The organism is Billgrantia hypersalina, from assembly GCF_052584175.1.
This window is the reverse complement of record NZ_JBMIQI010000011.1, coordinates 55288-112242: the sequence shown is the minus strand read 5'-3', so window position 1 is coordinate 112242 and position 56955 is coordinate 55288. Positions and strand designations below refer to the sequence as shown.

General features: G+C 65.8%; 54 protein-coding genes (2 of these 54 cut by a window edge). 17 read left to right on the top strand and 37 right to left on the bottom strand.

Annotation, left to right across the window (positions count from 1 at the left end; genetic code table 11):
• Positions 1-924 carry the 5' portion of a transcription termination factor Rho gene (gene rho, locus ACOJCM_RS07550; RefSeq protein WP_445211451.1) on the bottom strand. It extends 336 nt beyond the left edge of the window, so the window shows 924 of its 1260 coding nt (coding positions 1-924); its start codon is at positions 922-924; its stop codon lies off the left edge, out of view.
• Between the two features lie 448 nt (positions 925-1372).
• Between rho and ppx the strand changes: the two genes are divergently transcribed.
• Positions 1373-2914: an exopolyphosphatase gene (ppx, locus tag ACOJCM_RS07545; protein WP_445211450.1), complete on the top strand. Its 1542-nt coding sequence runs from the start codon at positions 1373-1375 to the stop codon at positions 2912-2914.
• Here ppx and tilS read toward each other — a convergent pair.
• The 18 genes from tilS to rpsB form a co-directional block, all read right to left on the bottom strand.
• Positions 2895-4208 carry a tRNA lysidine(34) synthetase TilS gene (gene tilS / locus ACOJCM_RS07540; protein WP_445211449.1) on the bottom strand — a complete coding sequence of 438 codons (1314 nt, stop codon included), beginning with the start codon at positions 4206-4208 and terminating at the stop codon, positions 2895-2897. The two genes, ppx and tilS, sit on opposite strands and share 20 nt — an antisense overlap.
• Complete coding sequence (locus tag ACOJCM_RS07535; protein ID WP_445211448.1) at positions 4192-5145, bottom strand: acetyl-CoA carboxylase carboxyltransferase subunit alpha; 954 nt, start codon at positions 5143-5145, stop codon at positions 4192-4194. Before ACOJCM_RS07535 ends, tilS begins: the two co-directional genes overlap by 17 nt.
• 473 nt (positions 5146-5618) lie before the next feature.
• Positions 5619-9122, bottom strand: coding sequence for a DNA polymerase III subunit alpha (dnaE, locus tag ACOJCM_RS07530; protein WP_445211447.1), 3504 nt, complete (start codon positions 9120-9122; stop codon positions 5619-5621).
• Positions 9123-9208: 86 nt separating this feature from the next.
• Positions 9209-9820 carry a ribonuclease HII gene (rnhB, locus tag ACOJCM_RS07525; RefSeq protein WP_445211446.1) on the bottom strand — a complete coding sequence of 204 codons (612 nt, stop codon included), beginning with the start codon at positions 9818-9820 and terminating at the stop codon, positions 9209-9211.
• Positions 9817-11040 (bottom strand): lipid-A-disaccharide synthase, encoded by a 1224-nt coding sequence (gene lpxB / locus ACOJCM_RS07520; RefSeq protein ID WP_445211445.1) that lies wholly within the window; start codon positions 11038-11040, stop codon positions 9817-9819. The genes rnhB and lpxB overlap by 4 nt, the downstream gene beginning before the upstream one ends.
• A gap of 23 nt (positions 11041-11063) precedes the next feature.
• A complete protein-coding gene (gene lpxA, locus ACOJCM_RS07515; RefSeq protein ID WP_445211444.1) occupies positions 11064-11831 on the bottom strand; it encodes an acyl-ACP--UDP-N-acetylglucosamine O-acyltransferase in 768 nt (255 codons plus the stop codon).
• Positions 11828-12271, bottom strand: a complete 444-nt coding sequence (fabZ, locus tag ACOJCM_RS07510) for a 3-hydroxyacyl-ACP dehydratase FabZ (RefSeq protein WP_445211443.1) — start codon at positions 12269-12271, stop codon at positions 11828-11830. Before fabZ ends, lpxA begins: the two co-directional genes overlap by 4 nt.
• A 120-nt stretch (positions 12272-12391) precedes the next feature.
• Positions 12392-13432, bottom strand: coding sequence for a UDP-3-O-(3-hydroxymyristoyl)glucosamine N-acyltransferase (gene lpxD / locus ACOJCM_RS07505; protein WP_445211442.1), 1041 nt, complete (start codon positions 13430-13432; stop codon positions 12392-12394).
• Positions 13433-13477: 45 nt separating this feature from the next.
• Positions 13478-13984, bottom strand: coding sequence for an OmpH family outer membrane protein (locus tag ACOJCM_RS07500; RefSeq protein ID WP_445211441.1), 507 nt, complete (start codon positions 13982-13984; stop codon positions 13478-13480).
• A gap of 26 nt (positions 13985-14010) precedes the next feature.
• Positions 14011-16353: an outer membrane protein assembly factor BamA gene (gene bamA / locus ACOJCM_RS07495; RefSeq protein WP_445211440.1), complete on the bottom strand. Its 2343-nt coding sequence runs from the start codon at positions 16351-16353 to the stop codon at positions 14011-14013.
• Between the two features lie 119 nt (positions 16354-16472).
• On the bottom strand, positions 16473-17831 hold the full coding sequence (gene rseP / locus ACOJCM_RS07490; RefSeq protein WP_445211439.1) for a sigma E protease regulator RseP: 1359 nt from the start codon (positions 17829-17831) through the stop codon (positions 16473-16475).
• Between the two features lie 45 nt (positions 17832-17876).
• Positions 17877-19070, bottom strand: coding sequence for a 1-deoxy-D-xylulose-5-phosphate reductoisomerase (gene ispC, locus ACOJCM_RS07485; protein ID WP_445211438.1), 1194 nt, complete (start codon positions 19068-19070; stop codon positions 17877-17879).
• A 2-nt stretch (positions 19071-19072) separates the two neighbouring features.
• The gene (locus ACOJCM_RS07480; protein ID WP_445211437.1) at positions 19073-19873 is read right to left on the bottom strand and encodes a phosphatidate cytidylyltransferase; all 801 of its coding nucleotides are present in this window, start codon (positions 19871-19873) and stop codon (positions 19073-19075) included.
• A complete protein-coding gene (uppS, locus tag ACOJCM_RS07475) occupies positions 19866-20642 on the bottom strand; it encodes a polyprenyl diphosphate synthase (RefSeq protein WP_445211436.1) in 777 nt (258 codons plus the stop codon). Before uppS ends, ACOJCM_RS07480 begins: the two co-directional genes overlap by 8 nt.
• 60 nt (positions 20643-20702) lie before the next feature.
• Complete coding sequence (gene frr, locus ACOJCM_RS07470; RefSeq protein ID WP_445211435.1) at positions 20703-21260, bottom strand: ribosome recycling factor; 558 nt, start codon at positions 21258-21260, stop codon at positions 20703-20705.
• A 4-nt stretch (positions 21261-21264) separates the two neighbouring features.
• Positions 21265-22026, bottom strand: a complete 762-nt coding sequence (gene pyrH, locus ACOJCM_RS07465; protein ID WP_445211434.1) for a UMP kinase — start codon at positions 22024-22026, stop codon at positions 21265-21267.
• 116 nt (positions 22027-22142) lie between these two features.
• The gene (gene tsf, locus ACOJCM_RS07460) at positions 22143-23012 is read right to left on the bottom strand and encodes a translation elongation factor Ts (RefSeq protein WP_445211433.1); all 870 of its coding nucleotides are present in this window, start codon (positions 23010-23012) and stop codon (positions 22143-22145) included.
• Between the two features lie 167 nt (positions 23013-23179).
• Positions 23180-23926, bottom strand: coding sequence for a 30S ribosomal protein S2 (gene rpsB, locus ACOJCM_RS07455; protein ID WP_445211432.1), 747 nt, complete (start codon positions 23924-23926; stop codon positions 23180-23182).
• Between the two features lie 321 nt (positions 23927-24247).
• On the opposite strand from rpsB, the gene map reads away from it, so the two are divergent.
• From map to ACOJCM_RS07420, 7 genes are all read left to right on the top strand, one after another.
• Positions 24248-25039 (top strand): type I methionyl aminopeptidase, encoded by a 792-nt coding sequence (gene map / locus ACOJCM_RS07450; protein WP_445211431.1) that lies wholly within the window; start codon positions 24248-24250, stop codon positions 25037-25039.
• A gap of 11 nt (positions 25040-25050) precedes the next feature.
• Positions 25051-27732, top strand: a complete 2682-nt coding sequence (locus tag ACOJCM_RS07445) for a [protein-PII] uridylyltransferase (protein ID WP_445211430.1) — start codon at positions 25051-25053, stop codon at positions 27730-27732.
• A 100-nt stretch (positions 27733-27832) separates the two neighbouring features.
• Positions 27833-29032 carry a succinyldiaminopimelate transaminase gene (gene dapC / locus ACOJCM_RS07440; RefSeq protein ID WP_445211429.1) on the top strand — a complete coding sequence of 400 codons (1200 nt, stop codon included), beginning with the start codon at positions 27833-27835 and terminating at the stop codon, positions 29030-29032.
• A complete protein-coding gene (locus tag ACOJCM_RS07435; protein ID WP_445211428.1) occupies positions 29032-29376 on the top strand; it encodes a Spx/MgsR family RNA polymerase-binding regulatory protein in 345 nt (114 codons plus the stop codon). Before dapC ends, ACOJCM_RS07435 begins: the two co-directional genes overlap by 1 nt.
• A 33-nt stretch (positions 29377-29409) precedes the next feature.
• Positions 29410-30435: a 2,3,4,5-tetrahydropyridine-2,6-dicarboxylate N-succinyltransferase gene (gene dapD, locus ACOJCM_RS07430; protein WP_445211427.1), complete on the top strand. Its 1026-nt coding sequence runs from the start codon at positions 29410-29412 to the stop codon at positions 30433-30435.
• Between the two features lie 49 nt (positions 30436-30484).
• Positions 30485-31654 (top strand): succinyl-diaminopimelate desuccinylase, encoded by a 1170-nt coding sequence (dapE, locus tag ACOJCM_RS07425; RefSeq protein ID WP_445211426.1) that lies wholly within the window; start codon positions 30485-30487, stop codon positions 31652-31654.
• 20 nt (positions 31655-31674) lie between these two features.
• Positions 31675-32082 carry a hypothetical protein gene (locus tag ACOJCM_RS07420; protein WP_445211425.1) on the top strand — a complete coding sequence of 136 codons (408 nt, stop codon included), beginning with the start codon at positions 31675-31677 and terminating at the stop codon, positions 32080-32082.
• Positions 32083-32120: 38 nt separating this feature from the next.
• On the opposite strand, the gene ACOJCM_RS07415 is transcribed toward ACOJCM_RS07420, so the two are convergent.
• Positions 32121-32585 (bottom strand): cold-shock protein, encoded by a 465-nt coding sequence (locus ACOJCM_RS07415; protein WP_445211424.1) that lies wholly within the window; start codon positions 32583-32585, stop codon positions 32121-32123.
• A 50-nt stretch (positions 32586-32635) separates the two neighbouring features.
• On the opposite strand from ACOJCM_RS07415, the gene ACOJCM_RS07410 reads away from it, so the two are divergent.
• Positions 32636-32950, top strand: a complete 315-nt coding sequence (locus ACOJCM_RS07410) for a SlyX family protein (RefSeq protein WP_445211423.1) — start codon at positions 32636-32638, stop codon at positions 32948-32950.
• A gap of 96 nt (positions 32951-33046) precedes the next feature.
• Here ACOJCM_RS07410 and trxB read toward each other — a convergent pair whose 3' ends face one another.
• Both trxB and ACOJCM_RS07400 read right to left on the bottom strand, forming a co-directional pair.
• Positions 33047-33997, bottom strand: a complete 951-nt coding sequence (gene trxB, locus ACOJCM_RS07405) for a thioredoxin-disulfide reductase (RefSeq protein WP_445211422.1) — start codon at positions 33995-33997, stop codon at positions 33047-33049.
• A 146-nt stretch (positions 33998-34143) separates the two neighbouring features.
• Positions 34144-34353: a CPXCG motif-containing cysteine-rich protein gene (locus ACOJCM_RS07400; RefSeq protein ID WP_445211421.1), complete on the bottom strand. Its 210-nt coding sequence runs from the start codon at positions 34351-34353 to the stop codon at positions 34144-34146.
• 174 nt (positions 34354-34527) lie between these two features.
• Here ACOJCM_RS07400 and acnA point away from each other — a divergent pair, with 174 nt between their 5' ends.
• Entirely contained in the window at positions 34528-37278 is a 2751-nt protein-coding gene (gene acnA / locus ACOJCM_RS07395; protein WP_445211420.1) for an aconitate hydratase AcnA, read from the top strand.
• A gap of 137 nt (positions 37279-37415) precedes the next feature.
• Here acnA and ACOJCM_RS07390 read toward each other — a convergent pair whose 3' ends face one another.
• The 10 genes from ACOJCM_RS07390 to radC all read right to left on the bottom strand — a co-directional run bounded on the left by ACOJCM_RS07390 (position 37416) and on the right by radC (position 46282).
• Positions 37416-39092, bottom strand: coding sequence for an NAD-dependent malic enzyme (locus ACOJCM_RS07390; RefSeq protein ID WP_445211419.1), 1677 nt, complete (start codon positions 39090-39092; stop codon positions 37416-37418).
• Between the two features lie 394 nt (positions 39093-39486).
• Positions 39487-40512 (bottom strand): tryptophan--tRNA ligase, encoded by a 1026-nt coding sequence (locus ACOJCM_RS07385; protein WP_445211418.1) that lies wholly within the window; start codon positions 40510-40512, stop codon positions 39487-39489.
• A 261-nt stretch (positions 40513-40773) separates the two neighbouring features.
• A complete protein-coding gene (gene ald, locus ACOJCM_RS07380; protein ID WP_445211417.1) occupies positions 40774-41889 on the bottom strand; it encodes an alanine dehydrogenase in 1116 nt (371 codons plus the stop codon).
• A gap of 171 nt (positions 41890-42060) precedes the next feature.
• Entirely contained in the window at positions 42061-42495 is a 435-nt protein-coding gene (locus ACOJCM_RS07375; RefSeq protein ID WP_445212061.1) for an acyl-CoA thioesterase, read from the bottom strand.
• A 37-nt stretch (positions 42496-42532) separates the two neighbouring features.
• Positions 42533-42847, bottom strand: a complete 315-nt coding sequence (locus tag ACOJCM_RS07370) for a putative signal transducing protein (RefSeq protein ID WP_445211416.1) — start codon at positions 42845-42847, stop codon at positions 42533-42535.
• Between the two features lies 1 nt (position 42848).
• Positions 42849-44039 (bottom strand): class I SAM-dependent rRNA methyltransferase, encoded by a 1191-nt coding sequence (locus ACOJCM_RS07365; protein ID WP_445211415.1) that lies wholly within the window; start codon positions 44037-44039, stop codon positions 42849-42851.
• 24 nt (positions 44040-44063) lie between these two features.
• The gene (gene mutM, locus ACOJCM_RS07360; protein WP_445211414.1) at positions 44064-44888 is read right to left on the bottom strand and encodes a bifunctional DNA-formamidopyrimidine glycosylase/DNA-(apurinic or apyrimidinic site) lyase; all 825 of its coding nucleotides are present in this window, start codon (positions 44886-44888) and stop codon (positions 44064-44066) included.
• A gap of 130 nt (positions 44889-45018) precedes the next feature.
• Complete coding sequence (gene rpmG / locus ACOJCM_RS07355) at positions 45019-45174, bottom strand: 50S ribosomal protein L33 (RefSeq protein WP_016417370.1); 156 nt, start codon at positions 45172-45174, stop codon at positions 45019-45021.
• A gap of 25 nt (positions 45175-45199) precedes the next feature.
• Positions 45200-45436, bottom strand: a complete 237-nt coding sequence (gene rpmB / locus ACOJCM_RS07350) for a 50S ribosomal protein L28 (protein ID WP_149328717.1) — start codon at positions 45434-45436, stop codon at positions 45200-45202.
• A 171-nt stretch (positions 45437-45607) separates the two neighbouring features.
• Complete coding sequence (radC, locus tag ACOJCM_RS07345) at positions 45608-46282, bottom strand: RadC family protein (RefSeq protein ID WP_445211413.1); 675 nt, start codon at positions 46280-46282, stop codon at positions 45608-45610.
• A gap of 132 nt (positions 46283-46414) precedes the next feature.
• Between radC and coaBC the strand changes: the two genes are divergently transcribed.
• The 5 genes from coaBC (at position 46415) to slmA (ending at position 51344) form a co-directional block, all read left to right on the top strand.
• Positions 46415-47701, top strand: a complete 1287-nt coding sequence (gene coaBC / locus ACOJCM_RS07340; RefSeq protein WP_445211412.1) for a bifunctional phosphopantothenoylcysteine decarboxylase/phosphopantothenate--cysteine ligase CoaBC — start codon at positions 46415-46417, stop codon at positions 47699-47701.
• A 45-nt stretch (positions 47702-47746) separates the two neighbouring features.
• On the top strand, positions 47747-48229 hold the full coding sequence (dut, locus tag ACOJCM_RS07335) for a dUTP diphosphatase (protein ID WP_445211411.1): 483 nt from the start codon (positions 47747-47749) through the stop codon (positions 48227-48229).
• 101 nt (positions 48230-48330) lie between these two features.
• The gene (locus ACOJCM_RS07330; protein ID WP_445211410.1) at positions 48331-49728 is read left to right on the top strand and encodes a phosphomannomutase/phosphoglucomutase; all 1398 of its coding nucleotides are present in this window, start codon (positions 48331-48333) and stop codon (positions 49726-49728) included.
• A 33-nt stretch (positions 49729-49761) separates the two neighbouring features.
• Positions 49762-50682, top strand: coding sequence for an acetylglutamate kinase (gene argB / locus ACOJCM_RS07325; RefSeq protein WP_445211409.1), 921 nt, complete (start codon positions 49762-49764; stop codon positions 50680-50682).
• 47 nt (positions 50683-50729) lie between these two features.
• Positions 50730-51344 (top strand): nucleoid occlusion factor SlmA, encoded by a 615-nt coding sequence (gene slmA, locus ACOJCM_RS07320; RefSeq protein WP_445211408.1) that lies wholly within the window; start codon positions 50730-50732, stop codon positions 51342-51344.
• 68 nt (positions 51345-51412) lie between these two features.
• Here the strand turns inward: slmA and rpoH are convergent, their stop codons facing one another.
• From rpoH to ftsY, 4 genes are all read right to left on the bottom strand, one after another.
• On the bottom strand, positions 51413-52279 hold the full coding sequence (gene rpoH, locus ACOJCM_RS07315) for an RNA polymerase sigma factor RpoH (protein WP_445211407.1): 867 nt from the start codon (positions 52277-52279) through the stop codon (positions 51413-51415).
• Positions 52280-52458: 179 nt separating this feature from the next.
• On the bottom strand, positions 52459-53433 hold the full coding sequence (gene ftsX, locus ACOJCM_RS07310) for a permease-like cell division protein FtsX (RefSeq protein ID WP_445211406.1): 975 nt from the start codon (positions 53431-53433) through the stop codon (positions 52459-52461).
• On the bottom strand, positions 53430-54098 hold the full coding sequence (gene ftsE, locus ACOJCM_RS07305; RefSeq protein ID WP_445211405.1) for a cell division ATP-binding protein FtsE: 669 nt from the start codon (positions 54096-54098) through the stop codon (positions 53430-53432). Before ftsE ends, ftsX begins: the two co-directional genes overlap by 4 nt.
• Complete coding sequence (ftsY, locus tag ACOJCM_RS07300) at positions 54095-55468, bottom strand: signal recognition particle-docking protein FtsY (RefSeq protein ID WP_445211404.1); 1374 nt, start codon at positions 55466-55468, stop codon at positions 54095-54097. Before ftsY ends, ftsE begins: the two co-directional genes overlap by 4 nt.
• A gap of 90 nt (positions 55469-55558) precedes the next feature.
• Here ftsY and rsmD point away from each other — a divergent pair, with 90 nt between their 5' ends.
• Positions 55559-56176 (top strand): 16S rRNA (guanine(966)-N(2))-methyltransferase RsmD, encoded by a 618-nt coding sequence (gene rsmD / locus ACOJCM_RS07295; RefSeq protein WP_445211403.1) that lies wholly within the window; start codon positions 55559-55561, stop codon positions 56174-56176.
• A gap of 118 nt (positions 56177-56294) precedes the next feature.
• Entirely contained in the window at positions 56295-56486 is a 192-nt protein-coding gene (locus tag ACOJCM_RS07290) for a cell division protein ZapB (protein ID WP_445211402.1), read from the top strand.
• 57 nt (positions 56487-56543) lie between these two features.
• Here the strand turns inward: ACOJCM_RS07290 and rimI are convergent, their stop codons facing one another.
• Positions 56544-56955 carry the 3' portion of a ribosomal protein S18-alanine N-acetyltransferase gene (gene rimI, locus ACOJCM_RS07285; protein ID WP_445211401.1) on the bottom strand. 50 nt of this gene lie beyond the right edge of the window, so the window shows 412 of its 462 coding nt (coding positions 51-462); the start codon falls outside the window, past its right edge — the gene reads right to left on this strand; the stop codon is at positions 56544-56546.

Below are 56955 nucleotides of genomic sequence, written 5' to 3'. Positions count from 1 at the left end.
CTCGATGTTGCGTGCGGCACCGAAGAAGCGCTTGGGCTTCTCCAGGGCGTGGGCGTCGACGCCACCGGTGAGCACCTTGCCGGAGCTCGGCACCACGGTGTTGTAGGCGCGGGCCAGGCGGGTGATGGAGTCGAGCAGGATGACCACGTCCTTCTTGTGCTCGACCAGGCGCTTGGCTTTCTCGATGACCATCTCGGCGACCTGCACGTGGCGTGCCGGCGGCTCGTCGAAGGTCGAGGCGACCACTTCACCGCGCACGGTGCGTGACATCTCGGTCACTTCTTCCGGACGCTCGTCGATCAGCAGCACGATCAGGTGACACTCGGGGTTGTTGCGTGTGATCGAGGTGGCGATGTTCTGCAACATCAGCGTTTTGCCCGCCTTGGGCGGCGAAACGATCAGGCCGCGCTGGCCCTTGCCGATGGGGGCGACCAGATCAATGATGCGCGCGGTGAGATCCTCGGTGGAGCCGTTGCCGATCTCCATGCGCAACCGCTCCTGGGGGAACAGCGGCGTGAGGTTCTCGAACAGGATCTTGTGCTTGGCGTTTTCCGGCTTGTCGAAGTTGATCTGGCTGACCTTGAGCAGCGCGAAGTAACGCTCCCCTTCCTTCGGCGGACGAATCTTGCCGGAGATCGAATCGCCCTTGCGCAGGTTGAAGCGACGAATCTGCGACGGCGAGACGTAGATATCGTCGGGGCCGGCCAGATAGGAGCTGTCGGCGCTGCGCAGGAAGCCGAAGCCATCCTGGAGGATTTCCAGAACACCGTCGCCATAAATGTCCTCACCGCTCTTGGCGTGCTTCTTGAGGATGGCGAAGATGATGTCCTGCTTGCGTGAGCGGGCCAGGTTGTCGATGCCCATTTCACGGGCGATCTCCAGCAGCTCTGGCACGGGTTTTTGCTTGAGTTCGGTAAGATTCATCGGTGTGTTCGGAAGTTGCTCATGTCAGCGTGGCGGCACGGCGGCCGTGGGAGTGGTGCGAAAGAACGGTGCGCCGCTTTGGGTGCGTTCAGAGCCCGGGAGAGCTGCCGCTCATGAGCGATGCTCGTGGCTGGACGATCACTCTGCGCAAGGGATCGTCGCACGGTATCGTGTTCGAGGGAGCAGCGCTTCTTTGTCACCTGGTTTCATCGCCTGGTGCGTTTCAAGTGCCACCATGGCTTACGGCACATGACAACGAGCGACAAAAGAAGGGGCTGTCTGACGACTTGATGTTGACCGCGACGCGGTCGGAAAGCATTCGGAACAGGCGAACGCCTCGATGTTAGTCAAGGCCGGCGTCGAACGCAAGCCTGTCGATCGACCCGGGGCGATTGACAGGCTGGGGGAGTCGCCGCACCCTTTAGCCATTCGCTATCAGGATGCTTCGATGAACTCACCCACGGAACGGCCCCAGCCTGCCAGCAGCACTTCCGACATCCCTCCGTCACCGAGCCTGCAGCGCCTGGCCGCGATCGACCTGGGGTCCAACAGTTTCCATTTGCTGGTTGCCCACTACCAGGACGACAGGCTGCAGGTCGTGGCGCGCCGCGGCGAGAAGGTGCAGCTGGCTGCCGGGCTCGACGCCGAGGGCATGCTCGACGAAGCTGCCATGCAGCGGGCCCTGGACTGCCTGTCCCGCTTCGCTCCCTTCGTCGCCGACATTCCCCAGGGCCAGCTGCGCATAGTGGGCACCAATGCCCTGCGCGACGCACGCAACAGCCAAGAGCTCATCGTCCGTGCCGAGGCGCTGCTGGGGCATCGCATCGAAATCATCGGCGGACGCGAGGAGGCCCGCCTGATCTATCTGGGCGCAGCCCACTCGCTGGCCGAGAACGGCCGGCGCTTGATCATCGACATCGGGGGCGGCTCCACCGAGTTCATCATCGGTGAGCGTTTCGAGCCATTGGCCCTGGAGAGCCTGCAGTTGGGCTGCGTGACCTACACACGGCGCTTCTTCCAGAGCGGCGAGGTCAACGAACAGCGCATGCGGCGCGCCGAACTGGCGGCCATGTCGGAACTGGCCAATATTCGCCGGCCCTATTGTGAACTGGGCTGGGACGACCCGGTAGGTTCGAGCGGCACGATCAAGGCCGCAGCGTCCGTCATCGCCGCCACCGGCGGCGCCCCCGACGGCCTGGTCACGCGAGAGGGACTCGGCCGGGTACGTAGCCAGCTGATTGCCTGCGGCCATCTCGATCGCGTGGCCCTGGAGGGGCTCAAGGCGGATCGCGCGCGGGTCTTCCCCGCCGGCGTGGCCATCCTCGGCGCCATCTTCGAGGCCTTCGGCCTGGAGCACCTGCGCTACGCCGACGGAGCCCTGCGGGAAGGCGTGCTCTACGACATGGTGGGACGCAACAGCCCGGAGGATTCCCGCCTCAAGACGCTCGCCTCGTTGCAACAGCGCCACGCGGTGGACGTCCGCCAGGCTGACCACGTGGCACACACGGCGGGCCGGCTGCTGGCCCAGGTACGCCACGCGTGGGGGCTCGACGACGATCAGGCGCGCTTCCTCGATTGGGCGGCGCGCCTGCACGAGATCGGCCTGGCCATCTCCCATAGCCAGTTTCACCGGCATGGCGCCTACCTGCTGGAGCATGCCGACCTGCCTGGCTTCTCTCGCCCCGAGCAGCGCCTGCTGGCATTCCTGGTACGCGCTCACCGGCGCAAGTTTCCGCTACGCGAATGGCGCGCCCTGCCCGAATCGCAGCAGCCCTCCCATGCGCGCCTGGCCCGCCTGCTGCGACTGGCGGTCCTGCTCAACCACTCGCGAGGCGAACAGCCCCCCGAAACACCCCGACTCGACGCCCACGACGACGAATTGCACCTGTGCCTCACGGCGGAAGGCGGGGACCAAACGCTGCTGCGCACCGACCTCGAACAGGAGATCGCCTACCAGAAGGCGGCCGGCTTCAGCCTGAGCCTGAGCTGACGGAACCCGTCAGCCAGCCCTCCGCCACCGCCACCCACTCTCCCTCGGGCAGTGTCAGTGCCGCCACCGGCGTTGCCCCGTGCCAGGCCACGGCCAGGCGCTCGCGGGCCCATGGCGCCACGCCTTTCTCCTGCAGCAGGCGCTTGAGATCGCGCCTGCCCCGTCGCGGCATGCACAGCCGCTCACCGCCCTGGCGGGCCGTGAGCTTCAGGTGAGCCTGCCCTCTGCCCTCGGGCACGAGGGTGACATCGACGACTCCCCACGGGGTGGGCACGGGAGAGACACCGTCCCACTCGACCAGCCAATTGGACGGCAGCATCAGACGACACGACAGCAAGTACAGGTATCCGCGCCATATACGCGCCTCACCGCCAGCCCAGGCCACCTGCACCTGAGCGTCACGCCGCGCTTCGAGCTGCGTGAGTAGCGCGGCAAGGCGCGCCTCGGGCGGTGTAGGCAACGCCAAGTGCTGGCAGGCATGGCGTATCAGCACGCGGCGACGCGCCGGTGAAAGACGCAACAGCCCTGCCAGCGGCAGGCGGGCAGCATCGCCGCCCAGAGTGGCCAGATCCTCTGCGGCCAGCTCGCCGATCAGGGCGTCGGCTTCGGCGGCGTGACGGGCACAGCTTGCCAGCGCCTCGCTTGTCCGCGGCCAGCGTTGCGTCATCAACGGTATCACCGCCTGCCTCAGAAAGTTGCGATCCAGCGTCTCGTCGGCGTTGGAGGGGTCCTCGGTCCAGGCCAGGCCCAGCCGGCCTGCCTGCACCTCGAGTTCGGCCCGGGAGCGGTCGAGCAGAGGACGTACGATGTGCCTGTCCCGCCATTCACGGCTCCGCGGCATGCCCGCCAGCCCCCGCACGCCACTGCCGCGCAGGGCGGCAAGCAGGAACGTCTCGGCCTGGTCGTCGCGATGCTGACCCAGCCATAGCGTCTCGCCCGGCGCCACGCGCCGCGCGAAGGCGGCATAGCGTGCCTGCCGCGCCGCGCCCTCCAGCCCCAGCCCGGCATCTCGCTCGACGCTCACGCGCTCGATGAACAATGGCACGCCGAGCCGCGAGGCAAGCCGTCGGCAGTGTATCTCGAAGTCGTCGGCAGCGGCCTGCAGGCCGTGGTGCACATGCAGCGCATGCAGCGAGCGCGGATGGCGACGGCACGCCTCGGCCGCCAGGGTGAGCAGCAGGCTCGAATCCAGCCCGCCGGAGAGCGCCACCCAGACGACACGCCCCGGCGGGGTCTGTGCCAGGGCGTTATCGATCAGGGCTTGTAAAGGCTCTCTATTATGCCGGGGCGCCATAGCTCATCAGGCGCTCATACCGTCGCTCGAGAAGGGCGTCGGTATCCATGGCCTCGAGCCGCTCGAGGCTTGCCAGCAGCGCCTCCCTGACCCGCTCGGCGGTGGTGTGTGGGTGACGATGGGCGCCACCCAGCGGCTCCTCGATCAGGGTGTCGACGAAGCCCAGCTCCTGCAGGCGCTCGGCGGTGATCCCCATGGCCTGGGCGGCGTCGGCGGCTTTCTCGGCGCTCTTCCACAGGATCGAGGCGCAGCCCTCGGGGGAAATCACCGAGTAGGTGGAGTACTGCAGCATCGCCAGCTCGTCACACACGCCGATGGCCAGCGCCCCACCGGAGCCGCCCTCGCCCACCACGGTGGAGAGGATCGGTGTCTTGAGGCGCGACATCACCGCCAGGTTGTAGGCGATGGCCTCGCTCTGGCCTCGCTCCTCGGCGTCGATGCCGGGATAGGCCCCGGGCGTGTCGATGAAGGTGAGCACCGGCATCCTGAAGCGCTCGGCCATCTCCATCAGCCGGCACGCCTTGCGATAGCCTTCGGGGCGCGGCATGCCGAAGTTGCGCCGCACCTTCTCCTTCACGTCGCGCCCCTTCTGGTGGCCGATGACCATGACCGGGCGGTCATCGAGGCGGGCGATACCGCCGACGATGGCAGGGTCGTCGGCGAAGCGGCGGTCACCGTGCAGCTCATCGAAGTCGGTGAAGATATATTCGAGATAGTCGAGCGTGTAGGGACGCTGGGGGTGGCGCGAAAGCTGCGACACCTGCCAGGGGGTCAGGTCCCTGAAGATCGACTCGGTGAGCTTGCGGCTCTTCTCCTCCAGGCGGCTGATCTCGTCGCTGAGGTTGAGCTGGCTGTCGTTGCCGACCAGGCGCAGCTCTTCGATCTTGGCCTGGAGTTCGGCGATGGGCTGTTCGAAATCGAGGTAGTTGGGATTCATAGTGGCTGGGCCGCCTTGTCATTGCTGTCGCCGGGGCATGATGAACACTGTTCGTCCCGGAAGCCATAAAATCGAGTGTCGGGCATTATCGCACCCTCAACGCGCGGCGCAAGGCGTGGAACAGCGGCCTTCCCGGCGACAGGTCTCTGCGGAGGCGCTGTGAACCCATCCCTGGGCGCCACCTTTTCCATCTTTGATAAAACCTCCGCTGCGACCTGTCCCCGGCGCCGCCCGAAGCGGTGGCAGTTAGAGCTTAGGCCTTGCGCGAAAGTCGCCGAGCGACGGCCAGGGCTAGGCCCGTTCCCTGCGCGCCAACGCACTTCCCACATCCTTGTGGGTCGCAAGGCAAAAAACGGCGAGAAAGCGGACCGGGCTCGCGCACGAGTTTACTTTAGTGAATGAGCATTTTGACCGGGCTGGCGCACCAGACGTTTTTTAACGCCGTATGGCCGAGTGCAGACACTTTCGCAGGTCTAGCGGTATTTCAGCCGCACCCCATCCTGCCCTTCCACCTCACGCAGCGCGATCAACAGCTCGTCGCAGGGCGACACGCGCCACTGGCCGTCCAGCTCGAGCCAGCCGGCGGCCTCGTCGTTACGGTAGCGCAGCCGTACCGGCAGGCCGCCGTCGTCGCGGTGCGGCGAGAGACTGTCGCGCAGGGTGTCGATCAGACGGCCGTTGACCCGGGTGCCGTCGAGCGAGAGTTCCACCGCCTCACCGTAGCGGGCGCGAGCGGCCACCATCGGCGTGACCTCCTTGCCACGCAGGCGCAGGCCGCCGGAGAAATCGTCGCTGGAAACTTCGCCCTCCACGATCAGCACCTGGTCGGCCTCGATCTGGCCACGCAGTTGGTCATACAGCTCGCCGAACAGCGACGCCTCGATGCGCCCGGTGCGGTCGTCCAGCGTGATGAACGCCATGGTGTCGCCGCGCTTGGACTTCATGGTGCGCACGGCCACCACCAGGCCGGCGACACGCTGCGGTTCGCGCGAAGGCTTGAGGTCGCTGATGCGCGTGGAGACGAAGCGCGCCAGCTCCTTCTCGTATTCGTCGATGGGGTGGCCGGTGAGGTAGAGCCCGAGAGTTTCCTTCTCGCCGGCCAGGCGCTCCTTGTCGGTCCATTCGCGAGCCCGCCGATAGGCCTCGTAGGGGTCGCTCTCGACCTCATGGTCGGTAAAGGCCTCGCCGAACATGTCCATCATGCCCAGGTTCTGGTTGGTCTGGGTCTGGGCGGCGGCGCGGATGGCGTCGTCCAGGGCGGCGGCCAGCACCGCCCGGTTCGGCCCCAGGTTGTCCAGCGCCCCCGAACGGATCAGCGCCTCAAGGGTGCGCTTGTTCATGCGCTTGGGGTCGACCCGACGGCAGAAGTCGAACAGGTCGGCAAACGGCCCATCGGCTTCGCGCGCCTCGACGATGGCGCCGATGGGCCCCTCGCCCACACCGCGGATCGCGCCCAGGCCGTAGACCACACGCCCGTCGATATCCACGGTGAACTTGTAGGCGCCGATGTTGACGTCCGGCGGCGTCACGGTGAGACCGATACGCCGCGACTCCTCGATCAGCGGCACCACCTTGTCGAGATTGTCCATCTCGGTGGACATGACCGCGGCCATGAACGGGCCGGGGTAGTGCGTCTTGAGCCAGGCGGTCTGGTAGGAGACCAGGCCGTACGCCGCCGAGTGCGACTTGTTGAAACCGTAGCCGGCGAACTTTTCCACCAGGTCGAAGATGTTACCTGCCAGCTCCTTGTCGATGCCGTTGGCCGCGCAGCCCTCCATGAAGCCGGCACGCTGCTTGGCCATCTCCTCGGGCTTCTTCTTGCCCATCGCCCGGCGCAGCATGTCGGCCTGGCCCAGGCTGTAGCCCGCCAGCACCTGGGCGATCTGCATCACCTGCTCCTGGTACAGGATGATGCCATAGGTGGGCTCGAGCACCGGCTTGAGCCACTCGTGCTGGTAGTCCGGGTGGGGGTAAGAGATCTCGGCGCGGCCGTGCTTGCGGTTGATGAAGTCGTCGACCATGCCCGACTGCAGCGGCCCCGGGCGGAACAGGGCCACCAGCGCGATCATGTCCTCCAGCGAGTCGGGCAGCAGGCGCTTGATCAGCTCCTTCATGCCGCGCGATTCGAGCTGGAACACCGCCGTGGTCTCGGCGCGCTTGAGCATCTCGAAGGTGGGATTGTCGTCGAGCGGAATGCTGTCGATGTTGAGCGGCCCCTCGCCCTTGGCCGCGCGTACCTTGTCGACCATCTCCAGCGCCCAATCGATGATGGTCAGGGTGCGCAGGCCAAGGAAGTCGAACTTGACCAGCCCGGCCTCCTCGATGTCGTTCTTGTCGAACTGTACCACCAGCCCGTTGCCTTCCTCGTCGCACAGCAGCGGCGAAAAGTCGGTCAGCTTGGTCGGCGCGATCACCACGCCGCCGGCGTGCTTGCCGGTGCCGCGGGTGATGCCTTCGAGCTTGACCGCCATTTCCCAGATCTCGGCGGCCTCCTCGTCATTCTCGATGAACTCCTTGAGCGCGGGCTCTGCCTCGATCGCCTTGGCCAGGGTCATGCCCACTTCGAAGGGGATCAGCTTGGAGAGCTTGTCACCCAGCGAGTAGGGCTTGCCCTGGGCGCGCGCCACGTCGCGCACCACCGCCTTGGCCGCCATGGTGCCGAAGGTGACGATCTGCGACACCGCATTTCGCCCGTAGCGGTCGGCCACGTACTCGATCACCCGGTCGCGCTTCTCCATGCAGAAGTCGACGTCGAAGTCGGGCATCGAGACACGCTCGGGGTTCAGGAAGCGCTCGAACAGCAGGTCGTATTCCAGCGGGTCGAGGTCGGTGATCTTCTGCGCGTAGGCCACCAGTGAGCCGGCACCGGAGCCGCGCCCCGGCCCCACCGGGACGTCGTTGTCCTTGGCCCACTGGATGAAGTCCATCACGATCAGGAAGTAGCCGGGGAAGCCCATCTGGATGATGATGTCGAGCTCGAAGTCGAGGCGTTCGCGATAGCGCTTGTCGATCTCGGCGAACTCGGCGCCGTCGCGCGGGTACTTCTCGGCTGGATAGAGGAAGTCGAGGCGCTCGGTGAGACCGTCGTGGGAGACCTTGCGGAAATACTCGTCCTGGGTCATGCCCTCGGGGATCCCGAACTCCGGGAGGAAGATTTCGCCCAGGCGCACGTCGACGTTGCAGCGCGCGGCGATCATCACGCTGTTTTCCAGCGCCTCGGGAATGTCGGCAAACAGCTCCGCCATTTCCGCCGGGCTCTTGAGGTACTGCTCCTCGGTGTACTTGCGCTCGCGGCGCGGGTCGTCCAGCGCCTTGCCCTCGCCGATGGAGACTCGCGTCTCGTGGGCCCAGAAGTCGTCGCGCTCGAGGAAGCGCACATCGTTGGTGGCCACTACCGGGGTGCCGCTGTCGATGGCGAGCGCCACCGAGAGGTGCACGCACTCCTCCTCCAGCGGGCGCCCGGTGCGGGTCAGTTCCAGGTAGAAGCGATCGGGAAAGGCGGACTTCCACTCCTCGAGCAGCGTCCGCGCCTCCTCTTGATGGTCGGCCAGAAGGTGACGGCCGACCTCGCCCTCGCGCCCGCCGGAGAGCGCGATCAGGCCCTCGCTCTGTTCGAGCACCCAGCGCTTCTCCAGTACGGCCCGCCCCTGGCGCTGCCCTTCCATCCAGCCGCGTGAGATCAGCTCGGTGAGATTGCGGTAGCCGACATCATTCATCGCCAGCAGCGTCAAGCGATAGGGGTGGCCCTCGTCGTGGGGATTGGCCAGCCACAGGTCGGCGCCGATGACCGGCTTGAGCCCGCTGCCCTGGGCGCCGCGGTAGAACTTGACCAGGCCGAACAGGTTGGCCTCGTCGGTCACCGCCAGCGCCGGCATGCCCTGCTCGGCGGTGGCCTTGAGCAGCGGCTTGAGTCGGACCAGGCCGTCGACCAGGGAGTACTCGGTGTGGACACGAAGGTGTACGAAAGGCGTGGTCATGGTGGACTCGATGCTTGGCAGTGAATGAACCGCACGGTAACAAGGCAAATGCCGGCAGCGCCCGGGGCGATCCGGCGGCGACCCAACTAAAGCAGCTCGAGCTGTCTCTTCAGCGGGGCGAAGGAACGACGATGCTCGGGCAAGGGGCCGAGCCGCTCCAGGGCTTCCAGATGCTTGGGGGTGGCGTAGCCCTTGTGGCGGGCGAAACCGTACTCGGGATAGAGCGCGTCGAGTGCCACCATCTGGGCGTCGCGGGCCACCTTGGCGAGTATCGAGGCGGCGGCGATGGCGGGATGACGGGCATCGCCCTTGACCACCGCCTGGCCGGGAACATGATGCCCGGGCAGCCGATTGCCGTCCACCAGCAGGAACTCGGGTCGCAGCGGCAGGGCGTCGATGGCCCGGCGCATGGCCAGGTGGGTCGCGTGATAGATATTGATCTCATCGACTTCGGCATGTGTCGCCTCGGCCACGGCAAAGGCCAGCGCCTTGTCGCGAATCTCGGCGTCCAGCTCGACGCGTCGCTGCGGCGAAAGCTGCTTGGAGTCTGTCAGACCGGCAATGGGCTGCATGGGGTCGAGTATGACCGCCGCGGCCACCACCGCTCCGATCAGCGGCCCGCGACCCACTTCATCGACGCCGGCCAGCATGTGGCCCTGGTAGTCGATGATGAGCGGCGGGAAAGCATGCTCGTTCATGCCTCGCCCCTCCTGCCATGCACCGAGACGCCCTGCTCCAGGGTATCGCTTGCCACCGATTCGGGCAGCGGCCGCCTCGCCGCCACGGCCTCGATGGCCTCGACCGCCCTGAAGCTGGCGTTGCGCTGCAGTCCGGCATGCAAGGTGGCAAAGCGCTCCTCCAGCTCGGCCCGCGCCGCGCCATCGTCGAGCATCGGTCCGATATGGGCGACGATCGCCTCGGCCGTGACGGCCTCCTGAATCAGTTCCGGTACCAGGGGTTCCTGGGCGATCAGGTTCGGCAGCGAGATCCATTGCGTCTTGACCAATCGGCGCGCCAGCCAATGGGTCAACGGCGCCATGCGGTAGGCCACCAGCATCGAGCGGTGACACAGCATCGCCTCCAGCGCCGCCGTTCCCGAAGCCAGCAGCACGGCATCGCTGGCCACCATCGCCTGGCGGGCCTGCCCATCGAGCAGGATCACCCGCTCGCGCAGCTCGGGACGCGACTCGAGCAATCGTTCGAGCGCTTCACGGCGCAGCGGCGTCGCCGCCGGAATCACCACCCTCAGTGTGGTACGTTCGCGACTCAGCCGCTCGGCGGCATCGAGGAAGGTGGCACCGAGAAAGCGGATCTCGTTGGCACGCGAACCCGGCAGCACGGCCAGCACCGGAGCGTTCGCGGGCAGCCCAAGTTCGGCGCGCGCGCCGGCACGATCGCTGACCAGCGGCAGCTCGTCGGCCAGCGGGTGTCCGACGAAGGCCACCGGCAGGCGATGCTGCTCGTAGAAGGCGGCCTCGAAGGGAAGGAAGGTGAGCATGGCGTCCACCGCTTTGGCGATGCCCTTGACCCGACCCTGGCGCCAGGCCCATACCGTGGGGCTGACGTAGTGAACCGTGGCGAGACCCGCCTCGCGCAACTGACGCTCGAGGCCGAGATTGAAGTCGGGGGCATCGATGCCGATCACGACATCAGGCCGCCAGGCCAGGGCATCGGCCCGCAGGGCGCGACGCACCCGGATCAGCCCCGGCAGGTGCTTGAGCACCTCGACCAGGCCCATGACCGAGAGCGTCTCCAGCGGGAAGCGACTGTCGATGCCCTCGGCGATCATGCCCGGGCCACCGATCCCCCGGAACTGCACCTGCGGGTGGCGCGCCTTCAAGGCACGCATCAGGCTCGCCCCGAGCAGATCGCCGGACATCTCGCCGGCGACGATGTAGACACGCTCAAGCTTGCACATATCGAACCCGTTGCGATGCCGCGTCAGCGGATGATGCCGCGTGTCGAAACCTCGATGGAGGCGGCGAAGGCGTCGGTTTCCGGCAACGCGTAGCGGCGGCGGATCTCTTCCAGCGCCTGGGTAACGGTCAATCCCTGACGATAGACCAGCCGGTAGCTATCGTTCAGGGCCTTGATCGCCTCGGCCGAGAAGCCGCGCCGCTTGAGCCCGACCTGGTTGAGTCCATGGACCCGGGCCGGATTGCCGTTGATCATGACGTAGGCGGGGGTGTCCTTGGTAATGATCGCCCCCCCACCGGCCATGGCGTGATCGCCGAAGTGACAGAACTGGTGGATGGCCGACAACCCGCCGAGAATGGCGAAATTGCCCAGGGTCACATGCCCGGCCAGCGTCGCCTGATTGGCCAGCACGCAGTCGTCGCCGATGATGCAGTCGTGGCCGACGTGCACATAGGCCATGAACAGGTTGCGTGAACCGATGGTGGTCTCGCCGCGATCCTGGGCGGTGCCGCGATGCAGCGTCACGCATTCGCGGATGACGTTGTCGTCTCCCATCACCAGGCGCGTCGGTTCGCCCGCATACTTCTTGTCCTGGCAATCCTCGCCCACGGAAGCGAACTGGAAGATGCGCGTCCGCGCCCCGAGTATGGTGGGGCCCTTGATGACGACATGCGGGCCGATGCGGCTGCCGGGCCCGATCTCGACGTCGGCCCCGATCACGCTGAAAGGCCCGACTTCCACATCCTCGGCCAGACGTGCCCCAGGGTCGACGATGGCAGTGGTATGTATCAAGAAACCTTCCTCTCGGCACAGATGATCTCGGCCTCGCAGGCCAGCTCGCCGTTAACGGTAGCACGGCAGGCGAACTTCCATATGCCGCGCTTTTCACGCTCGACGTTCGCTTCCAGTACCAGGCAGTCCCCCGGCATGACCGGACGCTTGAAGCGCACGTTATCGCTTCCTACCAGATAATAGACGTAACCGTCGGCGGGTAGCTTGTTGACCGTCTTGAAACCGAGGATACCGCAAGCCTGGGCCAGCGCTTCAAGTACCAGCACGCCGGGCATGATCGGATGGTGTGGAAAGTGGCCGTTGAAGAACGGCTCGTTGATGCTGACATTCTTGTAGGCAACGATGGATTCGCCGAGGCTCAGCTCCGTTACCCGGTCCACCAGCAGAAAGGGGTATCGGTGCGGCAGATAATCACGAATCTCGTTGATGTCCATTACCATCGTAGCGACCTCTGAAATGAAGTAGGGAAGCCGCCGCGAACGTCCAGCAGCGTCGCATCCGGCTTCCCGAAGCAGCCTGCAGCAGGCAGGCGAAGAATTATAGCGTCGCCCGACGCCGTCTCAACCCTGCTGGCTACGCTTTTCGAGCCGGGCCAGGCGTCGGGCCAGGTCGTCGAGCTGCTTGAAGCGCACCGCGTTCTTGCGCCACTGCGCGTTGGTCATGGCGCCGGTACCCGACGAGTAGACGCCCGGCTCGTGGATCGAGTTGGTTACCAGACTCATGCCCGTGACCTGGACGCCGTCACAGAGGGTCAGGTGTCCGGCGAGGCCCACGCCTCCGCCCAGCATGCAGTTCCTGCCGACCCGGGTGGAACCGGCAATACCGACGCAGCCGGCCAGCGCCGAATGATCGCCGATATGCACGTTGTGGGCGATCTGTACCTGGCTGTCGATCTTCACGTCGTTCCCGATCACGGTGTCATCCAGCGCGCCCCGGTCGATACTGGAGCAGCTGCCCACTTCGACGTCGTCGCCCAGCACCACGCCACCCAGCTGGGCGATCTTGTGCCAACGGCTGCCGTCGTGGGCGAAGCCGAAGCCATCGCCTCCGATCACGCAGCCGCTGTGAAGAATGACACGCTTCCCGATGGTCACGCCGTGGCTGATGGTGACATTGGCGTGCAGCCGCGTCTGTGCGCCGATGCGCGTACCCGCCCCGACGAAGCTGCCGGCGCCAACCACGACCTCGTCACCCAGCTCGACACCGGGCTCGACGACGGCGTTGGGCCCGATCTCGACCCGCTCTCCCAACGCCACGTCGTCGGCCACCACGGCCGTGGGGTGAATGTCGCCAAGAGGCGCCGCCAGGATCGGATCGAACAGCTGCGACAGGTGGGCGTAGCCCAGGTAGGGGTTCTGCAGTTCCAGGCGCGACACCGGACAGGCGGCGGCATGCTCGGGATGCAGTAGCACGGCCCCGGCCCGGGCTGTGGCCAAGTCCTTGAGGTAGGAGCGGTTGGCGACGAATGCCACCTGGTCGGGCCCCGCCTCCTTGAGGGAGGCCAGGCCATTGATCAGGCGGCTGCCATCGCCGACCAGATTGGCGCCGAGCCGTTCAGCCAGCTCGGCCAGGGTGTATTGTGGAGTAGCTGGGTGCGTCATGGAAACCCATATCGACAGCGTGCGGCGACATCCCGCCGCAGTGGATCAGTTGAGTGAATTGAGTATCTCGATCACTTCACCCGTCAGATTGGGTAGATCCCTCTCGGAGTGCAGCACACCCTGGGGCTCCACCAGCACCTCGACGCCGTGTCGCGAGATGACCTGCTCGACCGCCTGCTCGAGCTTGGGCTCCGCCTGCTCCAGGAAAGCCTCCTCGGCACGCATCTGCTCTTCCATGATGCCCTGGCGCAGCTGCTCGAAGCGGCCGCCCTTCTGCTGGAATTCCTGAATCAGGGTGCGGCGCTGGTCCTCGGGCAGGCTCTCGCCCTCCTGCTGCATACGCTGCTGCAGCTGGGACAGCTCCTGACCCAGCGACTGGGCCTCCTGCTGCTGCCCCGACAGGCGGTCCTCAAGCTCCTGCATGGAGCGTTGGGCGGCATCGGAAGAGAGCAGTGCCTGGCGCCAGTCCAGTACCGCAACCTCGGCCGAATGGGCCGGCGCCGCCAGAGCGACGAACAGCCCCAGGCAGAGAATGGCAGTCAACTTACGCATGGCAAAGCACCTCCTGGCTGGCCGGCTCAGAACGTCTGGCCCAGCGAGAATTGGAAGAACTGGGTGTCGTCGCCGCTTTCGTCGTTGAGCGGCTCGGCGATGCTGAACGTCAGCGGGCCGACCGGGGTCAGCCAGGAGAGACCCACGCCGATGCTGTAGCGCAGCTCGCCCAGGTCGATACCCGATGAGCAGCGCGAGGGGCCATCGCCCTCGACCACCGGATAGCAGCTGGTCAGGAAGGTATTGCCGGCATCGACGAAGAAGCCGGTCTGCAGCGAACGCTGATCCTCGACGAAAGGCAGCGGGAAGAGCAGCTCGGCACTGCCTTCGACCAGCACGTTGCCGCCGAGGGTACGGTCGCGTCCGGATTCGCGCGGTGTGGTGCGTTCACCCAGCGTATTGGCCGTGAAGCCCCGCACGGAGCCCAGGCCGCCGGCGAAGAAGTTCTCGTAGAACGGGTAGGGCTCGCTGCCAATGCTGTCGGCATAGCCCAGCGTGGTACCGAACTTGAGGGCCCAGGTCTCCTCTTCGTTGAGGGCGAAGAGCTGCTGGGCACGGGCGCGCAACTTGAAATAGTCGGCGTCGCTGCCCGGCGCCGCGGTCTCCAGCGACAGGCGCTGGTAGTTGCCGGAGGTGGGCATGATGCCACGGTTGAGGTTGTTGCGCGTCCAGCTTGCGGTGAGCTTGAGGCTCTGGGCATCGTCGCCCTGGTCGTCGACGTAACGCACGATCTCCGAGGCGGTATCACGGTAAGTCTTGATCGTCAGGTCCTCGACGCTGGCGCCGAAGTTGAGTCGTGACAGTTCGCTGATCGGATAGCCGAAGTTGATCCCCGCACCATAGGCGTCGGTGGAGTAGGTCGAGATGTCCGAGTCCTCGTAGTCGGTCTCGCGGTAGAAGAGATTATAGCCACGCGAGATACCGTCCAGCGTCCAGTAGGGGTCGGTGAAGCCGAAGTTCACACTGGTGAAGGTATCGCTTCGCTGGGCGCCGATGTTGACACGGTTGCCGGTGCCCAGGAAGTTGTTCTGGGCCAGCGACGCACCGTAGATCACGCCGGCGCTCTGGGAGAAGCCGATGCTCGCCGAGACCGAGCCGGAGGGCTGCTCCTCCACCGAGTAGGTCACGTCGAGCTTGTCGGGCTCGTCGGCGACCGGCTGGGTATCCACCTCGACCTGACTGAAGAAGCCCAGGCGCTCCAGGCGCCGGCGCGACTGGCTGATCGACTCGGTGGAGGCCGGCGCGCCCTCCATCTGGATCATCTCGCGGCGCAGCACCTCGTCCTGCGTCGTGGTGTTGCCAACGAAGTTGATCCGTCGTACATAGGCGCGACGTCCCGGATCGACGCTGAAGGTCAGGTCGACGGTCTCGCCGTCGGCGCGCGGCTCGGGCATGCCCTCGACCCGAGCGAAGGCAAAGCCCTCGGCGCCCAGCCGCGAACGCAGCGCCTCGTTGGATGCGGTGACGTCGCTGCGCGAGAAGATGTCGCCACTCTCGACCTGCAGCAGGTTGCGCGCCTCACGCTCGCCGATCTGCAGGTCGCCGGCGAAGCGGATGTCGCCCAGGCGGTACTGGTTGCCTTCGTCGACATTGATGGTGACGAAGATCTGCGACTTGTCCGGGCTGATCGACACCTGGGTAGAGGTGATGTTGAAATTGACGTAGCCGCGATCGAGATAGAACGAGCGCAACCGCTCCAGATCCCCGGCCAGCGCCTCGCGCGAGTACTCGTCGCTCGAGAACCAGCCGAAGAAACGTCCGGGGCGGTCGTCGAGCTCGAACACGTCGCGCAGCTCGTCATCGTCGAACTGGCGATTGCCGACGATATTGATCTGGCGAATCTTCGCCACGGCACCTTCGTTGATGTCGATGTCGACCTGTACCCGGCCTTCGTCGACCTCGCGCACCTTTGTCTCGATGCGCGCGCTGTAGCGGCCCTGGGACTGGTAGACCCCCTCCAGCTCGCGCTGGATGTCCTCCAGGGTGGAGAGCTGCAGCACCTGACCCTCCGCCAGCCCGCCTTCACGCAGGCCGCGGCGCAGGTCCTCCTCGGGGATTTGATTGTTGCCGCTGATGTTGAGCCGCGCGATGGTCGGGCGTTCGACCACCTGGATGACCAGTACGTCACCGTCGCGTGCCAGCTGAATATCGTCGAACAGGCCAGTGGCGAACAGGCTCTGGGCCGCCTCGGCAAGTTCGCGGTCATCCACTCGGTCACGCGCGCTGATGGGGAAGGCGTTGAAGACGGAGGCGGCGGATACCCGCTGCAGCCCTTCCACGCGAATGTCGGTAACTTCGAAAGATTCTGCCAGCGCCGTAGAGGAGCCGGCCAGCAGCAATGCCGCCAGTCCGAGGGTCTTGATATTCATGCAGTCGCTTCGCTCGCGTTGATCCGCCTGCCTGTCCAGACAGGCACCATATACATATGTGCGGGTGACTGACAAGGCGGAGCGCAGCTCCGCCTCCCCGTGCCCGAGAAGGGCGCTAGCTACCAGAGACGCATCAGATCGAAATAGAGCGCCATCAGCATCAGCGTGCCGACCAGTGCCAGGCCGATGCGCAGCCCCACCGCCTGGGTTCTCTCCGATACCGGCCGGCCGCGCACCGCTTCGACGAAATAGTAGAGCAGATGGCCGCCGTCGAGCACCGGGATCGGCAGCAGGTTGAGTACCGCCAGGCTGACCGAGAGATAGGCCAGGAAGCTGACGAAGCTCTCCAGCCCCGTACGCGCCGTATCCCCGGCCATCTGCGCGATGGTGATAGGCCCGGACAGGTTGGACGGTGAAATCAGCCCGACCAGCATCTTGCGGATGGCGTCCAGCGTCAGGAGCGTCATCTCCCCGGTACGGCTCATTGCCTGCCCCACCGCCGCCACCGGACCGTAGCGAATCTCACGGCGGAACTCCTCGGGCCACTCCACGGGCGTGACGCCGGCACCGACATGGCCGATGGCGCCGCCCGTCTCAAGCTCACGCGTGCCCGGCACCAGGGATAGCGTGAGCTGCTCGTCGCCCCGCGCCACCTCGACCTCCAGCGCTTCACCGGGGCTAGCCCGGACCACGCTGACGAAATCCATCCACTCCTCGATCGGGTTGCCGTTGACGGCCCGTATCTCGTCACCCGGTTGCAGCCCCGCCTCGGCAGCGGCCTCGCCGTCGATCACCTGCCCCAACACGGCGGGAAAACGCGGTTGCCAGGGCGCGATGCCGAGCGTGGCCAGCGGCTGGGGCGGGTCCTGGCGCACCAGGTAGTCCTCCACGGGCAAGCGATACTCGCGCGCGTCGGCCGTGGCATCGTCGCGCGCCTGGATGGCCAGTTCGCCGCTGTGGCCGATCTCGGCGATCAGGCGCAGGTTGATCTCGTCCCACGAGCGCACCGCGCTGCCCTCAACGGCCACGATCTCTTGACCCGACGCCAGACCGCTGCGGGACGCAGGCGAATCGGGCGCCACCTCGCCGACCACCGGTGCCACCGTGGTGGTACCGGCCACGAACAGCGCCCAGTAGGCGACGATGGCGAGCAGGAAATTGGCGACAGGCCCCGCCGCCACGATGGCGATACGCTGCCATACCGACTTGCGGTTGAAGGCTTCATGGCGCTGGTCGTGAGGCACGGGGGCCTCGCGCTCATCGAGCATCTTGACGTAACCGCCGAGCGGAATGGCCGCCACGGCGAATTCGGTCCCGTGGCGGTCGACGCGGGACCATATCGGCTTGCCGAAGCCCACCGAGAAGCGCAGCACCCTGACGCCGCAGCGGCGCGCCACCCAGTAATGACCGAACTCGTGGAAGGTGATCAAAAGCCCCAATACCACGATGACGGCCAACACGTTCTGGATCAGGCCCAAGTCAGCCTCCTTGAAAAGCGTCTTCGTTCAACGGCGGGAGGCGGTTCAGCGCCTCGCCAGCCTCTCGCGCGCCACCTGGCGAGCCCGGGTGTCGGCCGCAAGAATGGTTTCCAGGTCGTTGCCGGCCGCAACCGGCAGTGCCTCGAGTATCTCTGCTACCAGCTCGCCGATCCCTGGAAAGCTCAAGCGGCCATTCAGGAAGGCATCGACCGCCACCTCGTTGGCCCCATTCAGGATCGCCGGCGCCGTACCGCCCGCCTGCATCGCCTCCCGCGCCAGGCGCAGGCAGGGAAAGGCCGCTTCATCGGGCGCCTCGAAGTCGAGCCGAGCAATTTGGAACAGGTCGAGCGCCTCGACACCGGCTTCGATGCGCTCGGGCCAGGCCAGCCCGTAGGCGATCGGTGTGCGCATGTCGGGATTGCCCAGCTGGGCCAGCACCGAGCCGTCGCTGTAGGCCGCCATGGAGTGGATCACGCTCTGCGGATGCACCACGACCTGTATCTGCTCGGGCCGGGCATCGAACAGCCAGCACGCCTCGATCAGCTCCAGCCCCTTGTTCATCAGGGTGGCGCTGTCCACCGAGATCTTGCGCCCCATCGACCAGTTGGGGTGCGCGCAAGCCTGGGCCGGTGTCACCGTGGCCAGGCGCTCCGGCGACCAGCCGCGGAACGGACCGCCGGAGGCCGTCAGCAGCAGCTGCGTCACGCCATGCCGGGACAGGCCGCCACGGTGTCCGGGAGGTAGACACTGGTAGATGGCATTATGTTCGGAGTCGATCGGCAGCAGCGTGGCACCGTGGCTGGCCACGGCATCCATGAACAGGGCACCGGACATCACCAGCGCTTCCTTGTTGGCCAGCAGCACCCGTTTGCCGGCGCGCACCGCGGCCAGCGTCGGCAGCAGGCCGGCAGCGCCGACGATAGCGGCCATGACCACATCCGCCTCGGTGGCGCCCGCCACCTCGACGAGCGCGGCCTCTCCGGCGCGCACTTCGGTCTCCAGGCCCGCCTCGGCCAGGCGTTCGCCGAGCCAGGCGGCATCGCCGTCCGCATCGAGCACCGCCACCGCTGGACGATGATGCAGACACAGGGCCAGCAGCGCCTCGCGCGAGCGGTGCGCGGTCAGGGCATGTACCCGGTAGCGCTGGGGGTGACGAGCGATGACGTCCAAGGTGCTGGTGCCGATGGAGCCGGTCGCCCCCAGTACCGTGACGTTCTGACGGCCGCGCGCTTCGCTCATCGCTACAGCACTCCGAGGGAGAGCAGGGCGAACAGCGGCACTGCCGCGGTCAGGCTGTCGATGCGGTCGAGCACGCCGCCGTGGCCGGGTAGGAGGTTGCTGGAGTCCTTGATGCCGCGAAAGCGCTTGAGCATGCTCTCGAGCAGGTCGCCAAGCACCGAGACCAGCGTCACCACCACGGTCACTACCACCAGCCCCAGGCCACCGGCCATCCCCAGCCCCTGCCATGCGGCGAACAGCAGTGCCAGCAGCAGCGTCACCGCCGCGCCACCCAGCACACCCTCCCAGGATTTGCCGGGGCTCACTGCCGGTGCCAGCTTGCGCTTGCCCCAGGCACGGCCGCAGAAGTAGGCACCGATGTCGGCCCCCCACACCAGCAGCAGCACGAAGAGCAGCCAGATGCTGCCGATGTCGCGCAGCACGTTGAAACCGACCCAGGCCGGCACCAGTACCCATAGCCCCATGGCCAGTCGCACGGCGATCGATTGCCACTGCTCACGCCCGGCCGGGTAGCGGACCACCCAATAGAGATTGACGACCCAGCCGACCACCGCCAGCCACAGCGGCCAGATCGCCAGCGCCGCGCCGAACGCCCACAGCGCAACCATCAGCACGGCCAGGCCGGCCACCAAGGCCAGGCGGCGGCTCGCCCGGGTAACGCCGGCGAGATTGGTCCACTCCCAGGCGGCCAGCAGCACGACGACCCCGGTGAAGGCAGCAAAGGCGCCGCCCGTGAGACCGAACAGGCAGGCCAGCATCAGCGGTGCCAGCCACGCCGCCGTAATGATCCGCTGTCTAAGCACCTTCTGCCTCGATCTGTTCGTCGGTCATGCCGAAACGACGCTGCCGCCGACGGAAGTCGTCCACTGCCATGTCGAAGGCCTCGCCATCGAAATCCGGCCACAGCAGCGGCGTGAAATAGAGCTCGGCATAGGCCATCTGCCAGAGCAGGAAATTGGAGATGCGCTGCTCGCCGCTGGTGCGTATGCACAGGTCGACCGGCGCCTCGTCGCCCAGGCACAGCTCGCCCTGCAGGCTGTACTCATCGACGGCAGCAGGTTCGATCTCGCCGTCCACGGCGCGCTCGGCCAGGCGCCGCGCAGCCGTGGCGATATCCCAGCGTCCGCCGTAGTTGGCGGCGACGACCAGGTGCATGCGCCGGTTGTCGCGGGTCAACGCCTCGGCCTTGTCAATGTACTTCTGGATCGAGGAGGAGAAGGCGCTGCGGTCGCCGATCACCGAGAGCCGAATCCCGTTGTCGTGCAGCTTTCTCACCTCGCGCTTGAGGGCGATGAGAAACAGCTCCATCAAGGCACTGACTTCGGCCTCGGGACGACGCCAGTTCTCGCTGGAGAAAGCGAACAGCGTAAGGGTCTCGATACCGCGCTCGGCGGCGCGCCGGATTACCGCGCGCACGGCCTCGACGCCGGCCCGGTGCCCACGTATACCGGAGAGCCCACGGGCACGGGCCCAGCGGTTGTTGCCGTCCATGATGATCGCCACATGGCGTGGCAGGCCATTGCCGGGCGGCTTCGGTGGCATCTGGGATGCGGAGGTCTGCGCTGACGTCATGGTGCCTCGCAATGGCGGTGGGAAGACCGGGCGGCCAGAGGCTGCGCCGCCCGGCGCTGCTCAGACCTGCATCAGGTCGTGTTCCTTCACTTCGAGCTGCTTGTCGATCTCGGCGATATACTTGTCGGTCAGCTTCTGGATCGTGTCCTCGGCACGACGCTGCTCATCCTCGGAGATCTCCTTCTCCTTGAGCAACGCCTTGACGTCGTTGTTGGCATCGCGACGCACGTTGCGTACCGCTACGCGGGCGTTCTCGGCCTCGGCGCGGGCCTGCTTGATATAGCCCTTGCGGGTCTCCTCGGTGAGCATCGGCATCGGCACGCGGATCACGTTGCCGGCGCTGGCCGGGTTCAAGCCCAGGTCGGAGGTCATGATGGCCTTCTCGATCTTGGGGACCATGTTCTGCTCCCACGGCACCACGGAGAGGGTACGCGCGTCCTCCACGTTGACCGAGGCGACCTGGTTGAGCGGCACCTGGCTGCCGTAGTAATCCACGGTGACCGAATCGAGGATGCTGGAGTGCGCGCGCCCGGTACGAATCTTGTTGAAGTTGGCATGAAGGGCGTCGAGGCTCTTCTTCATGCGACTTTCGGCATCTTTCTGGATATCATTGATCACGGTGTCAACCTCTGTCTATCAGCGTGCCTTCCTTGCCGCCCACCACCAGGTTCAGCAGGGCGCCCGGCTTGTTCATGTTGAAGACGCGTACCGGCATGTCATGGTCCCGCACCAGGCAGATAGCGGTCAAATCCATGATGCCGAGCTTCTGGTCGAGCGCATCATCGTAGCTCAGATGATCGTACTTGACCGCATCGGCATGCTTCACCGGATCCTTGTCGTAGACGCCGTCCACCTTGGTGGCCTTGACCACCACATTGGCGTCGATCTCGATACCGCGCAGGCAGGCCGCCGAATCGGTGGTGAAGAAAGGGTTGCCGGTACCGGCGGAGAACAATACCACGTCTCCCGAGGTCAGGTAGCGAATGGCCGTGCGACGGTCGTAGTGCTCGACCACACCGCTCATGGGAATCGCCGACATCACCCGCGAGCGAATATTGGAGCGCTCCAGCGCGTCGCGCATGGCCAGCGCATTCATCACGGTGGCCAGCATGCCCATGTGGTCGCCGGTGACCCGGTCCATGCCGGCCGCGTTGAGTGCGGCACCACGGAACAGGTTGCCGCCGCCGATGACGATGCCGACCTGCACGCCGATACCGACCAGCTGCCCGATTTCCAGCGCCATGCGATCGAGCACCTGCGGGTCGATGCCGAAGTCGTGCTCGCCCATCAGCGCCTCGCCGGAGAGCTTGAGCAGGATGCGCTTGTACTTCGATTTGTCGGAGCGGGACTTGGCGGGATTATCGACGTGATCGGATGCGGGCATGGCAACTCTCCTGGGCGTCAAGGGGGTGAAGCGATTCTAGTAGGTCCGGCGCGTGGGCCGGATACGAGAAGGCGTGCGCTCGCGCGCACGCCATCATCGAGCTGGAACCTCTGACCTTAGCGACGGCCAGCCTGTTCCATGACTTCCTTGGCGAAGTCGACCTCTTCCTTCTCGATGCCCTCGCCCACTTCGAAGCGGGTGAAGCCGATGACCTCGCCGCCGGCGGCCTTGACGTACTCGGCGACGGACTGGTTCGGATCCTTGACGAAGGGCTGCTCGGTGAGGCTGTTCTCGGCCAGGTACTTCTTCAGGCGGCCTTCGACCATCTTCTCGGCGATCTGCTCCGGCTTGCCGGCCATGTCGGGCTGGGCCAGGATGATTGCCTTTTCCTTGTCGAGCTGCTCCTGCGGCATGTCCTCGGGACGCGCCACGGCCGGGTTGATGGCGGCCACGTGCATGGCGACGTCCTTGGCCACTTCGGAATTCCCACCCTTGAGCACGGTGAGCACGCCGATGCGGCCGCCATGAACGTATTCGCCCACCAGTGCACCTTCCGGCGCCTCGACCACGGCACAGCGGCGTACGCCGATGTTCTCGCCGATCTTCTGCACCAGCTGCTCGCGAGCGCTCTCGAGGGCGCCCTCCATCACCGCGGCGACATCTTCGCTCTTGGCGGTGAAGAAAGCATCGGCCACCTGGTCGGCGAATGCCTTGAAGTTGGCGTCACGGGCGACGAAGTCGGTCTCCGAGTTGATCTCGACTACCACGCCGTAGCTGCCGTCCTCGGCGACACGGGTCGCCACGGCGCCTTCGGCGGCGGTGCGGCCGGCCTTCTTGGCGGCCTTGAGGCCCGAGCTCTTGCGCAGGTTCTCGATGGCGACTTCGATATCCCCGTCCGCTTCGGTGAGTGCCTTCTTGCACTCCATCATGCCGAGCCCGGTACGCTCGCGCAGTTCCTTGACCTGGGAAGCGCTGATCGCTGCCATGGTATTCACCTCTCGATAGTGGAACCCGGTTAGGTTCGACCTGGGAATAAGGGCGCCGGACCCTTGGGTCCGGTTCAATCCCGCTTCGCCACTGCGAAGCGATAGCGGGCGGTCAGCCTGGCTGACCGCCCCACCCGGGACGGCGGCGCCGCCCGGGTGACTCGCCGTTACTCGGCAGCGGCAGTCGCGTCGCCGCCTTCACCCTCGGTGACCTCGACAAACTCGTCGGGACGGCCTTCCTTCGCACGTGCGCAGGCGTCGGCGATCGCCTTGACGTAGATCTGGATGGCGCGAATGGAGTCATCGTTGCCGGGAATCACGTAGTCGACGCCGTCCGGATCGGAGTTGGTATCCACCACGCCGATGACCGGAATGCCGAGCTTGTTCGCCTCGTTGATGGCGATGCGCTCATGGTCCACGTCGATCACGAACAGGGCGTCGGGCAGGCCACCCATGTCCTTGATGCCGCCGATGGAACGCTCGAGCTTGTCCTGCTCGCGGGTCGCCATCAGGACTTCCTTCTTGGTCAGCTTCTCGAAGGTGCCGTCCTCGCGCATGGTCTCGAGGTCACGCAGGCGCTTGATCGACTGACGGATGGTCTTGTAGTTGGTCAGCATGCCACCCAGCCAGCGGTGGTTGACGAAAGGCATGCCGACGCGGTTGGCCTCTTCCTTGATGATCTTGCTCGCACTGCGCTTGGTGCCGACGAACAGGATCTTGTTGTTGGAAGCGGCCATCTTCTCGACCACGTCGATCACCTCGTTGAGGGCCGGCAGGGTGTGCTCGAGGTTGATGATGTGGATCTTGTTACGGGCACCGAAGATGAACTTGCCCATCTTCGGGTTCCAGTAACGGGTCTGGTGACCGAAGTGTGCGCCCGCCTTGAGCAGGTCGCGCATGTTGACGTGTGCCATGGATGACTCCTGAAAATCGGGTTAGGCCTCCACGCACCCCATGGATCCGACCGCCGGGACAAACCGCGGCAGCACCCGGGACCATGTGCCGGTACGTGTGTGTTTTCAAGGCTGTTGGTTAACGGCTCGAGCCGGATGCGCCTTCGTGCCCCGCTCGCCGCCGACGCCTTCGCCATTCTCGCCGCTCGTCAGGCCCAGGGCCCGGTGGTGGCGATTGCAGGAAAGCGCGCGGCTTTATACCATAGTTCGCCTACGAGATGAAGTCGCCCGCCGCCCTTGCCCACGTTGCCGGCGCTGCAATCCCCTCTGAACCGAGACTCCATGAACATACCCATCAAGACGCCCGACGAGATCGACAAGATGCGCGAGGCAGGTCGCCAGGCCGCCAGCGTACTCGAGATGATAGCACCGCACGTCACGGCCGGCGTGACCACCGGCGAACTGGACCGGCTGTGCCACGATTACATCGTCGGCGAGCTGGGCTCCACGCCCGCGCCCCTCAACTACCACGGCTTCCCCAAGTCGATCTGCACCTCGCTCAACCATGTGGTCTGCCACGGCATCCCCGATCCGGGGAAGAAGCTGAAGAAGGGCGACATCATGAACATCGACGTCACCGTGAAGACGGCCGATGGCTACCACGGCGACTCCAGCGCGATGTACATCGTCGGCGAGAACATCCAGGGCGAGCGGCTGTGCCGGGTGACCCAGGAGTGCCTGTACAAGAGCATCGCCCTGGTACGCCCCGGCGTGCGCCTCTCCACGCTTGCCCGCGCCATCCAGGACCACGCCGAGGCCAACGGCTACTCGGTGGTACGCGACTTCTGCGGCCACGGCATCGGCGCCGGCTTCCACGAGGACCCGCAGGTGCTGCACTATGACGGTTACGCGCCCGAGGCCGATGCCACCCTGGCCGCCGGCATGTGCCTGACCATCGAGCCGATGATCAACGTCGGCAGTCATCAGACCAAGGTCCTGCGCGATGGCTGGACCGCGGTGACCCGGGACAAGAGCCTGTCGGCGCAGTGGGAACATACGCTGCTGGTCACCGACACCGGCGTCGAGGTGCTCACGGCGCGCCAAGAGGAAGACTTCTCCTTCCTCGACCACTGAGTCGAGTCATCATGCTGCTGCACCACTATCGCTTCGCACCCGACGAGACGCTGTTCGACGCCGAGACCTTTCGCAGCGAGCTGGCCGGCACCCGCTCCCCCATTGCACCGTTCAAGGCGGCGTTACGCGAGATCCAACGCCGGCTCGACGAGCGCTTCCGTGCCGGCGCCGACATCCGCGATCTGGTCCACGGCCGTGCCTGGTGCCTCGACCAGCTGCTCGGGGTGGCGTGGGCCCTGCATGACTGGCCCGACGACGGCGTGGCATTGCTCGCGGTGGGCGGCTACGGCCGCGGCGAACTGCACCCGCACTCCGACGTCGACCTGATGCTGCTACTGGAAAGCGACGACGACACGCCCTATCGGGCGCCGATGACCGCTTTCATCACGCTGCTGTGGGACATCGGCCTGGAGATCGGCCACAGCGTGCGCTCGCTTGCCGACTGCGAACGCGAGGCCGAGGGCGATATCACCATCATCACCAACCTGATGGAATCGCGCATCCTGGCCGGGCCGGAGTCACTGCGTGAGGCGATGAAGGCGCGCATCGCCCCTGAGCGCATGTGGCCCGCCGACCGCTTCTTCGAAGCCAAGTGGCAAGAGCAGATCAGCCGCCATCATCGCTTCAACAACACCGAGTACCATCTCGAGCCCAACATCAAGAGTTCGCCCGGCGGGCTGCGCGACATTCAGATGATCGGCTGGGTGGCCAAGCGCCACTTCGGCAGCCAGCGCTACGAGGACCTGGTGGCGAACGGTTTCATGAACGACGCCGAGCTGCGCATCCTGAGCCAGGGTCAGGCCTTCCTGTGGCAGGTACGTTATGCATTGCACATGCTTACCGGCCGCGCCGAGGATCGCCTGCTGTTCGACCACCAGCGCACCATCGCCGAACTGTTCGGCTTTCGCGACACCCCCGAGCGCCTGGCCGTCGAGCAGTTCATGAAGCGCTACTACCGGCACGTCACGGCGCTGGCCGGTCTCAACGACATGCTGCTGCAGCATTTCGACGAGGCGATATTGCGCGGCGGCGAGCGCCTCGAAATCGCCACGCTCAACGCGCGTTTCGTCATCGAGGGCGGCTACATCAAGGCCCGCACACGCTCGGTCTTTCGCGACCAACCCTCTGCGCTGCTCGAGCTGTTCCTGCTGATGGCGGAACACCCCGAGATCGAAGGCGTGCGCGCCGATACCATTCGCCTGATTCGCGACCATCGCCATTTGATCGACGACTTCTACCGCGACGATGAGCGCCACCAGCACCTGTTCATGTCGCTGCTGCGCTCCAGCGGCAACGTGGCGCGCCAGCTGCGGCGCATGAACCGCTACGGCGTGCTGGGCAAGTACCTGCCGGAGTTCGGCCAGGCGGTCGGCCTGATGCAGCACGACCTGTTCCACATCTATACCGTCGACGCCCATACCCTGCGCCTGCTCAAGTTCATCCATCAGTTTCGCAAGCCCGAGGCACGCAACGAGTTTCCGGTGGCTGCCGCGCTGGTCCACCAGCTACCCAAGCTGGAGCTTTTGTGGATTGCGGGGCTCTACCACGATATCGGCAAGGGGCGCGGCGGCGACCACTCGATCCTCGGCGCCCGCGACGTGGAGCGCTTCGCCGAACGCCACGGCCTGTCGAGCCGTGACACCCGCCTGGTCAGCTGGCTGGTGGAAAACCATCTGGTGATGTCGATGGTGGCCCAGAAGCGCGACATCACCGACCCCGATGTCATCCGCGAATTCGCCGCCCAAGTCGGCGACGAGATCCGCCTGGATTACCTCTACGTGCTGACGGTGGCCGACATCAACGCCACCAACCCGACGCTGTGGAACGGCTGGCGCGCCTCGCTGCTGCGCCAGCTCCACGCCGAAACCAAACGCGCCCTGCGGCGCGGCCTGGACAATCCGCTCGACCGCGAGGAGTGGGTGCGCGAGACTCGCAGCGAGGCGCGTTCCCTATTGGCCACGGTGGGCGCCGACCTGGATCGGGTCGAGCGCCTGTGGGAGCAGCTCGGCGAGGAGTACTTCCTGCAGTACGCGCCGAGCGAGATCGTCTGGCAGAGCATGGGCATCCTCGCCCACCGCGGCTCGGCGCTGCCGCTGATCATGATCAGCGCCCCTACCGACGACATGTCCGACGGCGGCACCAAGGTGTTCATCCACACCCGCTCGGTGGACGACCTGTTCGCCGCCACCGCTGCCGCCATGGAGCAGTTGGGCCTCTCGATCCACGACGCGCGCATCGCCACCTCGAGCAACGACTGGACACTCAACACCTTCATCGTGCTCGACGACCAGGGCCGTGCCATCCGCGACCCGAACCGCATCGAGGAGATCCGCGCTCACTTGGTGGAGGAGCTCGACGACCCCGACGACTATCCGCAGATCGTCACGCGTCACACGCCACGCCAGCTGCGCCACTTTCGCGTGCCGACGGAGGTGCATATCGAGCAGGACCCCGCCAACGAACGCACCCTGCTGGAGCTGACCGCTCCCGACCGCCCCGGCCTGCTGGCCCGGGTGGGGCGGATCTTCATGGAGCAGGACATTTCGCTCTCGGCGGCCAAGATCGCCACCCTGGGCGAACGCGTCGAGGACGTCTTCTTCATCACCGACAAGGCCGGCGCACCGCTGACCGACGCCGCGCGCCAGCAGCGCCTGCGCGAGCGGCTGATCGAGTTGCTCGACGTCGCGGGCTGAGGCCGGCAGCGTTCGGTTTGAGGCGAGCAGGGGGCTTCCCTATAATCGTCGGTCTGCCCGCAGATACGACAACGACGCCGCCCATGGCGCCTGGACACCGATGAATCCCGACCTCGACGCCCTGAAGCCCTACCCCTTCGAGAAGCTCGCCGCGCTGAAGGCCGGCGCGACGCCGCCCGAAGACCTCGCACCCGTCTCGCTGACCATCGGTGAGCCGCAGCATGCCCCCTTCGCCGCTGCGCTGGAGACGTTGCAGGCGCACCGGCTCGACTTCGCCCGCTATCCGGCCACCGCCGGTATTCCCGAGCTGCGCCGCGCCGTCGCCGCCTGGGCCGTGCGGCGCTTCGGCCTTGCCGGGCTCGACGCCGAGCGTGAGGTGCTGCCGGTCAACGGCACGCGCGAGGCGATCTTCGCTTTCGTCCAGGCCGCCCTGGATCGCTCCCGCCCGGCACGGGTCGCGGTCCCCAACCCCTTCTACCAGATCTACGAGGGGGCCACCCTGCTCGCCGGCGGCACGCCCCTCTACCTGGACTGCAAGGCCGGGAACGGCTTTCGCCCCGACTTCGACGCCGTGCCGGCCGACACCTGGCGCGAGGTGCAGATCGTTTTCCTCTGCTCGCCGGGCAACCCCACCGGCGCGGTGACGCCCCGGGCCGAGTTCGAGACGCTGATCCGGCTGGCCGACGAGTTCGATTTCATTATCGCCTCCGACGAGTGCTACTCCGAACTCTACCTGGACGAAGACGCTCCGCCGCCGGGGCTGCTCGAAGCCTGCACGGCCCTGGGGCGCCACGATTATCGCCGCTGCCTGGTATTCCACTCGCTCTCGAAACGCTCCAACCTGCCGGGGCTGCGTTCGGGCTTCGTTGCCGGCGATGCCGAGCTGATCGCGCCGTTCAAGCGCTATCGCACCTACCATGGCTGCGCCATGGCGCTGCCGCTGCAGCACGCCTCGATCACCGCCTGGAACGACGAGGCACACGTGCGTGACAACCGCGACGCCTACCGCGAGAAGTTCGCCGCGGTCACCGAGCTTCTCGCCCCGGTGCTTGAATTTCCCCAACCCGGGGCCAGTTTCTACTTATGGCCAGCGGTGCCGGGTGGCGACGACGAGGCCTTTGCCCGGGCGCTGTTCGCCGAAACGCACGTCAGCGTGCTGCCCGGCAGTTATATGGGCCGCGAGGATGCCAAGGGCAGCAATCCCGGACGCGGCCGGGTGCGCCTGGCACTGGTGGCCGACGTTGCCGCCACCAGGGAGGCGGCACAACGCATTCGCCGTTTCATTGAAAGGAGCGCATGATGGCAACTCTCTTCGTGATCAAGAATTGCGATACTTGCCGCCAGGCACGCAAGGCACTGGATGAGAAAGGACTTCCCTACCAGGTCCATGACCTCCGCGAGGACGGGCTCTCCGCGGCGCTGCTCGAGCACATCCTCGAACACGTCCCGGTGCTGGAAGCGATCAATCGGCGCAGCACCACCTGGCGCAACCTGCCCGAGGAGGACAAGCAGGACCTAGACGCCAACAAGGCTCGCGCCCTGATCATGGCACACCCCACCCTGCTCAAGCGGCCGTTGCTGGATACCGGCGACGAGATACGCATCGGCTATCGCGATGGCGACTACGACGATATCAAGGGCTGACGCCCACATCCCAAGAAGACGCGAGGACACCACATGCTGAGTTTTGCCTTCGGAATCGGCACCCAGAACACCCAGGGCGACTGGCTGGAGGTCTACTATCCGGCCCCCCTGCTCAAGCCGGATGCCAGCCTGGTGGAGGCCGTCGGCAAGGTGCTCGACATTCCCGACGGCAACAGTGCCGTCAGCTTCCTGCCGGAGCACTGCGCCGAGCTCGCCGAGGCGCTCAAGGCGGCGGGCCACGTCGCCCAGGCCGAATTGGCCGAGGCGCTCGCCGCCAGCCAGCGCCCTCTGGTCGCCACTTTTCTGCAAAGCGATTTGCCGCCGCAGAGCGCGCCGGAGGTCTACCTCAAGTTGCACCTGCTGTCGCACCGCCTGGTCAGGCCGCACGGCGTCGACCTCACCGGCATGTTCGGCCTGCTGCGCAACGTGGCCTGGACCAGCGAAGGTGCGATCGACATCGAGGAGCTCCCCGCCCGTCGCCTCAAGGCACGCCTCGAGGGTCGCCCCCTCTCGGTGGACTGCGTCGACAAGTTCCCCAAGATGACCGACTACGTGGTGCCCGGCGGCATTCGTATCGCCGACACCGCCCGGGTGCGCCTGGGCGCCTACCTGGGCGAAGGCACGACGGTGATGCACGAGGGCTTCGTCAACTTCAACGCGGGCGCCGAGGGTCCCGGCATGATCGAGGGCCGCATCTCGGCCGGTGTTACGGTGGGCAAGGGCTCCGACCTGGGCGGTGGCTGCTCCACCATGGGCACCCTCTCCGGCGGCGGCAATATCGTCATCAAGGTGGGTGAAGGCTGCCTCATCGGTGCCAATGCGGGTATCGGCATTCCGCTCGGTGACCGCTGTACCGTGGAGGCCGGGCTCTACATCACGGCCGGCGCCAAGGTGACCCTGCTCGACGACCAGGGCCAGGAGGTCAAGACCGTGGCGGCGCGCGAGCTGGCCGGCCAGAGCGACCTGTTGCTACGCCGCAACTCGCAGAACGGACGCATCGAGTGCCTGACCAACAAGAGCGCCATTGCGCTCAACGAAGCGCTCCACGCCCATAATTGAGGCGCGAAGGCGGCGCGACTCGGCGCCGTCCGCCCCTTCCGGAACCCGCATGTCCGCAACGACTAACGCGCTAACACCAACACTCGACCTGGCCATGGAGCTGATCCGCCGGCCTTCGGTCACGCCCGACGACCTGGGTTGCCAGGCGTTGATGATCGAACGCCTGGAGCGGCTCGGCTTCCATGTCGAGCGCCTGCCCTTCGGCGACGTGGAGAACTTCTGGGCCACCCACGGCCATCACGGCCCGGTGCTGGCCTTCGCCGGCCATACCGACGTGGTGCCGAGCGGACCTCACGTTCACTGGGACTTCCCTCCGTTCGAGCCCTGCATCGACGACGATGGCATGCTGCGCGGCCGCGGCGCTGCCGACATGAAAGGCAGTCTCGCAGCGATGATCACCGCGGTGGAGCGCTTCGTCACGGCGCACCCCGACCACCAGGGACGCATCGCCTTCCTGATCACTTCCGACGAGGAGGGCCCTGCGGTGGACGGCACGCGGGCGGTGGTCGAGCACTTGCGAGAGCGCAACGAGCGACTCGACTACTGCATCGTGGGCGAACCCTCCTCCACCGACATGCTCGGCGACGCGATCAAGAACGGCCGCCGCGGCTCGCTGGGTGGCGTGCTGCACGTTCGCGGGGTTCAGGGCCACGTGGCCTACCCGCACTTGGCCCGCAACCCCATCCACCAGGCCATGCCGGCACTCGACGCCCTGGTGCGCGAGCACTGGGACGGAGGCAACGACTTCTTTCCCGCCACCAGCTTCCAGATTTCCAATCTGCGCGCCGGCACCGGTGCCACCAACGTCATTCCCGGCGACGTGGAGGTGGTGTTCAACTTCCGCTTCTCCACCGAAGTGACCCACGGACAGCTACGCAGCCGCACCGAGACGATCCTCGATGCCCATGGACTCGAGTACCAGCTCGACTGGACACTCAACGGCGAACCTTTCCTGACCGCCGAGGGGGAACTGGTGGAAGCCGCCCTGCATGGCGTGGAGAGTGTGGTCGGGCGCCGTCCGCGGCTCTCCACCAGCGGCGGCACCTCCGACGGCCGCTTCATCGCCACGCTGGGCAGCCAGGTGGTGGAGCTGGGCCCACGCAACGCCACCATCCACCAGGCCAACGAGCGCGTGCGTGCCGCCGACCTGGACGACCTGAGCCGGATCTATGAAGCGATCCTGGCCCGGCTCTTCGTCAATGGCACCGCCCAGCCTTGACCACGCCAAGAGAGAACGACATGCCAGACCAGCACGATAGCCAGATGCGCTACCCGGATATCGAGGTCTACCTGCGCCAGGCCCCGCTCGAGACTCTCAACGCCTGGCTCGGCGAGCGGTTGGGTGCCGCCCCGTTGCGCGGTGCCGGACGTCACAAGTGGCAGACCCATGGCCGCTGCGCCGGGCATGAGATCCCGGTGCTGCTGGTGGAGAAGGCGGCCGATGGCTTCGCCAGCCTGTGGTTCGACAGCTCGCATACTCCATGGTCGCGAGACTGCGACTGCGCCCGCGACGCCGCCTCCCGCCTCGGCTGCGAAGTGCGCTGTTCGCTCGGCGGCTGGCAGCCCGGCGACGATCCGGATCGCTTCTGGCAGGTACTGCCCGACGGCAGCGAAGGCCCAATCGACTGGCCCGACTCCGGCCAATGACCGAAACGACATCGCCTGATCCAGCGCCGGCGCTTCGCTCACGTTATTACCGTGACGTCGTCGGCCTGTAGCCCCCTCTCATTCTCGATCACGTGATAGCGAACCTTCTGCCCTTCGGCTAGGGTACGATGCCCCCTGCCGCGAATGGCGCGAAAATGCACAAAGACATCCTCTCCGCTTTCACGCTTGATGAAGCCGTACCCCTTGTTGACATTGAACCACTTGACCTCGCCGATCTCGCGATCGTCGTTCTCGACGTCGGTCAACACGGCCAGCCTGGGACTGAAGGCATGCAACGCCAGTGTGGCAACGAGCAGCAGCGCGAAGACGGTGAGGCCCACGATGACATAGCCCACCACGAAGCCGTCGGGCTCCAGCAGGGTGAGAAGCTGCTGGGGCAGGCCGACATCGGCCAGGGCGAGTGACAGGGCGATCAGCAGCGGTGCCGGCAGCGCCAGCAGCAGGCTGATCAGCAGACAGCGAAAGATAACCTTGCGATTCATGGATCCGTATTGCTCACTTGTTATGTGGAATTGAAGAAACAGGATGCCCGATGACGACGCAACACGAGGCCCCGTCGACCAATGAAGGTGTCACGATGAACGGCGACACGCAGCGCGACGATTCTAGCATGCCCCTGGAGCATGCGCTCGCCACCCGATTGGAGGCGCTGGAGAGCCGTATCGCCTATCAGGAGCACTGGCTGGATACGCTGGACCAGGCGGTGGCTGCCCAGGAGCGGCGCCTGGCTCAGCTCGAAAGGATCAATACGCTGATGCAGGAGAAACTGCACGACCAGCAGCGGGCGCTGCAGGAAGCGGACATGGCGGCACCTGGCCCGCAGGACGAAATACCGCCACATTACTGACCGAGGCCGACGGTTGTTGGCGCCGCCAAGGCAAGCGGCGCGCTTGTCGCCAAGCAAGCCGCGAACGCATCGCCGATAGTACCAGCGGCCTCGCCCTTACAGGTCGTCGAGGTAACGCTCCGCATCCAGCGCCGCCATGCAGCCGGTGCCGGCGGAGGTCACCGCCTGGCGGTAGACGTGATCCATCACGTCGCCAGCGGCGAATACGCCCGGGACGCTGGTGGCGGTGGCGTTGCCCTCGAGGCCGGACTTTACCTTGATGTAGCCATCCTGCATCTCCAGTTGCCCCTCGAAGATGCCGGTGTTGGGGCTGTGACCGATGGCGATGAACAGCCCCGGCGCCTCGATCTCCTTCACGCCGTCGTCGACGGTGGAGCGGATACGTACACCGGTCACGCCGCTGGCATCGCCCAGCACTTCCTCCACCACATGATTCCACTCGAACACCACGTTGCCGCTCACGGCCTTCTCGCGCAGGCGATCCTGCAGGATCTTCTCGGCACGCAGGCTGTCGCGGCGGTGCACCAGGGTCACCTTGGAGGCGATGTTGGAGAGGTAGAGCGCTTCCTCCACGGCGGTATTGCCGCCACCCACCACCACGACCTCCTTGTTGCGATAGAAGAAGCCGTCGCAGGTGGCGCAGGCCGACACGCCCTGGCCCATGAACTGCTGCTCGGACGGCAGCCCCAGGTAGCGTGCGCTGGCGCCGGTGGCCACGATCAGCGCATCGCAGGTATAGCTGCCGCTGTCGCCCTTGAGGGTGAAGGGACGATTGCGCAGGTCCACCTCGTGGATATGGTCGAACAGCACTTCCGTGTCGAAGCGCTCGGCGTGGCGCTTCATGCGTTCCATGAGTTCCGGCCCCTGCACGCCGGCATCGTCGCCGGGCCAGTTATCCACATCCGTGGTGGTGGTCAGCTGCCCACCGGCCTGAATGCCGGTAATCAGCACCGGCTTGAGGTTGGCACGTGCCGCGTAGACGGCGGCGGTGTAGCCGGCCGGGCCGGAGCCGAGAATGATCAGGCGTTCGTGACGCGCTTCGCTCATGAAGGGAGTCCTCGCAGCTCGAAAACGGGATGAGGCTTGTCGTGTCGCCCCGGCCGCTGTCGTGACAGCCAGCCGGAACATAAGGTTGCCGCCATTGTACCAGCCTCTGACGTTCGAGGCGTGATAAGGGCCCCCTCATGACGTGACTACAGCACCTCGTCATCGCGCCCCAGCATGAGGGCGTCGAGCTCGCCGGTGGTGGGCGACACCTCCAGCCGCAGCTGGATGGGGGCGCAGCAATAGGGGCAGTCTTCCCACGTCTGGTGACTGCCCTGTGTGATATCGACCAACAGGTCGAAAGGCATGCTGCAATACGGGCAATGCACCGGATGGCTGTCGAGCCGCTCTTCATGCATGACGGAACCTCCCGAGCGCCAGCCCACCCCCCCAACAAAGCGTCGGCGCTGCGCTACGGACTTTCGTTGAGCATAGAAACCTTGGGCAACGCTTGAAAGGGAGACCTATCATGACCATGTGTTAGGCATGAGATCGAAGACAAGGATCGCTCAATACCGTGACAGGAGGCCTACATGAGCCGTGACGAGATGCCGGATACCCTGCAGACCCTGGAGGCCGGTGGTACCACCTATCACTACTACAGTCTGCCGCAGGCCGCCGACGCCCTGGGCAGTATCGACAGGCTGCCGAAGACGCTGAAGATTCTGCTGGAGAACCAGCTGCGATTTGTTCATGACCCGAGCGTGGCACGCGAGGATCTCCAGGCGCTGGTCGACTGGCAGCAGGGCGGCCGCTCCGACCGCGAGATCGGCTATCGCCCGGCCAGGGTGCTGATGCAGGACTTCACCGGCGTTCCCGCCGTGGTCGACCTGGCCTCGATGCGTGCCGCCGTCGAGAAACTCGGCGAGGACCCTGCGCGTATCAACCCGCTATCGCCGGTCGACCTGGTCATCGACCACTCGGTGATGGTCGACAAGTTCGGCAATCCCACCGCCTTCAAGGACAACGTCGCCATCGAGATGGAGCGCAACCGCGAGCGCTACGAGTTCCTGCGCTGGGGTCAGCAGGCCTTCGACAACTTCAGTGTGGTGCCGCCGGGCACCGGTATCTGTCACCAGGTCAACCTGGAATACCTGGGCCGCACGGTGTGGACCAAGGAGGAGGACGGCAAGACCTTCGCCTACCCCGACACCCTGGTGGGTACCGACTCGCACACCACCATGATCAACGGCCTTGGCGTGCTCGGCTGGGGCGTGGGCGGCATTGAGGCCGAGGCCGCCATGCTCGGCCAGCCGGTCTCCATGCTGATTCCCGAAGTGGTGGGTTTCAAGCTCACCGGCAAGCTCAGGGAGGGTATCACCGCCACCGATCTGGTACTGACGGTGACCCAGATGCTGCGCAGCCGCGGCGTGGTGGGCAAGTTCGTCGAATTCTATGGCGACGGTCTGGCCGACCTACCGCTGGCCGACCGTGCCACCATCGCCAACATGGCACCCGAGTACGGCGCCACCTGCGGCTTCTTCCCGGTCGACGACGAGACCCTCGCCTACCTGCGCCTGACCGGTCGCGAAGAGGCCCAGGTCGAGCTGGTGGAGGAATACTGCAAGGCCCAGGGGCTGTGGCGTGAGCCCGGCGACGAGCCGATCTTCAGCGACACTCTGCATCTCGACCTGGGCGATGTCGAAGCCAGCCTGGCCGGCCCCAAGCGGCCTCAGGATCGCGTTGCACTGAAGGACATGAAGGCTACCTTCGAGAAGCTGATGGAGGGCGAGAAGAATGGCAAGGCCCTCTCCAGCGAGGAGAAGGGGCGCTTCCTTTCCGAGGGCGGCCAGACCGCTGTGGATGTGAAGGAAAGCTACGAGCACCATGACAGCCAGAACGTCGAGCTGGACGGCGAGCAGTTCATGCTCAACCCCGGCGCCGTGGTGATCGCCGCTATCACTTCATGCACCAACACCTCCAACCCCAGCGTCATGCTCGCCGCCGGCCTGCTGGCGCGCAACGCCCTGGCCAAGGGCCTCAAGACCAAGCCCTGGGTCAAGACCTCGCTGGCGCCAGGCTCCAAGGTAGTGACCGAGTACCTCGATGCCGGCGGCGTCAGCGACGACCTCGATGCACTGGGCTTCAACCTGGTGGGCTACGGCTGCACCACTTGTATCGGCAACTCCGGTCCGCTGCCGCCACCCATCGAGAAAGCGATCGAGGATGGCGACCTCACTGTAGCTTCGGTGCTCTCGGGCAACCGCAACTTCGAAGGCCGAATCCATCCGCTGGTCAAGACCAACTGGCTCGCCTCGCCGCCGCTGGTGGTGGCCTACGCTCTCGCCGGCAACGTGCGTCTCGACCTCACCCGCGACCCGCTGGGAGAGGACCAGGACGGCAACCCGGTCTACCTGCACGATATCTGGCCCTCCCAGGCCGATATCGCCAACGCGGTGGAGAAGGTCAAGACCGACATGTTCCGCAAGGAGTATGCCGAGGTATTCGAGGGCGATGAAACCTGGCAGACGCTGCAGGTGCCGCAGAGCCAGGTTTACGAGTGGTCGCCCTCCTCCACCTATATCCAGCATCCGCCCTTCTTCGAGGGGATGGGCCGCGACCCCGAACCGATCGAGGACGTCAAGGACGCCCACATCCTCGCCTTGCTGGGCGACTCGGTGACCACCGACCATATCTCGCCGGCCGGCGCGATCAAGCCCGACAGTCCCGCCGGGCGCTATCTGCAGGAGCACGGCATCAAACCGGTGGACTTCAACTCCTACGGCTCGCGGCGCGGCAACCACGAGGTGATGATGCGCGGCACCTTCGCCAACGTGCGTATCAGAAACGAGATGCTCGACGGCGTGATCGGTGGCGAAACCCGTCATGTCCCATCGGGGGAACAGATGGCGATCTACGATGCCGCCATGAAGTATCAGGAGAAGGGAACGCCGCTGGTGGTGGTGGCCGGCAAGGAGTATGGCACCGGCTCGTCACGCGACTGGGCGGCCAAGGGTACGCGCCTGCTCGGCGTGCGCGCGGTACTCGCCGAGTCCTACGAGCGCATTCACCGCTCTAACCTGATCGGCATGGGCGTGGTGCCGCTGCAGTTCCCCGAGGGCGAGAGCCGCACGACCCTCGGCCTGACCGGTGACGAGACCGTCTCCATCGAGGGACTCTCCCACCTCACCCCGGGGGGCAAGGTGGCAGTGACCGTCAAGAGCGACAAGGGCGAGAAGCGTATCGAGGCCCTCTGCCGCATCGACACGGCCAACGAGCTGGAGTACTACCGCCACGGCGGCATTCTCCACTACGTGCTGCGGCGGATGATCGGCGCGGCGTAACCCCGTCCCTTCATACCGCGCTCAAGCAAAGGCCCTGCCGGTTACCCCGGCAGGGCCTTTGTCATGTCACGGCCAGGACCCTGTGTTTCAGCGCCTCCTTTCATCACGGGTCGTCGAGCGCATAGGATCGGGGCCTATCAGAACGCGCGGCGGCGGTAGTACCTGTACCCCGGCGTCCAGCTGCTACGCTCGATGGCCTCGCGCAGCTTGATGCCATCGGTGCGCAGCGCCACGCCCTCCTGCTGGGCCTGTGCGGCCACGTCGAAGGCGATGGCCTTGGAGAGTTCGCGGATCTGCGACAGCGGTGGCAACAGCGCCCCCTCGCCCTCTTTCACCAGCGGCGCCTCGCGGGCCAATGCCCGGGAGGCGGACATCAGCATGGCATCGGTGACGCGCCTGGCGCCGCTGGCTACCACCCCCAGGCCGATACCGGGAAAGATATAGGCGTTGTTGCACTGAGCGATGGGATAGGTCTTGCCGTCGTGCACCACCGGCATGAAGGGGCTGCCGGTCGCCACCAACGCCTGGCCGTCGGTCCACTCGAGTACGTCCGCTGGTGTGGCCTCGGCGCGGGAGGTGGGATTGGAGAGCGGCATGATCACCGGGCGCTCGCAGCCGGCGTGCATGGCCCGAACCACATCCTCGGAAAACAGCCCCGGCTGGCCCGATACGCCGACCAGCACCGTCGGCTTCACATGCCGTGCCACTTCGAGCAGGGACTGATCCTGCCAGCCTTCGACGAGCGAGGGGTCATGGGCCAGGCGGCGCTGAAAATCGCGTAGCCACGCCTGGTCGCTGGTGACCAGCCCCTCACGGTCGACCATGAACACGCGGCGCCGCGCCTCCTTCTCGGTGAGCCCCTCCGCCTGCATCGCCACGACCACCTGCTCGGCAATGCCGCAGCCGGCGGAACCCGCACCGACGAACACCACGCGCTGATCGGCAATGGTTTCCTCGCGAGCCTGGCAAGCCGCCATCAGCGTACCCACGGCAACGGCCGCCGTGCCCTGCACGTCGTCATTGAAGCAACATAGCTGATCGCGATAGCGCTCCAGCAACGGTACGGCGTTGGCCTGGGCGAAATCCTCGAACTGCAGCAGCACGCGGGGCCAGCGCCGCTTCACCGCGGCGATGAACTCGTCGAGGAAGGCGTCATACTCCTCCTGGGAGATACGCGGATGACGCCACCCCATGTACATGGGATCGTCGAGCAGGGCCTGGTTGTTGGTGCCAACGTCGAGCGTGATCGGCAGCGTGTAGGCGGGGCTGATGCCACCGCAGGCGGTGTAAAGCGCCAGCTTGCCGATGGGAATGCCCATGCCGCCGATGCCCTGGTCGCCGAGGCCGAGGATTCGCTCTCCATCGGTCACCACGATGACCTTGACCTTGTCCTTGGTGGCGCTGCGCAGGATGTCGTCGATTCGCTCCCGGTCGGGGTAGCTGACGAACAGGCCGCGGTGACTGCGATAGATGTTGGAGAACTCCTCGCAGGCCTGGCCCACCGTGGGGGTGTAGATGATCGGCAGCATCTCCTCGAGATGCTGCATCACCAGGTGGTAATAGAGTGTCTCGTTGTCGTCCTGGATCGCCCGCAGATGAATGTGTCGCTCCAGGTCGCTATGGCATTGCTGGTACTGGCGGTAGGCCCGCTCGGCCTGTTCCTCGATGGACTCCACGTTCTGCGGCAACAGCCCGATCAGGTTGAACTCGAGACGCTCCTCGCGGGAAAAGGCACTGCCTTTGTTGAGCAGCGGCATCTCGAGCAGCGAAGGGCCAGCGTAGGGAATATAGAGTGGACGTTTGCTTTCGGGCATCTCTTGTCTCGATACGGTGACTGGAACCGGGCCGTAGGGAAACATTCGGCAGGGCCGCGTTTCCCAAGCGCTCTGGCGGCGCTCTTGGCGCCAACTCTATCACGCCTCTGCCATCGTGGCGCATCAACTGACCCTGGCTCGGGTCCTGTCGCTGGGCGGTCGGTCGAAAAACCGCGGACGCAGCCGCACGCCGAGCCTGTTGCCGGCGAAGCCCGCCAGCAGCAGCGCGCTCAGTCCCTAAGAATCTGACGCGGTCGTTTCGCCTCCCGTGAAGTGGCCATGTGACGCCTCCTCTCAGTTCGCTCCTGTAGGTTGGCAAGTTTGGCGGAAGCACGCCAGGCGGGGCTAAAAGCAGCGGGGCGCCCGAAGGCGCCCCGCAGGAGGACGTTACGTATCAGACGAAGCGGCCCAGCCCCACGGCCTGACGCAGCTTGTCCATGAACGGCGCGGCCTCGGCACGCGCCCGCTCGGCGCCCTTGAGCAGTACGCTCTCGATATGCCCCGGTTCCTCCATCAGCGCCTGGTAGCGTTCCCGGGGTTCGCGCAGCCGCGCGTCGAGGTGCTCGAACAGGCGGTTCTTGACCTCGCCCCAGCCGATGCCGTTCTCGTACTCGCGGCGCATCGCCTCACGCTCCTCGCGGGTGGCGAAGGCGGAGTAGATCTGGAACAGGGTGCAGCCCTCGGGATCCTTGGGCTCGCCGGGTTCCAGCGAGTTGGTCTTGATCTTGCGCACCAGCTTGAGCAGCTTCTTCTCGGAGACGAACAGCGGGATGGTGTTGTTGTAGCTCTTGGACATCTTGCGCCCATCGAGGCCGTTCAGCACCGCCACGTCGTCGTCCACCACGGCTTCGGGCAAGGTGAAGAACTCGCCCTTGAAGAGGTGGTTGAATCGCCCTGCCATGTCGCGGGCCATTTCGATGTGCTGGACCTGATCGCGGCCCACCGGCACCTTGTGCGCATTGAACATCAGGATGTCGGCCGCCATCAGCACCGGGTAGCCGAACAGCCCCATGGTGATGCCCTTGTCGGGGTCCTGGTTGCCGGCCGCCTCGTTTTCGGCGACCGCCGCCTTGTACGCGTGGGCGCGGTTCATCAGCCCCTTGGCGCACACGCAGGAGAGCATCCACATCAGTTCGGGAATCTCGGGAACGTCCGACTGGCGGTAAAAGATGGCGTTGTCAGTGTCGAGGCCCAGCGCCAGCCAGGTGGCCGCAATCTCCAGGCGAGATTCCTGTACCCGCTTGGGATCCTGGCACTTGATCAGCGCATGCAGGTCGGCAAGGAAATAGTAGGATTGCACGCTCGGGTCCTGGCTCGCGGCGATGGCGGGCTTGATGGCACCGACGTAGTTACCCAGGTGAGGGGTCCCGGTGGTGGTAATACCGGTGAGAACGCGGGTCTTCTGGGAAGCTGCACTCATGAGGAAAGCGGACTCTGCTGTCGGAAATGCCCGCTATGGTAACGCGAGGGCGCGGTCAAGGCGACCTGCCGTGACGATGCTCGAAACCAGCCTCTGCGGGCCATGTGAGCTGCAGTGATGCATCTGTCGGGACCTGGCTGGAGGCCCGGGGACAGGTCGAAGCGGAGAATTCTTCAGGGATGAAGAATCTCGCGTCCCGCGAGGGGCTTAGAGCGCCCCCGCATCGACCTGTCGCCGGGGCTTTTTCACCGAGTCGTGCCGTTACCGCACCAAGCTGGCGGGGTCGACGCTTTCAAGGCCAAAGGCTTCGGCCACGGCGCGGTAGGTGACCTGGCCGTCGTGGACGTTCAACCCCGGCAGGAAGTGGGCATCATCGGTCAGCGCCTGCTTCCAGCCCTTGTCGGCCAGGGCGAGGACGAACGGCATGGTGGCATTGGTCAGCGCCTGGGTGGAGGTGCGTGCCACCGCACCCGGCATGTTGGCCACGCAGTAGTGGACGATGCCGTCGACGATGTAGGTCGGCTCGGCATGGGTGGTTGCACGGCTGGTCTCGAAGCATCCGCCCTGGTCGATGGCCACGTCCACCAGTACGCTGCCGGGCTTCATGTCGGCCAGCATCGCGCGGGTGATCAACTTGGGCGCGGCAGCGCCGGGAATCAATACGGCGCCGACGATCAGGTCGCTCTCGCGCACCGCCTCGTCGATGGCATCGGCGGTGGAGAAGACGGTCTTCATGCGGCCCTGGTAACGGTCGTCGAGAACTTCCAGTCGCGGGATCGACTTGTCGAGCACGGTCACCTCGGCGCCCAGGCCCAGCGCCATACGGGCGGCGTTCTCGCCTACCACGCCACCACCGATCACGGTGACTCTGCCAGGAGCTACGCCGGGTACGCCGGGCAACAGCACGCCGGAGCCGCCCTGGGCCTTCTCCAGACTGTGCGCACCGGCCTGGATTGCCATGCGGCCGGCCACGGTACTCATCGGGGCCAACAGCGGCAGGCCACCCTGGCGGTCGGTGACGGTTTCGTAGGCGATGCAGGTCGCACCGCTTTCCATCAGCCCACGGGTGAGCTTCTCCTCGGCTGCCAGGTGCAGATAAGTGAACAGGGTCTGGCCACGGGTGAGGCGCGCGACCTCCTCCGGCTGTGGCTCCTTGACCTTGAGGATCAGCTCCGCGCCGGCCCAGAGGGTGTCGACGTTCGCCTCGAGACTGGCTCCCGCCGCTTCGTAGTCGGCATCGAGGAAGCCGGCACCCTCACCGGCACCGACCTGGAGGGTCACCGAGTGACCGCGCGTCACCAGTTCCCGAGCGCCGGTGGGGGTCAGGGCGACGCGATATTCGTGGTTCTTGATTTCCTTCGGCACGGCGATCTTCATGGGCACCTCCCGAGCGTTCAACGCCTGTTGTTAGGATAAGACAGGCGAATTACAGCACAGGCAGGCCAAACATGAAGCACCGGTGAGCAAGAACGGCAAAAATTCAGGAAATGGAACTTTCGAGCAGAAAATCAGGTTTTCAAAGCATGTTTCAGCAAAAAAATTTTAGCTTTATACGGCAATGAGGGCATCCCCGTAGATGGCCACGTACTCCGCAGGCAGTCGCCGCGGCCGGCCGCTGGAGAGTTCGATGCAGGCAAAGCGGGTGCTGGCCCGCAGCAAGGTCCGGCCGTCAGCGGGCCGAATCAGTTGGAAGCGTCGTGTCAGGGTGAGGCGGCCGTCGCAACCCACGATCCAAGTGGCCAATTGCAGACGTTCCCCCTCGAAGGCCGGCGCCAGGTAATCGAGCTCATGGCGATGCACGGCCATGGCGCGGTCCAGCTCGCGATAGCGCGCCAGGTCGAGGCCAAGATGCTCTGAATGGGCCCAGCTCACCTGCTCGACCCAGCGCAGGTATTCGGCATTGTTGGCATGTCCGTACTCATCGATGGCAGAGCCCTCCACCTCGAGTTCGACGATGAACGGGTCGGGAAGATCCCACTTCAGTAACATGCTGCTCTCCTCGGTGGGCTATCTCGTCAGGTCAAGCTCTTGTCGTGCCGCAGCACCAGCAAGTGTCGAACGCGCCTTCCAGCGCCTCGCCACAGCCGGAACAGGTCCATCCCGGTGCCTCGCTGATGCCCGTCATGGCCTCATGGATCAGGGCTTCGGCGCGCTCGCGGTTGTGCGGTGCCACCCAGACCTCGGGCTCGCACTCGCCCAGCGGCAGTTCGCCGGCACCGCCACCCAGCACCATGTTACGCAGCTCCACGGGAATGCCCGCCGCCGCCAGCACGTTGCGTACGTGGCTGACCAGCAGCGCATTGGAGTGGGCGAAGACGCGAACGTAGCCGATCATGTCAATCCCTGAAAACTCTCACGCCCAAGGCCTTCAGGTAGGCGGTTTCGGGGATGGCCGGGTGGACCGGATGGTCCCCCGCCTGGTGCCCCTGGTAGATCAGCTGGCCGTGACGATCCTGGTGACGCACCGCACCTCGAACTACCTCCACCAGACGCTCCTGGGCCAGGTGCATGGAGCACGAGGCCGACAATAGCAGGCCATCGCGGCCCAGCAGTCGCATGGCTTCGCGGTTGAGCCTGGCGTAGGCACGCTCGCCGTTGGGAATGTCCTTGCGCTTCTTGATGAAAGCCGGCGGGTCGAGGATCACCACGTCGAACTGTTCGCCGTCGGCTTTCAGCGCCGCCAAGGCTTCGAAGGCATCGGCCTCGCCTACCGCCACCTGCTCGTGCAGACCGTTCAGGGCCGCGTTCTCGGCGACCCGCTCCAGGGCCTGGGCACTGGCATCGATGCATAGCACTTCGCTGGCACCGTGGGCCGCCGCCTGCACGCCCCAGCCGCCCACATAGCTGAACACGTCCAGCACCCGCTTGCCGGCGACGAGGTTGTTGAGCCAGGCGCGGTTGGCGCGGTGATCGAAGAACCAGCCTGTCTTCTGCCCGTCGAGCACCGGCACGTGAAAGCGTACGCCGTTCTCCTCCAACAGTACCGGACCGGTGAGCTCGCCCTTGGCCACGGTGACCTGGCGTTCGAGCTGCTCCTGGCGGCGTCCGGAGGAGTCGTTCTTGAACACGATGACCCGCGGCGAAAGCACCTTGTCCAGTGCCGCCACGACCTCCTCGGCCAGGCGCTCCATGCCCAGGGTGTTGAGCTGAACCACCAGCACGTCGTCGAAGCGGTCCACCACCAGCCCCGGCAGCAGGTCGCCTTCGCCATGTACCAGCCGATAGAACGGCATGGCATAGAGGCGCTGGCGCAGCGACAGCGCCTGGTTGAGGCGATGCACCAGCAGCGAACGATCGAGACGCATACCGGGATCGCGCGATACCACCCGCGCGCAGATCAGCGAGTTGGGATTGACGTAGGCCACGCCCATGGCCTTGCCGTTGGCGGCTTCGACCACCACCTGGGCGCCCGGCTCGAGCCCCTTGAGCGGTGTCGCCTCGATGTCGACCTCGTTGGAGTAGAGCCACAGGTGACCGGCCTTGAGGCGACGGTCGGCGTTCTTCTTGAGGCGCAGGGTCTGGGTCATGGTGGGTCTCTTGATTAGGAAAAGTCAGCGCTGACAAGCCGGACAGAAGACACTGGCTCGCTGGCCCAGCGTCACCAGGCGCAGCTCACCGTTGCAGCGACGGCAGCCTTGGCCGTGGCGGCCATAAACGTTGAGGCGTTGCTTGAAATAGCCTGGCTCGCCGGTGCCGCTGACGAAGTCGCGCAATGTGGTTCCGCCCTGGGTGATGGCCGCCGCAAGCACCTCGCGAACTGCCGCTGCCAGCCGCTCGTAGCGCTCGCGGGAGATGCGCCCCGCCGCGCGGCGCGGATCGATGCCGGCCAGGAACAGCGCCTCGCTGGCGTAGATATTGCCCACCCCGACGACCACCGCATTGTCCATCAGGAATGGCTTGACCGCCATGCGCCGACCGCGCGAGAGGCGGTAGAGCCGTTCGCCGTCGAAGGCGTCCGACAGCGGCTCGGGCCCCAGGTTCGCCAGCCGCGGATCACGCTCGGCGTCGACGGCCAGCCAGTCGACGAAGCCGAAGCGACGCGGGTCGTGATAACGCAGGATGACGCCGTCGCCGAACACAAGATCGATATGGTCGTGCTTTTTCGGCAGCTCGCCCAGCCGGGCGATGCGCAGGCTGCCCGACATACCCAGATGCCAGAGCAAGCTGCCGGCAGCTTCGCCCTCGAGAGGCAGCAGCAGGTACTTGGCTCGCCGCGCCAGGGTGCCGATGCGAGAGCCCACCAGGCGGTCGATGAAATCGTCGGGCACCGGCACGCGCAGACGCGGCTGACGCACGATCGCCTCGACGACCTCGCGTCCCTCCACGTGAGGCGCGATACCGCGGCGGGTGGTCTCGACTTCGGGAAGTTCGGGCATGATGCGATATCCGGGAAACAGATACGCCTGAACCCGGCCATGAGACCGGGTTCAGGAGGACAGGTCTTGCTACCTGCGGCTGGAAGCCTCAAGCCTTGCCGGGGCCCGCCATGGCGGGCCTGCACACGGCTTACTTGATCTTGGCTTCCTTGTACATCACGTGCTTGCGGACGACCGGATCGTACTTCTTGAATTCGAGCTTGTCCGGCGTGTTCCGCTTGTTCTTGTCAGTGGTGTAGAAATGGCCGGTACCGGCGCTGGATACCAGCTTGATCTTGTCACGCATGACTGCTTACTCCCTGAATGATCGCTTAGACGGCTTCGCCGCGCTTGCGGATGTCGCTGAGCACCGCGTCGATGCCCTTCTTGTCGATGATGCGCATGCCCTTGGAGGAGATGCGCAGCTTGACGAAGCGATTCTCTGACTCCACCCAGAAACGGTGGGTGTGGAGATTCGGCAAGAAGCGACGACGAGTCTTGCGCTGGGAGTGTGAAACGTTGTTACCAGTTACCGGGCGCTTGCCGGTAACCTGACATACTTTGGACATGGGAGCCTCCAACCGCTTGGCCAGGTGGTCAAACCTGTGTGTTCAAAACCTGTCGGGCAAACCGGGAACGACCCCGTTGTCATTTGACCCAAGGGAATTCAAAGGCTGCACTTTATAGCAGAGTGCGCCCCGGCAGGCAATAGTAGCGGCGCATTCTACACTCCCTGTCCGCTAAAGCCACCCTCTCTCCGCGAAGGAGACCACCTCCCCGTCGCCGACGACGAAGTGATCCAGCACACGTATCTCGAACAATCCCAGCGCCTCGCGCAGCCGCTCGGTGATGCGCCGGTCGGCATGAGAGGGTTCGGCCACGCCCGAGGGATGGTTGTGGGCGAAGATGATCGCCCCGGCACCCAGCTCCAGCGCGCGTCGCGCCACCTCACGGGGATAGACCGATGCACTGTCCAGCGTGCCACGAAACAGCGACTCGAAGCGGATGACGCGGTGCTGGGTGTCGAGGAACAGCGCGGCGAACTCTTCGTGGCCCAGGTGACGCAGCTGGGTAGCCAGATAGCTGCGCACCAGGGTCGGCGAGGTCAAGGCGTTGCCGCGGGCGAGCTGCGCGGCCAGATGACGCTTCGACAATTCGAGAGTGGCCTGAAGCTGCACGAACTTGGCCATGCCCAACCCGCGCTCGGCGCAGAAGCGTGTCTGGTCGGCCTCCAGCAGCTGACGCAAGCCGCCGAAAGCCGTGAGCAGGTCGCGTGCCAGATCCACCGCCGAGCGCCCCGCCACGCCCACACGCAGGAAGATCGCCAGCAGTTCGGCGTCCGAGAGCGCCTCGGCGCCCAGCGCCAGCAGTTTTTCCCGCGGGCGTTCCCCTTCGGGCCAGTTGCGAATCGACATCCCGTGTCTCCTTGCTACGCTTCCTGGTGAGTAGGAGTCAGTAATTGTAACCGATCGACACGAAAGGCTGCGGCTGCGCAACTTCAACGGCAGTGGTAAGGTAGGCGGTCGGTATCAGTGCAGGAAGTCACCATGGCAATGCAGACCGTCAATCGGCTCGCCGGCCGGCGCATCCTGCTCGGCATCAGTGCCGGCATCGCCGCCTACAAGAGCGCCCAGCTCGCCCGGCTGCTCAAGCAGGCGGGCAGTGAGGTCCGCGTGGTCATGACCGAGGGCGCTCAGGCCTTCATCACGCCGCTGACGCTGCAGGCGCTGACCGGCGAGCCGGTGCGCACCTCGCTGCTCGACCCCGAAGCCGAGGCCGGCATGGGCCATATCGAGCTGGCCCGCTGGGCCGAGACGATCCTGATCGCCCCGGCCACCGCCGACCTGATGGCACGGCTCGCACAAGGCATGGCCGACGACCTGCTCACCACCCTGTGCCTGGCCAGCGAAGCCGAGAAGCTGCTGGCGCCCGCCATGAACCAGGCCATGTGGCGACACCCCGCCACGCAACGCAACGCCACCCGCCTCGAGCAGGACGGCTGGCGACTGCTGGGCCCTGCCAGCGGTGACCAAGCCTGCGGCGACGTGGGGCCGGGTCGCATGCTCGAGCCCGAGGCGATCGTAGCCGAGCTCATCCCGCAGGCCGACGGGGCAGCGCCCACCCCGCTCGCTCCCCCGGAGAACCCATCAGCCCAGGGCCTGCATATCGTGATCACCGCGGGTCCTACCCGCGAGCCCCTCGACCCGGTGCGCTATCTTTCCAACCACAGCTCGGGAAAGATGGGCTTCGCCCTGGCCGCCGCCGCCGTCGAGCTCGGCGCACAAGTCTCCCTGATCAGCGGTCCCGTGAGCCTGCCGACTCCCGAGGGCGTGACGCGTATCGACGTGGAGACGGCACAGCAGATGCACGAGGCGAGCCGACGCCTGGCGGGCGAATGCGATATCTTCATCGGCTGCGCCGCCGTGGCGGACTACCGCGCCGAGTCGGCAGCGGAGCACAAGATCAAGAAGCGCGAGGGCGAGGATGGCCTGACCCTGAGACTGGTCAAGAATCCCGACATCATTGCCGATATCGCCCAGGCGCGCGATGCGGCCGACGGGCGCCCCCTGGTAGTGGGCTTCGCTGCGGAAACCCGCGACCTGGAGGCTTACGCCCGAGACAAGCTCGAACGCAAGCGGTTGGACATGATCGTCGCCAACGACGTTTCCCACGCCGGTCTCGGCTTCGGTGCAGACGACAACGCCGCCTTGCTGCTGTGGCGCGACGGCGACGGTGAGGGCGGCGAGGGTCTGCCGCCACAGCCCAAGACCCAGCTTGCCCGCGCGGTGATCGTGCGAGCGCTGGGCTGCCTGGCCTCGCGCCCCGTACACTGAACCCCTGTTATTGTCCCGAACATCAGCGAACCCGACGGAATGACCATGCCCGATTCACCACAAGCCAGGCCTACCGCCCGACCGCGCCTGGAGGTCAAGGTGCTCGACGTGCGGTTGCACGACTACATGCCGCAGTATGCCACCCTGGGCTCTGCCGGGATGGACCTGAGGGCCCTGCTCGACGAACCGCTGACCCTCGAACCCGGTCAGTGCGAGCTGATCCGCACGGGGCTCGCCATTCATATCGGCGACCCGGGGCTCGCCGGGATGATCCTGCCGCGCTCGGGGCTGGGCCACAAGCATGGCATCGTGCTCGGCAACCTGGTCGGCCTGATCGACTCCGACTACCAGGGGGAGCTGATGATCTCGACCTGGAACCGCGGCAGCACCGCCTTCGTACTGGAGCCATTCGAGCGTCTGGCCCAGTATGTGCTGGTGCCGGTGGTGCAAGCCGAGCTCGAGGTCGTCGACGACTTCGAGGCCAGCCTGCGCGGCGAGCGCGGCTTCGGCAGTTCGGGCCGCCACTGACATACGATGCATCGCAGCCGGCCGTTCCAGGGAAGGAACTGCCGGCGGCGCCTATCGCAACCTGGACACATGTATCTACCACTGTCTGACAAGGAACCGCTATGAGCCAAGTCAAGAACAGCAGCGTACCGGCCTCCATCTTCCGCGCTTACGACATTCGGGGCATCGTTGACGACACCCTGACCGAGACCACCGTCGAGAAGATTGGCCGGGCGATCGGCTCGGAAGCCGCTGCACGCAACGAATCCACCGTCGTCGTGGCCCGCGACGGCCGTCTCTCCGGCCCGCGGCTCAGCGAGGCGCTGATTCGCGGCCTGACTGCCGCCGGGCGCGACGTGATCGACATCGGCATGGTGCCCACGCCGGTTCTCTACTTTGCCACCCACGTGCTCGACGGCACTGCCTCGGGCGTGATGGTCACCGGCAGCCACAACCCGCCGGACTACAACGGCTTCAAGATCGTGCTGGGCGGCGAGACGCTCTCCGGCGAAGCGATCACCGCGCTCTATCGGCGCATCGAATCCGGCGACCTCAGCGAGGGCCAGGGGAGCGTGCGCCAGGACGACCTGCGCGACGCCTATCTCGAGCGTATCGTCGGCGACGTCAAGCTGGAACGCCCGATCAAGGCCGTGGTGGACTGTGGCAACGGTGTGGCCGGTGAGCTCGGCCCCAAGCTGATCGAGAAGCTCGGCGCCGAGACCGTGCCGCTGTTCGCCGAGATCGACGGCAACTTCCCCAACCACCACCCCGACCCCGGCAAGGTGGAGAACCTGCAGGACGTGATCCGCGCGGTGAAGGAGACCGGCGCCGACATCGGCCTGGCCTTCGACGGCGACGGCGACCGCCTCGGCGTGGTCACGCCGAGCGGCAAGCTGATCTACCCCGATCACCTGATGATGGCCTTCGCCGAGGACATGCTGTCGCGCAACCCCGGCGCCCGGGTCATCTTCGACGTCAAATGCACCGGCAACCTGGCGGGCGTGGTCGAGCGTGCCGGCGGCACGCCCGAAATGTGGCGTACCGGCCATTCGCTGATCAAGGCGCGCATGAAGGAAACCGGCGCGGCGCTCGCCGGCGAGATGAGCGGCCATATCTTCTTCCAGGAGCGCTGGTACGGCTTCGACGACGGCCTCTATGGTGCCGCCCGGCTGCTGGAGATCCTGTCCAAGCAGGAAGAGGACGCCGACACTTTCTTCGCCCGCTACCCGCAGGATATCGGCACGCCCGAGATCAACGTGCACGTGACCGACGAGAACAAGTTCGACCTCGTCGACAAGCTGGCCCGCGAGGGCGACTTCGGCGACGATGGCGTCAAGACCACCCTCGACGGTATCCGCGTCGACTACCCCGACGGCTGGGGCCTGTGCCGCGCCTCGAACACCACGCCGGTACTGGTGCTGCGTTTCGAGGGCAAGAACGACGCCGCCCTGGAGCGCATACGCCAGCGTTTCGCCGACGCCCTCGCGCAGGTCGACCCGGCACTGACGCTGCCGAGCTGACGGCGGCGTTTCCGTATCCTTTAAGGAAGGACCATGACCGAAACGACTCGTGACCCGCGGCTGGTGGTGGAAGTGCTTTCCGAAGCACTTCCCTACATCCAGCGCTTCTCCGGCAAGACCGTCGTCGTAAAGTACGGCGGCAACGCCATGACCGAGGACACCCTGATCGACTCCTTCGCGCGCAACATGGTGTTGATGAAGGAGGTCGGCATCAACCCGGTGGTGGTGCACGGCGGCGGACCGCAGATCGGCGATTTGCTGGGCAAGCTGAAGATCGAGTCGCGCTTCGTCAACGGCATGCGGGTCACCGACTCGCAGACCATGGACGTGGTGGAGATGGTCCTCGGCGGGCTGGTCAACAAGGGAATCGTCAACCTGATCAACCAGTGCGGCGGCAAGGCGATCGGCCTCACCGGCAAGGATGGGGCCCAGATACGCGCGCGCCAGCTCAAGGTGGAGCACAAGACACCCGAGATGACCGTCCCCGAGATCATCGATATCGGTCACGTCGGCGAAGTCGAGCATGTCTCCACTGACCTGATCGAGATGCTCGCCGAGCGCGACTTCATCCCGGTGATCGCGCCTATCGGCGTCGATGCCAAGGGGCACAGCTACAACATCAACGCCGATCTGGTGGCCGGCAAGGTGGCCGAAGCGCTCGGGGCGGAGAAGCTGATGCTGTTGACCAACGTCGCCGGCCTGATGAATGCCGAAGGCGAGGTGCTCACCGGGCTGACGACCGCCCAGGTGGATGCGCTGATCGCCGACGGCACCATCCACGGTGGTATGCTGCCGAAGATCCGCTGCGCGCTGGAGGCCGTCAAGGGAGGGGTCAAGAGCGCTCATATCATCGACGGCCGCGTGCCTCACGCCACGCTGCTGGAAATATTCACCAACGCGGGTGTCGGCACCCTGATCACCGATGCCGAACAGCAAGGGAACGACAGCGCCTGAGGCCAGGCGCCTCGGGCCATCTCAATAACCAGAAGACTAACATCGACATGACGCAGGCAACGCAACCAACCAGCCGGCGCGAGCAGATCCTGCAGGCGCTCGCCCAGATGCTGGAGGAGGACAGCGGCAAACGCATCACCATTGCGGCGCTGGCGCGCCAGGTGGGGGTCTCAGAAGCCGCGCTGTACCGCCATTTCCCAAGCAAGGCCCGCATGTTCGAGGGCCTCATCGAATTCATCGAGGAGACGCTGTTCGAGCGTATCAGCCGCATTCTCGAGGACTTTCCCGAGGCCGTGCCGCGCTGCGGCCAGATCCTCACCCTGCTGCTGGCCTTTGCCGAAAAGAACCCGGGGCTTTCACGTCTGCTCGAAGGCGACGTGTTGACCGGGGAGACCGCTCGGCTCAGGCTGCGCATCCATCAGCTCTTCGAGCGCCTGGAAACCCAGCTCAAGCAGGTCCTGCGCGAAGCGGAGCTGCGCGAGCGCCGGCGTACCGTGCTGACGGTGTCGGCCACCGCCAATTTGCTGATTGCCATGGCCGAAGGGCGCATTTCCCAATACGTGCGCAGCGACTTCCAGCGCCGCCCCACCGAGCACTGGGACGACCAGTGGATACTGCTCTCGTCGCAACTGATGCGCACGCCGATCACGCAGAGCGCCTAGCCGCAGGCCCCCACGCAAAAGCCCCGGTTCGCTGAACCGGGGCTTTTGCGTATTGGCGATAGAGGCGTTCAGGCTGCCAGGGTGTCGCTCAACTGTTGGCGAATCTTCTTCATGGCGTTCTTCTCGAGCTGGCGAATGCGCTCGGCGGAAACGCCATAGACATCGGCCAGCTCGTGCAGCGTGGCCTTGTCGTCGGCCAGCCAGCGACGCTGGAGGATATCACGAGAGCGTTCGTCCAGCGCTTCGAGGGCCATCTGCAATCGACGGCTGGCGTCGTCTTCCCAGTCGCTGTCCTCCAGCTGGACGGCCGGGTCGGAACCGTCATCGTCCAGATAGTGGACCGGCGCCTGGTAGGGCGAGTCCTCTTCCTCGCTCGGGGATGCGTCGAAACCGGCGTCGTGAGCGGCGAGCCGCCCCTCCATCTCGCGTACCACCTCCGGCTTGACGTCGAGGTCGCGGGCGATGGCATCGACTTCGTCGTTGTTCAGCCAGGCCAGGCGCTTCTTGGCGCTGCGCAAGTTGAAGAACAGCTTGCGCTGGGCCTTGGTGGTGGCGATTTTCACGATGCGCCAGTTGCGCAGCACGAACTCATGAATCTCGGCCTTGATCCAGTGCACGGCGAAGGAAACCAGGCGCACGCCCTGGTTGGGATCGAAGCGCTTGACGGCCTTCATCAGGCCCACGTTGCCTTCCTGGATCAGGTCAGCCTGGGGCAGGCCATAGCCGGAGTAGCTGCGCGCAATGTGCACGACGAAGCGTAGATGCGACAGCACCAGACGACGCGCCGCCTCCAGATCGCCCTCATCGTGAAGTCGGAAGGCGAGCTCACGCTCTTCCTCGGCGGACAGCATGGGAATGCCGTTGACCGCCTGAATGTACCCGTTGAGATCATGCCCCGGCGAAAGCTGACCCACCGGCAGAAGACTAGTGCTCATTGCGGGTTGTCTCCTTGAAAAACCTGATACGCCTTACCAACCGCCTGATTAGACGAGCGATAACCGATAACGTTCCCTTCCTGACACAGCGTGGCAGGGGCGAGCGCAGCGTCGATCCGCGACAGGGCACACTTCCCGTTTCGACGCGCCACGCTTCCACGCGGCCTGATCTGGGCGCCTTAACGCGGCCGAACCTCCGCGAGATGGCGGCTCACGGCGATCCAGGCACCCAGCCAGCCCAATAGTGTACTGCACAACAGCAGCGTTGCCGAGCCCTCCGCACCCAGACGCGGCAGAGTGTAGTGGGCACCGTAGCTGGCCGCCAGCGCACTGACCGGCGAGGCCAGCCATTGGTTGCCGAGCCCCAGCAGTCCCCAGGCGAGCAGCCCGCCGCCGAGACCATACCAGGCCCCGCTGTAGAGGAAGGGGCGACGCACGAAGGCGTGGGTGGCACCGATCAGCATGACCACCTCGATCTCCTGGCGACGGCTCTCCACCGCCAGGCGTATGGTATTGCCCACTACCAGCAGCACGCCCAGGCCGAACAGCACGGCCAGGGCAAGGGCCAGATGCCGACCGAGCGCAGCCAGGTGGCGCAGGCGCTCGAGCCAGGCCAGGTCGAGGCGGGCCTCGTCGATGCCGGTCAGGCTTTCCAGCGAATCGGCCAGCTGGCGTACGGCCTCCGGGCTCGGATCGTCAGGCACCACCACAATGCTGGCCGGTAGCGGGTTCTCCTCGAGACGGCCCAAGGCATCGGCCAGGCCCAAAGCCTGCTGAAACTCGGCCATGCCCTCGGCGGCACTGATCAGCCGGGTGCGCTCCACTCCCTCATGGGCCGCCACCGCCTCGTCGATGCGCCCGGCCTGGGCCGCATCGACGTCGTGGGCCAGGTAGACGGTCAGGGTGGCACTTTCGTCGAGCTCGGCGTCGAGCAGGCGCGCGCTGTCCAGCGCCAGCCACAGCGCCGCCGGCAGTACCAGCGCAATGGCGATGGCCAGCATGGTCAGCAGGCTGCCGATGGGTGAGCGCAACAGTCGGCGGGCGCTGGCGAGGCACATCGCGCGATGGTGACGCAGCCAGCCGCGAAAACGGCTCGACGAGCGCGTTCGCTGGCTGCGGGCGCCGCGGGGCGGCGTGGCAGGCTTGCGGCTCACGCGGCCTCCTCGTCGGCGACGAGACGCCCGTCACGTAGGCGCAGTACACGGTGTCGCAGGCGGGCAATCAACGCCAGGTCGTGACTGGCAACCATCACTGTGGTGCCGATGCGGTTGAAATCCTCGAACAGCGCCATGATGTCGGCCGAGAGCTGCGGGTCGAGATTGCCGGTGGGCTCGTCGGCGAGCAGCAGCGAGGGCTTGTTGACCACCGCGCGGGCGATCCCGACCCGCTGCTGCTCCCCCCCCGACAGCTCGATAGGCAGCGCACGCTCGCGATGCAGGAGCCCCACCTTGTCCAGCGCCGCTCGAACCCGCCGGGCGGTCTCGCGCGGATCGACGCCGCGGATCTCGAGCGGCAGCGCCACGTTATCAAAGATGGAACGATCGAAAAGCAGCTGGTGGTCCTGGAACACGACACCGATCTGGCGCCGATAGAACGGCACTTGGCTGGGATGCAGGCGACCGATATCGTGTCCCGCCACCAGTACACGCCCGCGGGTCGGCCGTTCCAACAGCATGATCAGGCGCAGCAGCGAACTCTTGCCGGCGCCGGAATGGCCGGTGAGAAAGACCATTTCACCACGCTGCACGCGGAAATCGATATTGGCCAACGCCTCGAAACGTCCGCCGTAGCGCTTCCCCACATGCTCGAACAGGATCATGGCGCGGAGGCGGCTCCCTCGTCGCCCTGGTCGAAGAGCGCATCGACGAAGTCGCGGGCCTCGAAGGGACGCAGGTCATCGAGTCCTTCACCCACGCCGATGAAGCGGATCGGCGTACCCAGCTGCTTGGCCAGGGCAAAGATGATGCCTCCCTTTGCGGTGCCATCGAGCTTGGTCAGGGTGATGCCGGTGACCGGCACCGCCTCGTTGAAGGTATTGGCCTGGGAGAGCGCGTTCTGGCCGGTACCGGCGTCGAGCACCAGCATCACTTCATGGGGCGCGCTGTCGTCGAGCTTGCCCATTACCCGGTGTACCTTCTTGAGCTCCTCCATCAGGGGCCCCTTGTTGTGCAGGCGGCCGGCCGTGTCGGCGATCAGCACGTCGATGCCCCGCGCCTTGGCGGCGGCTACCGCATCGTAGATCACCGAGGCGCTGTCGGCACCGGTGTGCTGGGCAATGACCGGTACGCTGTTGCGCTCGCCCCACACCTTGAGCTGCTCCACCGCGGCGGCACGAAAGGTATCACCGGCGGCCAGCATCACGCTGCGCCCCTCGCGCTGGAAGCGTTGGGCCAGCTTGCCGATGGTAGTGGTCTTGCCCACCCCGTTGACGCCCACCACCAGGATCACGAAAGGCCCTTCGCCCTTGGCCGGCAGTACCAGCGGCTTGGCCACGGTGTCGAGCATGGCGGCGAGCTCGTCCTGCAAGGCGCGATAGAGCGCTTGCGGCTCCTTTAGCTCCTTGCGCGAGACACGCTCCGTGAGGCGATCGATGATATCGGTGGTCGCTTCGATGCCGACGTCGGCCATTAGCAGCTGGGTTTCGAGATCCTCGATCAGCTCGTCGTCGATCTGCTTCTTGCCCAGGAAGAGCCCGGCAATCCCTTCGGTGAGATTGGCGCGGGTCTTGCCCAGACCGGAGCGGATGCGGGCGAACCAGCCCTTCTTCTCGGCGACCGGCTTCTCCTGCAACGGCGTGCGAGCGGGTTCCGATCCGGATTCCGGTGTCGATTCGGGTTCCACGCCAAGTTCGGGCGCGGGTTCGGCCTGCGGCTCGGATGCCAGCGATTCCTCGCGCAGTACCGCGTTCTCTTCTTCCCGATCAACCTCGTCGAATGCCTCGGCCTGCTCACGCGCCTCGTCGGCTGCCGGCCCGGCCATGGCGCGCTCCTCGGGGCGCGGTGCATCGACGACGTCGGGCTCGGCGGGAGCCTCGCCCCGGCCGGCCGGCCCCTCCGTGGCCTCGGGCTCCGAGGCCTCCTTTTCAGGCCGCTCCTTGCCAGCGCCCTCCTCTTCGGACGTTGCCGGGTCGCGTTCCTTGTGCTCGTCCTGCTGCTCTTCCTGCTTCTTGCGCTTGAAAAAACCGAACATGGGGGGATTCAGCCTCACGGGTGAATGATCGCTACATCCTAACACCGCGCATCATGACTGTGGATAAGAGGGCAGGTACAATTCGAGCGCATGACACGTCGCCGCCCCTCCTCCCGTTCGCGCTCCCGCCCCGGCACCCGCTCGCCCCAGGCCAGCGGCCGCTTGCGCATCATCGGTGGTGAGTTCCGTCGCCGGCTGCTGCCGGTGCTCGACAGCCCCGGCCTGCGCCCTACGCCCGATCGGGTTCGCGAAACCCTGTTCAACTGGCTGGCCATGGCCACGCCGGGTGCCCGGGTGCTGGACCTGTTCGCCGGCACGGGCGCCCTGGGCCTTGAGGCGCTCTCTCGTGGCGCCGCCACGGCGCTATTTGTCGAGCGAGACGGCCAGGCCGCCAATGCGTTGGCGGACAATCTCCGCCTTCTGGGTGCCGACGGGCGTGGCCGGGTACTCAGATCCGATGCCCTGGCCTTCCTTGACGACCCGGCCGATAATGCGGCCTTCAGCCTGGCCTTCCTCGACCCCCCCTTCCGCCAAGGCCTGGCCGAGCCCTGCTGCGAACGGCTGGAGAGGGGCTGGCTGACGCAGGACGCCTGGATCTATGTGGAAACCGAAACGGGGCTCGAACTTGGCGTTCCCACCACCTGGGCGCTGCACCGTGAGGTCAGGGCCGGTGACAGCACCGGCCGGCTCTTTCGACGCCTAGGTTGACGCCGGGCGTCGCCGTTCGGCTACGCTTGCCCGGTCGCGCCCCTCGGCGTTACGCTGCGCAACGGATGCAGTGCGGGCAGGTGCCCGCCCCGGCAGGATGTCATTTCAGGAGAACACCATGAGCACCGAACTCTTCAACCGGCTCGAACAGAAAGTGGCCAGTGCCGTCGAGGCCCTGGAGCTGCTGAAGATGGAGGCCGAGGAACTGCGCGAGGAAAACAGCCGGCTGAAGCAGGAGCGCGAGGAGTGGGAGCGCCGCCTGACCGCCCTGTTGGGCAAGTTCGACGATGTCGACACCGAGAGAGGCTGAGCCCGGGCGCGCACCGACACGCCTCGGCCAAGCCTAAGGGAAGCGCGGAAACATTTCCTAAAGCCGGCGCGACATCAGAATGGCATCCTCCCGGTTAGCGTCGGCCTTGTCCCCCAGCGGCGGATAGTAACCCCGCCGACGCCCATCCTCGCTGAACCCTGCCCGGCGATAGAGACCCAAGGCCGGCGCATTGCCCGCCCTCACCTCGAGCAGCAAGCGCTCGCTGCCCCATTGCCGACAGTGATCCACCACCGCCGTCAGCAGCGCCGCGGCCACACCGCGTCGACGCAAGGCGGGAGCCACCAGCATGGCCTGCAGCTCGGCCTCGAAAGGCAGCCTGGCCACCACGGCATGACCCACGAGCTCACCCGCCACTTCGGCGCCGAGGATGCAGCCATCTTCATCGCTCAGCACGGCCGCGAGCTGGCCAGGCGACCAGGGGCGCGGCTGGTCGTGTTCCAACGCCACC

Coding starts and splice junctions, on each gene's coding strand:
- ppx (WP_445211450.1), top strand. CDS start 1,373: ATGAACTCACCCACGGAACGGCCCCAGCCTGCCAGCAGCACTTCCGAC.
- tilS (WP_445211449.1), bottom strand. CDS start 4,208: ATGGCGCCCCGGCATAATAGAGAGCCTTTACAAGCCCTGATCGATAAC.
- ACOJCM_RS07535 (WP_445211448.1), bottom strand. CDS start 5,145: ATGAATCCCAACTACCTCGATTTCGAACAGCCCATCGCCGAACTCCAG.
- dnaE (WP_445211447.1), bottom strand. CDS start 9,122: ATGACCACGCCTTTCGTACACCTTCGTGTCCACACCGAGTACTCCCTG.
- rnhB (WP_445211446.1), bottom strand. CDS start 9,820: ATGAACGAGCATGCTTTCCCGCCGCTCATCATCGACTACCAGGGCCAC.
- lpxB (WP_445211445.1), bottom strand. CDS start 11,040: ATGTGCAAGCTTGAGCGTGTCTACATCGTCGCCGGCGAGATGTCCGGC.
- fabZ (WP_445211443.1), bottom strand. CDS start 12,271: ATGGTAATGGACATCAACGAGATTCGTGATTATCTGCCGCACCGATAC.
- lpxD (WP_445211442.1), bottom strand. CDS start 13,432: ATGACGCACCCAGCTACTCCACAATACACCCTGGCCGAGCTGGCTGAA.
- ACOJCM_RS07500 (WP_445211441.1), bottom strand. CDS start 13,984: ATGCGTAAGTTGACTGCCATTCTCTGCCTGGGGCTGTTCGTCGCTCTG.
- bamA (WP_445211440.1), bottom strand. CDS start 16,353: ATGAATATCAAGACCCTCGGACTGGCGGCATTGCTGCTGGCCGGCTCC.
- ispC (WP_445211438.1), bottom strand. CDS start 19,070: ATGAGCGAAGCGCGCGGCCGTCAGAACGTCACGGTACTGGGGGCGACC.
- uppS (WP_445211436.1), bottom strand. CDS start 20,642: ATGACGTCAGCGCAGACCTCCGCATCCCAGATGCCACCGAAGCCGCCC.
- pyrH (WP_445211434.1), bottom strand. CDS start 22,026: ATGCCCGCATCCGATCACGTCGATAATCCCGCCAAGTCCCGCTCCGAC.
- tsf (WP_445211433.1), bottom strand. CDS start 23,012: ATGGCAGCGATCAGCGCTTCCCAGGTCAAGGAACTGCGCGAGCGTACC.
- rpsB (WP_445211432.1), bottom strand. CDS start 23,926: ATGGCACACGTCAACATGCGCGACCTGCTCAAGGCGGGCGCACACTTC.
- map (WP_445211431.1), top strand. CDS start 24,248: ATGAACATACCCATCAAGACGCCCGACGAGATCGACAAGATGCGCGAG.
- ACOJCM_RS07445 (WP_445211430.1), top strand. CDS start 25,051: ATGCTGCTGCACCACTATCGCTTCGCACCCGACGAGACGCTGTTCGAC.
- dapC (WP_445211429.1), top strand. CDS start 27,833: ATGAATCCCGACCTCGACGCCCTGAAGCCCTACCCCTTCGAGAAGCTC.
- ACOJCM_RS07435 (WP_445211428.1), top strand. CDS start 29,032: ATGGCAACTCTCTTCGTGATCAAGAATTGCGATACTTGCCGCCAGGCA.
- dapD (WP_445211427.1), top strand. CDS start 29,410: ATGCTGAGTTTTGCCTTCGGAATCGGCACCCAGAACACCCAGGGCGAC.
- dapE (WP_445211426.1), top strand. CDS start 30,485: ATGTCCGCAACGACTAACGCGCTAACACCAACACTCGACCTGGCCATG.
- ACOJCM_RS07420 (WP_445211425.1), top strand. CDS start 31,675: ATGCCAGACCAGCACGATAGCCAGATGCGCTACCCGGATATCGAGGTC.
- ACOJCM_RS07415 (WP_445211424.1), bottom strand. CDS start 32,585: ATGAATCGCAAGGTTATCTTTCGCTGTCTGCTGATCAGCCTGCTGCTG.
- ACOJCM_RS07410 (WP_445211423.1), top strand. CDS start 32,636: ATGACGACGCAACACGAGGCCCCGTCGACCAATGAAGGTGTCACGATG.
- trxB (WP_445211422.1), bottom strand. CDS start 33,997: ATGAGCGAAGCGCGTCACGAACGCCTGATCATTCTCGGCTCCGGCCCG.
- ACOJCM_RS07400 (WP_445211421.1), bottom strand. CDS start 34,353: ATGCATGAAGAGCGGCTCGACAGCCATCCGGTGCATTGCCCGTATTGC.
- acnA (WP_445211420.1), top strand. CDS start 34,528: ATGAGCCGTGACGAGATGCCGGATACCCTGCAGACCCTGGAGGCCGGT.
- ACOJCM_RS07390 (WP_445211419.1), bottom strand. CDS start 39,092: ATGCCCGAAAGCAAACGTCCACTCTATATTCCCTACGCTGGCCCTTCG.
- ACOJCM_RS07385 (WP_445211418.1), bottom strand. CDS start 40,512: ATGAGTGCAGCTTCCCAGAAGACCCGCGTTCTCACCGGTATTACCACC.
- ald (WP_445211417.1), bottom strand. CDS start 41,889: ATGAAGATCGCCGTGCCGAAGGAAATCAAGAACCACGAATATCGCGTC.
- ACOJCM_RS07370 (WP_445211416.1), bottom strand. CDS start 42,847: ATGATCGGCTACGTTCGCGTCTTCGCCCACTCCAATGCGCTGCTGGTC.
- ACOJCM_RS07365 (WP_445211415.1), bottom strand. CDS start 44,039: ATGACCCAGACCCTGCGCCTCAAGAAGAACGCCGACCGTCGCCTCAAG.
- mutM (WP_445211414.1), bottom strand. CDS start 44,888: ATGCCCGAACTTCCCGAAGTCGAGACCACCCGCCGCGGTATCGCGCCT.
- rpmG (WP_016417370.1), bottom strand. CDS start 45,174: ATGCGTGACAAGATCAAGCTGGTATCCAGCGCCGGTACCGGCCATTTC.
- rpmB (WP_149328717.1), bottom strand. CDS start 45,436: ATGTCCAAAGTATGTCAGGTTACCGGCAAGCGCCCGGTAACTGGTAAC.
- radC (WP_445211413.1), bottom strand. CDS start 46,282: ATGTCGATTCGCAACTGGCCCGAAGGGGAACGCCCGCGGGAAAAACTG.
- coaBC (WP_445211412.1), top strand. CDS start 46,415: ATGGCAATGCAGACCGTCAATCGGCTCGCCGGCCGGCGCATCCTGCTC.
- dut (WP_445211411.1), top strand. CDS start 47,747: ATGCCCGATTCACCACAAGCCAGGCCTACCGCCCGACCGCGCCTGGAG.
- ACOJCM_RS07330 (WP_445211410.1), top strand. CDS start 48,331: ATGAGCCAAGTCAAGAACAGCAGCGTACCGGCCTCCATCTTCCGCGCT.
- argB (WP_445211409.1), top strand. CDS start 49,762: ATGACCGAAACGACTCGTGACCCGCGGCTGGTGGTGGAAGTGCTTTCC.
- slmA (WP_445211408.1), top strand. CDS start 50,730: ATGACGCAGGCAACGCAACCAACCAGCCGGCGCGAGCAGATCCTGCAG.
- rpoH (WP_445211407.1), bottom strand. CDS start 52,279: ATGAGCACTAGTCTTCTGCCGGTGGGTCAGCTTTCGCCGGGGCATGAT.
- ftsE (WP_445211405.1), bottom strand. CDS start 54,098: ATGATCCTGTTCGAGCATGTGGGGAAGCGCTACGGCGGACGTTTCGAG.
- ftsY (WP_445211404.1), bottom strand. CDS start 55,468: ATGTTCGGTTTTTTCAAGCGCAAGAAGCAGGAAGAGCAGCAGGACGAG.
- rsmD (WP_445211403.1), top strand. CDS start 55,559: ATGACACGTCGCCGCCCCTCCTCCCGTTCGCGCTCCCGCCCCGGCACC.
- ACOJCM_RS07290 (WP_445211402.1), top strand. CDS start 56,295: ATGAGCACCGAACTCTTCAACCGGCTCGAACAGAAAGTGGCCAGTGCC.